Annotated in this window: 81 protein-coding genes and 1 tRNA gene (1 of these 82 only partly in view); 77 read left to right on the top strand and 5 right to left on the bottom strand. The window is 39.0% G+C overall.

The window, feature by feature from the left end; genetic code table 11:
- The 13 genes from F7731_RS23810 to F7731_RS23765 form a co-directional block, all read left to right on the top strand.
- A protein-coding gene (locus tag F7731_RS23810; protein ID WP_151537286.1) for a site-specific integrase crosses the window boundary here: on the top strand, positions 1-42 show its end. The gene continues 507 nt to the left of window position 1, outside the view; only the last 42 of its 549 coding nucleotides appear in the window; the start codon falls outside the window, past its left edge; it ends in the stop codon at positions 40-42.
- Entirely contained in the window at positions 39-476 is a 438-nt protein-coding gene (locus F7731_RS23805; protein ID WP_151537285.1) for an HNH endonuclease, read from the top strand. The genes F7731_RS23810 and F7731_RS23805 overlap by 4 nt, the downstream gene beginning before the upstream one ends.
- Complete coding sequence (locus F7731_RS23800) at positions 473-658, top strand: hypothetical protein (RefSeq protein ID WP_151537284.1); 186 nt, start codon at positions 473-475, stop codon at positions 656-658. Before F7731_RS23805 ends, F7731_RS23800 begins: the two co-directional genes overlap by 4 nt.
- 230 nt (positions 659-888) lie before the next feature.
- The gene (locus F7731_RS23795; protein WP_151537283.1) at positions 889-1,812 is read left to right on the top strand and encodes a restriction endonuclease; all 924 of its coding nucleotides are present in this window, start codon (positions 889-891) and stop codon (positions 1,810-1,812) included.
- Between the two features lie 302 nt (positions 1,813-2,114).
- Complete coding sequence (locus F7731_RS23790; RefSeq protein ID WP_151537282.1) at positions 2,115-2,396, top strand: hypothetical protein; 282 nt, start codon at positions 2,115-2,117, stop codon at positions 2,394-2,396.
- A gap of 670 nt (positions 2,397-3,066) precedes the next feature.
- Positions 3,067-3,189 (top strand): hypothetical protein, encoded by a 123-nt coding sequence (locus tag F7731_RS27135; protein ID WP_281352605.1) that lies wholly within the window; start codon positions 3,067-3,069, stop codon positions 3,187-3,189.
- Positions 3,190-3,266: 77 nt separating this feature from the next.
- Positions 3,267-3,533, top strand: a complete 267-nt coding sequence (locus F7731_RS23785) for a hypothetical protein (RefSeq protein ID WP_151537281.1) — start codon at positions 3,267-3,269, stop codon at positions 3,531-3,533.
- Positions 3,533-3,748, top strand: a complete 216-nt coding sequence (locus F7731_RS26655) for a hypothetical protein (RefSeq protein ID WP_170289788.1) — start codon at positions 3,533-3,535, stop codon at positions 3,746-3,748. Before F7731_RS23785 ends, F7731_RS26655 begins: the two co-directional genes overlap by 1 nt.
- A gap of 679 nt (positions 3,749-4,427) precedes the next feature.
- Entirely contained in the window at positions 4,428-4,655 is a 228-nt protein-coding gene (locus F7731_RS23780; protein WP_151537280.1) for a hypothetical protein, read from the top strand.
- 12 nt (positions 4,656-4,667) lie between these two features.
- Positions 4,668-4,820 carry a hypothetical protein gene (locus F7731_RS26650; protein WP_170289794.1) on the top strand — a complete coding sequence of 51 codons (153 nt, stop codon included), beginning with the start codon at positions 4,668-4,670 and terminating at the stop codon, positions 4,818-4,820.
- Positions 4,813-5,040: a hypothetical protein gene (locus tag F7731_RS23775; RefSeq protein WP_151537279.1), complete on the top strand. Its 228-nt coding sequence runs from the start codon at positions 4,813-4,815 to the stop codon at positions 5,038-5,040. The genes F7731_RS26650 and F7731_RS23775 overlap by 8 nt, the downstream gene beginning before the upstream one ends.
- Before the next feature lie 37 nt (positions 5,041-5,077).
- Positions 5,078-5,278 carry a hypothetical protein gene (locus F7731_RS23770; protein ID WP_151537278.1) on the top strand — a complete coding sequence of 67 codons (201 nt, stop codon included), beginning with the start codon at positions 5,078-5,080 and terminating at the stop codon, positions 5,276-5,278.
- A 20-nt stretch (positions 5,279-5,298) separates the two neighbouring features.
- Positions 5,299-5,595: a hypothetical protein gene (locus tag F7731_RS23765; protein ID WP_151537277.1), complete on the top strand. Its 297-nt coding sequence runs from the start codon at positions 5,299-5,301 to the stop codon at positions 5,593-5,595.
- 38 nt (positions 5,596-5,633) lie between these two features.
- Here F7731_RS23765 and F7731_RS23760 read toward each other — a convergent pair whose 3' ends face one another.
- Both F7731_RS23760 and F7731_RS23755 read right to left on the bottom strand, forming a co-directional pair.
- Complete coding sequence (locus tag F7731_RS23760) at positions 5,634-6,449, bottom strand: ATP-dependent DNA ligase (RefSeq protein WP_151537276.1); 816 nt, start codon at positions 6,447-6,449, stop codon at positions 5,634-5,636.
- Between the two features lie 72 nt (positions 6,450-6,521).
- Positions 6,522-6,830 carry a hypothetical protein gene (locus tag F7731_RS23755; protein WP_151537275.1) on the bottom strand — a complete coding sequence of 103 codons (309 nt, stop codon included), beginning with the start codon at positions 6,828-6,830 and terminating at the stop codon, positions 6,522-6,524.
- 316 nt (positions 6,831-7,146) lie between these two features.
- Between F7731_RS23755 and F7731_RS23750 the strand changes: the two genes are divergently transcribed.
- From F7731_RS23750 to F7731_RS23740, 3 genes are all read left to right on the top strand, one after another.
- Positions 7,147-7,797 (top strand): hypothetical protein, encoded by a 651-nt coding sequence (locus F7731_RS23750; RefSeq protein ID WP_151537274.1) that lies wholly within the window; start codon positions 7,147-7,149, stop codon positions 7,795-7,797.
- A gap of 85 nt (positions 7,798-7,882) precedes the next feature.
- The gene (locus tag F7731_RS23745; RefSeq protein ID WP_151537273.1) at positions 7,883-8,599 is read left to right on the top strand and encodes a hypothetical protein; all 717 of its coding nucleotides are present in this window, start codon (positions 7,883-7,885) and stop codon (positions 8,597-8,599) included.
- 48 nt (positions 8,600-8,647) lie between these two features.
- Positions 8,648-8,851, top strand: coding sequence for a hypothetical protein (locus F7731_RS23740; RefSeq protein WP_151537272.1), 204 nt, complete (start codon positions 8,648-8,650; stop codon positions 8,849-8,851).
- 109 nt (positions 8,852-8,960) lie between these two features.
- Here F7731_RS23740 and F7731_RS23735 read toward each other — a convergent pair whose 3' ends face one another.
- Positions 8,961-9,179 carry a Rho termination factor N-terminal domain-containing protein gene (locus tag F7731_RS23735; protein WP_151537271.1) on the bottom strand — a complete coding sequence of 73 codons (219 nt, stop codon included), beginning with the start codon at positions 9,177-9,179 and terminating at the stop codon, positions 8,961-8,963.
- 561 nt (positions 9,180-9,740) lie between these two features.
- Between F7731_RS23735 and F7731_RS23730 the strand changes: the two genes are divergently transcribed.
- The 4 genes from F7731_RS23730 (at position 9,741) to F7731_RS26645 (ending at position 12,048) form a co-directional block, all read left to right on the top strand.
- Complete coding sequence (locus F7731_RS23730) at positions 9,741-10,772, top strand: helix-turn-helix domain-containing protein (RefSeq protein ID WP_151537270.1); 1,032 nt, start codon at positions 9,741-9,743, stop codon at positions 10,770-10,772.
- A 176-nt stretch (positions 10,773-10,948) separates the two neighbouring features.
- Positions 10,949-11,308, top strand: coding sequence for a hypothetical protein (locus F7731_RS23725; RefSeq protein WP_151537269.1), 360 nt, complete (start codon positions 10,949-10,951; stop codon positions 11,306-11,308).
- A gap of 243 nt (positions 11,309-11,551) precedes the next feature.
- On the top strand, positions 11,552-11,881 hold the full coding sequence (locus F7731_RS23720; protein WP_151537268.1) for a hypothetical protein: 330 nt from the start codon (positions 11,552-11,554) through the stop codon (positions 11,879-11,881).
- 29 nt (positions 11,882-11,910) lie between these two features.
- On the top strand, positions 11,911-12,048 hold the full coding sequence (locus F7731_RS26645; protein WP_170289793.1) for a hypothetical protein: 138 nt from the start codon (positions 11,911-11,913) through the stop codon (positions 12,046-12,048).
- Between the two features lie 322 nt (positions 12,049-12,370).
- On the opposite strand, the gene F7731_RS23715 is transcribed toward F7731_RS26645, so the two are convergent.
- Positions 12,371-12,676: a hypothetical protein gene (locus tag F7731_RS23715; RefSeq protein WP_151537267.1), complete on the bottom strand. Its 306-nt coding sequence runs from the start codon at positions 12,674-12,676 to the stop codon at positions 12,371-12,373.
- Between the two features lie 192 nt (positions 12,677-12,868).
- Here F7731_RS23715 and F7731_RS23710 point away from each other — a divergent pair, with 192 nt between their 5' ends.
- The 12 genes from F7731_RS23710 (at position 12,869) to F7731_RS23660 (ending at position 19,558) form a co-directional block, all read left to right on the top strand.
- Complete coding sequence (locus F7731_RS23710) at positions 12,869-13,066, top strand: hypothetical protein (RefSeq protein ID WP_151537266.1); 198 nt, start codon at positions 12,869-12,871, stop codon at positions 13,064-13,066.
- Positions 13,067-13,077: 11 nt separating this feature from the next.
- A complete protein-coding gene (locus tag F7731_RS23705) occupies positions 13,078-13,863 on the top strand; it encodes a ParA family protein (protein ID WP_151537265.1) in 786 nt (261 codons plus the stop codon).
- Positions 13,850-14,197 carry a hypothetical protein gene (locus tag F7731_RS23700; protein WP_151537264.1) on the top strand — a complete coding sequence of 116 codons (348 nt, stop codon included), beginning with the start codon at positions 13,850-13,852 and terminating at the stop codon, positions 14,195-14,197. Before F7731_RS23705 ends, F7731_RS23700 begins: the two co-directional genes overlap by 14 nt.
- Positions 14,198-15,002: 805 nt before the next feature.
- Positions 15,003-15,818: a lipid II flippase Amj family protein gene (locus F7731_RS23695; protein ID WP_151537263.1), complete on the top strand. Its 816-nt coding sequence runs from the start codon at positions 15,003-15,005 to the stop codon at positions 15,816-15,818.
- A 698-nt stretch (positions 15,819-16,516) separates the two neighbouring features.
- Positions 16,517-16,678, top strand: a complete 162-nt coding sequence (locus tag F7731_RS26640) for a hypothetical protein (RefSeq protein ID WP_170289792.1) — start codon at positions 16,517-16,519, stop codon at positions 16,676-16,678.
- 48 nt (positions 16,679-16,726) lie between these two features.
- Positions 16,727-16,891, top strand: a complete 165-nt coding sequence (locus tag F7731_RS26635; RefSeq protein WP_170289791.1) for a hypothetical protein — start codon at positions 16,727-16,729, stop codon at positions 16,889-16,891.
- 54 nt (positions 16,892-16,945) lie between these two features.
- Positions 16,946-17,371, top strand: a complete 426-nt coding sequence (locus F7731_RS23685; RefSeq protein WP_151537262.1) for a hypothetical protein — start codon at positions 16,946-16,948, stop codon at positions 17,369-17,371.
- 75 nt (positions 17,372-17,446) lie between these two features.
- Positions 17,447-17,596, top strand: a complete 150-nt coding sequence (locus tag F7731_RS27380; protein WP_425482041.1) for a hypothetical protein — start codon at positions 17,447-17,449, stop codon at positions 17,594-17,596.
- Positions 17,597-17,676: 80 nt separating this feature from the next.
- Positions 17,677-18,519 carry an ArdC family protein gene (locus tag F7731_RS23675; protein WP_151537261.1) on the top strand — a complete coding sequence of 281 codons (843 nt, stop codon included), beginning with the start codon at positions 17,677-17,679 and terminating at the stop codon, positions 18,517-18,519.
- A 69-nt stretch (positions 18,520-18,588) separates the two neighbouring features.
- Positions 18,589-18,828, top strand: coding sequence for a hypothetical protein (locus F7731_RS23670; RefSeq protein WP_151537260.1), 240 nt, complete (start codon positions 18,589-18,591; stop codon positions 18,826-18,828).
- Between the two features lie 120 nt (positions 18,829-18,948).
- A complete protein-coding gene (locus tag F7731_RS23665) occupies positions 18,949-19,248 on the top strand; it encodes a TM2 domain-containing protein (RefSeq protein WP_151537259.1) in 300 nt (99 codons plus the stop codon).
- Positions 19,249-19,282: 34 nt separating this feature from the next.
- Complete coding sequence (locus F7731_RS23660; protein ID WP_151537258.1) at positions 19,283-19,558, top strand: hypothetical protein; 276 nt, start codon at positions 19,283-19,285, stop codon at positions 19,556-19,558.
- A gap of 162 nt (positions 19,559-19,720) precedes the next feature.
- Here the strand turns inward: F7731_RS23660 and F7731_RS23655 are convergent, their stop codons facing one another.
- Entirely contained in the window at positions 19,721-20,113 is a 393-nt protein-coding gene (locus tag F7731_RS23655; protein WP_151537257.1) for a helix-turn-helix domain-containing protein, read from the bottom strand.
- 288 nt (positions 20,114-20,401) lie between these two features.
- Here F7731_RS23655 and F7731_RS23650 point away from each other — a divergent pair, with 288 nt between their 5' ends.
- The 45 genes from F7731_RS23650 (at position 20,402) to F7731_RS23425 (ending at position 53,126) form a co-directional block, all read left to right on the top strand.
- Positions 20,402-20,629: a helix-turn-helix transcriptional regulator gene (locus tag F7731_RS23650; RefSeq protein WP_170289790.1), complete on the top strand. Its 228-nt coding sequence runs from the start codon at positions 20,402-20,404 to the stop codon at positions 20,627-20,629.
- Between the two features lie 21 nt (positions 20,630-20,650).
- Positions 20,651-20,911, top strand: coding sequence for a hypothetical protein (locus F7731_RS23645; RefSeq protein ID WP_151537255.1), 261 nt, complete (start codon positions 20,651-20,653; stop codon positions 20,909-20,911).
- Positions 20,912-21,009: 98 nt separating this feature from the next.
- Positions 21,010-22,071: a YqaJ viral recombinase family nuclease gene (locus F7731_RS23640; protein WP_151537254.1), complete on the top strand. Its 1,062-nt coding sequence runs from the start codon at positions 21,010-21,012 to the stop codon at positions 22,069-22,071.
- Positions 22,072-22,117: 46 nt separating this feature from the next.
- Entirely contained in the window at positions 22,118-23,017 is a 900-nt protein-coding gene (locus F7731_RS23635; protein ID WP_151537253.1) for a recombinase RecT, read from the top strand.
- 56 nt (positions 23,018-23,073) lie between these two features.
- Entirely contained in the window at positions 23,074-23,367 is a 294-nt protein-coding gene (locus F7731_RS23630; RefSeq protein WP_151537252.1) for a helix-turn-helix domain-containing protein, read from the top strand.
- Positions 23,327-23,866 carry a Holliday junction resolvase RecU gene (locus F7731_RS23625; protein ID WP_151537251.1) on the top strand — a complete coding sequence of 180 codons (540 nt, stop codon included), beginning with the start codon at positions 23,327-23,329 and terminating at the stop codon, positions 23,864-23,866. The genes F7731_RS23630 and F7731_RS23625 overlap by 41 nt, the downstream gene beginning before the upstream one ends.
- 30 nt (positions 23,867-23,896) lie before the next feature.
- Positions 23,897-24,340 (top strand): ArpU family phage packaging/lysis transcriptional regulator, encoded by a 444-nt coding sequence (locus F7731_RS23620; protein WP_151537250.1) that lies wholly within the window; start codon positions 23,897-23,899, stop codon positions 24,338-24,340.
- 243 nt (positions 24,341-24,583) lie between these two features.
- A tRNA-Gly gene (locus tag F7731_RS23615) sits at positions 24,584-24,654 on the top strand.
- 213 nt (positions 24,655-24,867) lie between these two features.
- Positions 24,868-25,188, top strand: coding sequence for a thermonuclease family protein (locus F7731_RS23610; protein ID WP_151537249.1), 321 nt, complete (start codon positions 24,868-24,870; stop codon positions 25,186-25,188).
- A gap of 188 nt (positions 25,189-25,376) precedes the next feature.
- Complete coding sequence (locus tag F7731_RS23605) at positions 25,377-25,865, top strand: JAB domain-containing protein (protein WP_151537248.1); 489 nt, start codon at positions 25,377-25,379, stop codon at positions 25,863-25,865.
- On the top strand, positions 25,866-26,447 hold the full coding sequence (locus F7731_RS23600) for a DUF488 family protein (protein WP_212031238.1): 582 nt from the start codon (positions 25,866-25,868) through the stop codon (positions 26,445-26,447). It begins immediately after the preceding gene.
- Positions 26,447-26,662 carry a hypothetical protein gene (locus F7731_RS23595; RefSeq protein WP_151537247.1) on the top strand — a complete coding sequence of 72 codons (216 nt, stop codon included), beginning with the start codon at positions 26,447-26,449 and terminating at the stop codon, positions 26,660-26,662. Before F7731_RS23600 ends, F7731_RS23595 begins: the two co-directional genes overlap by 1 nt.
- A gap of 2 nt (positions 26,663-26,664) precedes the next feature.
- Positions 26,665-26,931, top strand: coding sequence for a hypothetical protein (locus F7731_RS23590; protein WP_151537246.1), 267 nt, complete (start codon positions 26,665-26,667; stop codon positions 26,929-26,931).
- A 155-nt stretch (positions 26,932-27,086) separates the two neighbouring features.
- Positions 27,087-27,305, top strand: coding sequence for a hypothetical protein (locus F7731_RS23585; RefSeq protein ID WP_151537245.1), 219 nt, complete (start codon positions 27,087-27,089; stop codon positions 27,303-27,305).
- Between the two features lie 41 nt (positions 27,306-27,346).
- Entirely contained in the window at positions 27,347-28,723 is a 1,377-nt protein-coding gene (locus F7731_RS23580; protein ID WP_151537244.1) for a putative antirestriction adenine methyltransferase, read from the top strand.
- Positions 28,716-29,624, top strand: a complete 909-nt coding sequence (locus tag F7731_RS23575; RefSeq protein WP_151537243.1) for a ParB N-terminal domain-containing protein — start codon at positions 28,716-28,718, stop codon at positions 29,622-29,624. The genes F7731_RS23580 and F7731_RS23575 overlap by 8 nt, the downstream gene beginning before the upstream one ends.
- A gap of 2 nt (positions 29,625-29,626) precedes the next feature.
- Entirely contained in the window at positions 29,627-30,157 is a 531-nt protein-coding gene (locus F7731_RS23570) for a hypothetical protein (RefSeq protein WP_151537242.1), read from the top strand.
- Complete coding sequence (gene terL, locus F7731_RS23565; protein ID WP_151537241.1) at positions 30,078-31,442, top strand: phage terminase large subunit; 1,365 nt, start codon at positions 30,078-30,080, stop codon at positions 31,440-31,442. Before F7731_RS23570 ends, terL begins: the two co-directional genes overlap by 80 nt.
- Before the next feature lie 29 nt (positions 31,443-31,471).
- On the top strand, positions 31,472-32,941 hold the full coding sequence (locus F7731_RS23560) for a hypothetical protein (RefSeq protein WP_151537240.1): 1,470 nt from the start codon (positions 31,472-31,474) through the stop codon (positions 32,939-32,941).
- A gap of 20 nt (positions 32,942-32,961) precedes the next feature.
- Positions 32,962-33,771, top strand: coding sequence for a phage minor head protein (locus F7731_RS23555; protein WP_151537239.1), 810 nt, complete (start codon positions 32,962-32,964; stop codon positions 33,769-33,771).
- Position 33,772: 1 nt separating this feature from the next.
- The gene (locus tag F7731_RS23550) at positions 33,773-34,015 is read left to right on the top strand and encodes a hypothetical protein (protein ID WP_151537238.1); all 243 of its coding nucleotides are present in this window, start codon (positions 33,773-33,775) and stop codon (positions 34,013-34,015) included.
- A 91-nt stretch (positions 34,016-34,106) separates the two neighbouring features.
- Positions 34,107-35,357 (top strand): hypothetical protein, encoded by a 1,251-nt coding sequence (locus F7731_RS23545; RefSeq protein ID WP_151537237.1) that lies wholly within the window; start codon positions 34,107-34,109, stop codon positions 35,355-35,357.
- On the top strand, positions 35,357-35,746 hold the full coding sequence (locus F7731_RS23540; protein WP_151537236.1) for a hypothetical protein: 390 nt from the start codon (positions 35,357-35,359) through the stop codon (positions 35,744-35,746). Before F7731_RS23545 ends, F7731_RS23540 begins: the two co-directional genes overlap by 1 nt.
- Before the next feature lie 31 nt (positions 35,747-35,777).
- A complete protein-coding gene (locus tag F7731_RS23535) occupies positions 35,778-36,821 on the top strand; it encodes a phage major capsid protein (protein WP_151537235.1) in 1,044 nt (347 codons plus the stop codon).
- Between the two features lie 21 nt (positions 36,822-36,842).
- A complete protein-coding gene (locus F7731_RS23530) occupies positions 36,843-37,151 on the top strand; it encodes a hypothetical protein (RefSeq protein ID WP_151537234.1) in 309 nt (102 codons plus the stop codon).
- Between the two features lie 47 nt (positions 37,152-37,198).
- Positions 37,199-37,546, top strand: a complete 348-nt coding sequence (locus tag F7731_RS23525) for a hypothetical protein (RefSeq protein ID WP_246197421.1) — start codon at positions 37,199-37,201, stop codon at positions 37,544-37,546.
- A gap of 7 nt (positions 37,547-37,553) precedes the next feature.
- Complete coding sequence (locus F7731_RS23520) at positions 37,554-37,910, top strand: hypothetical protein (RefSeq protein WP_151537232.1); 357 nt, start codon at positions 37,554-37,556, stop codon at positions 37,908-37,910.
- Positions 37,911-37,915: 5 nt separating this feature from the next.
- Positions 37,916-38,323, top strand: coding sequence for an HK97 gp10 family phage protein (locus tag F7731_RS23515; RefSeq protein WP_170289789.1), 408 nt, complete (start codon positions 37,916-37,918; stop codon positions 38,321-38,323).
- Between the two features lie 9 nt (positions 38,324-38,332).
- A complete protein-coding gene (locus F7731_RS23510) occupies positions 38,333-38,686 on the top strand; it encodes a hypothetical protein (protein WP_246197420.1) in 354 nt (117 codons plus the stop codon).
- Positions 38,687-38,697: 11 nt separating this feature from the next.
- Complete coding sequence (locus F7731_RS23505; protein WP_151537230.1) at positions 38,698-39,000, top strand: hypothetical protein; 303 nt, start codon at positions 38,698-38,700, stop codon at positions 38,998-39,000.
- Positions 39,000-39,836 carry a hypothetical protein gene (locus F7731_RS23500; RefSeq protein WP_151537229.1) on the top strand — a complete coding sequence of 279 codons (837 nt, stop codon included), beginning with the start codon at positions 39,000-39,002 and terminating at the stop codon, positions 39,834-39,836. Before F7731_RS23505 ends, F7731_RS23500 begins: the two co-directional genes overlap by 1 nt.
- Positions 39,837-40,056: 220 nt before the next feature.
- Complete coding sequence (locus F7731_RS23490) at positions 40,057-40,341, top strand: hypothetical protein (protein ID WP_151537227.1); 285 nt, start codon at positions 40,057-40,059, stop codon at positions 40,339-40,341.
- Positions 40,334-40,960, top strand: coding sequence for a poly-gamma-glutamate hydrolase family protein (locus F7731_RS23485; protein ID WP_151537226.1), 627 nt, complete (start codon positions 40,334-40,336; stop codon positions 40,958-40,960). Before F7731_RS23490 ends, F7731_RS23485 begins: the two co-directional genes overlap by 8 nt.
- Positions 40,961-40,998: 38 nt before the next feature.
- Positions 40,999-41,496, top strand: coding sequence for a hypothetical protein (locus tag F7731_RS23480; RefSeq protein ID WP_151537225.1), 498 nt, complete (start codon positions 40,999-41,001; stop codon positions 41,494-41,496).
- The gene (locus F7731_RS23475) at positions 41,418-41,822 is read left to right on the top strand and encodes a hypothetical protein (RefSeq protein ID WP_151537224.1); all 405 of its coding nucleotides are present in this window, start codon (positions 41,418-41,420) and stop codon (positions 41,820-41,822) included. Before F7731_RS23480 ends, F7731_RS23475 begins: the two co-directional genes overlap by 79 nt.
- 48 nt (positions 41,823-41,870) lie before the next feature.
- Positions 41,871-45,278 (top strand): tape measure protein, encoded by a 3,408-nt coding sequence (locus F7731_RS23470; protein ID WP_151537223.1) that lies wholly within the window; start codon positions 41,871-41,873, stop codon positions 45,276-45,278.
- Entirely contained in the window at positions 45,279-46,742 is a 1,464-nt protein-coding gene (locus F7731_RS23465; RefSeq protein WP_151537222.1) for a distal tail protein Dit, read from the top strand.
- Complete coding sequence (locus tag F7731_RS23460) at positions 46,743-49,601, top strand: phage tail spike protein (protein WP_151537221.1); 2,859 nt, start codon at positions 46,743-46,745, stop codon at positions 49,599-49,601.
- A 10-nt stretch (positions 49,602-49,611) separates the two neighbouring features.
- Positions 49,612-50,112, top strand: a complete 501-nt coding sequence (locus F7731_RS23455) for a hypothetical protein (RefSeq protein WP_151537220.1) — start codon at positions 49,612-49,614, stop codon at positions 50,110-50,112.
- Entirely contained in the window at positions 50,060-50,284 is a 225-nt protein-coding gene (locus F7731_RS23450; RefSeq protein WP_151537219.1) for a hypothetical protein, read from the top strand. Before F7731_RS23455 ends, F7731_RS23450 begins: the two co-directional genes overlap by 53 nt.
- 51 nt (positions 50,285-50,335) lie before the next feature.
- A complete protein-coding gene (locus F7731_RS23445) occupies positions 50,336-51,223 on the top strand; it encodes an N-acetylmuramoyl-L-alanine amidase family protein (RefSeq protein ID WP_151537218.1) in 888 nt (295 codons plus the stop codon).
- On the top strand, positions 51,223-51,522 hold the full coding sequence (locus tag F7731_RS23440; RefSeq protein WP_151537217.1) for a phage holin: 300 nt from the start codon (positions 51,223-51,225) through the stop codon (positions 51,520-51,522). Before F7731_RS23445 ends, F7731_RS23440 begins: the two co-directional genes overlap by 1 nt.
- 145 nt (positions 51,523-51,667) lie before the next feature.
- Positions 51,668-52,246: a hypothetical protein gene (locus tag F7731_RS23435; RefSeq protein WP_151537216.1), complete on the top strand. Its 579-nt coding sequence runs from the start codon at positions 51,668-51,670 to the stop codon at positions 52,244-52,246.
- A 166-nt stretch (positions 52,247-52,412) separates the two neighbouring features.
- A complete protein-coding gene (locus tag F7731_RS23430) occupies positions 52,413-52,685 on the top strand; it encodes an AbrB/MazE/SpoVT family DNA-binding domain-containing protein (protein ID WP_151537215.1) in 273 nt (90 codons plus the stop codon).
- 36 nt (positions 52,686-52,721) lie between these two features.
- Complete coding sequence (locus F7731_RS23425; RefSeq protein WP_246197418.1) at positions 52,722-53,126, top strand: type II toxin-antitoxin system death-on-curing family toxin; 405 nt, start codon at positions 52,722-52,724, stop codon at positions 53,124-53,126.
- Positions 53,127-53,391 lie beyond the last annotated feature (265 nt).

Here is a 53,391-nt window from a genome sequence, read left to right as displayed (position 1 = left end):
ATGATTAATGAAGCATTTATTAAATTTGGGGGATTACGATGATGGTTTTTGATGTTTATAAAATTGACCAAATACGAAATGAATTTAAATCAATCAGAAACAAATATTTTAAAGACAAGCCTAAAATGTGTAGTAGATGCTTTTCTTCGAAGATAATTCATTTACACCATAAAAAGGCTATTGCAGACGGTGGTACAAATGATAATGAAAACTTAGTCCCTCTTTGCAAAGGATGTCATGATGAATGGCACTACGTTGAAGGTTCTATAGAATTTGAAGATTTTTTAGAAACCATATCTGGACATGAATTTATTATCATTCAAAAAAATATGGATCAATTTATTAAAAGTTTTAAAGATGCTCCCTTTGAAGAAGGAATGAATTTATTAAAAAAATCTGTATTAGATATGCGGGAAATGAATAGGGGTTTTGCACTTGCTGAATTTGAAGATAGGACAGGTGAATTAAGATTATGAACAAAGCAGAAAACGCAAAAATCATTTTAGCAGCATTAGAAGAGTATATTCAGATAGATTCCTCTTGCAAAGAACTTTATATAAAAGGGATTTTAAAAGGGTTGGCGGAGATCGAGAAGCAGGGACATCCGAAAGAAGAGAATTATTATACAAGTTCAGATGGATACGACATCATCAAATAAAAAACCTTTGGTATTTAAATATAGGACGCTCTTCTGTTCATGAGAGCGTCCTATATTATTACATTAATAATTATAATTTAAGTGATTAAGGTGCACAATTTGTCCAGCCTTTGTTACTGGCGGAAAGTCTCATTTGTATTTCATTTCCATATCTTAAGAGTTAAGGTTTGGTTGTATATATGGTAAAATTAGGATTGGAATATTTTAAACAAAAAAGCTGGTGATGATAAATGTCAAAATATAGATGCTTAAAACATAATGAGATAATGGCGGAAAAAATTGTGGATAGAAGAATCCAACCTTACTGTCTCGGATGCACAAAAGAAAAAAAACTGGAGGTAGATTTACAAACTTACAATGAAAATAAAGAAAAATATATGAAAGCGAACGAGAGGATAGTAAGGAAGGATTTCTTCGATAGCACAGTTATAGTACCAATTAAAGTATTTTTTTATTCTTTGTTTTGGTCACTTTTCCCTGCTGCCTTAATTAGTGATTATTTTTCTATTTCTTTTGTCCAGGCGTTTTTTGTGACTCCAGTTATCTTAGCAATAATTACTTTTTTTGTGCGCTTATATACATACAAAAGACCCCCGTCAGTATACCCTGAACCAACTAAAGAAAGCATCGAATTAGTCGTGAATTATGAAAAGGAACAGAATACGAAAGAGGCAGAAAGGTATAAAAATAACTTACGCAAGGAGTACAAGATACATTCAACGCGAATTGATGAAGTAGATAAAATGGATGGATTTAAGTTTGAACAATATGTAGCTGATTTATTGTGGAAAATTGGGTTTAAAAATGTAAAAGTAACAAAGAAAAGCGGTGACGGTGGTGTAGATATATTAGCTATTAGCCCTCGAGGGGAAAAGACCGCTATTCAATGCAAGAGGTTAAAAAGCAAAGTTGGGAATTCAGCCATTCAAGAAATCTTTTTAGGAAAGAAACTGAATAAATGTAAAATAGGAATGGTTATAACTAACTCCTATTTTACGAAGCCTGCCTTTGATGCTGCGGTTAAATCGGGTATTGAATTATGGGATAGGGATCGTTTAATTGAGCAGATGAACAAACTTGAACCGCAGTTTAGCTGGGAAGATTATCTTGCTAGTTTTTATAATTTACCTGAAGGACAACAAAGAATTTCATAAAAGGGGTACCGTTAGGAAAAAGCGAATTGAGATTAATCCAATTTGCATTTTTTATGTTTTAAAAAACTTTAACGGACTAACTGATGTCATAACTTAATAGATTGATTTGCAGGAACAGGCGGAATCAGAAAAGTCTTATAAAAATACAGATGGATACGACATCATCAAATAATGAATCAGTTGAAAATTAAATATATTCAGTTTGCTCTCCAACTGTGAACATTCTTGGTATAATAAGGAGTATAAGGTTAAGGCTCCCACCCTCCGTTTTATAAAATACAAAAGACGGAGGTTTTCTCGAAATGAAAAAAGATACAAATGAAAAGTTAAACCCTACTAAGAAACAAAAGAACAACCAAAAGCAAGACAAAAAAGCAACTAAGAATACACAACAAGACAACGGATTAACGAATGGGATGAAGTGGTTTCAGATACTTTCTACTGGCCTTTCAAGCTTTATGAGAGGAATGTGCTGGATGATGGTAGTCGTCTTTATGGGCACAGTAATGTGGTGGATATGGACTGGCACGATTCCTCCGAGTGATGTTGTCGATATGGGCAAGAAGTATTTAGGTATTTTCTAAAATAAGGTTTGTTACCTAATCTAAGTATGGGATGATTTCAAGGATTTTATACTTCGCTATGCTTGTCCGACCAAACGAGCTGGTGGCCTTATGATTTGCCGGAGGGGAATGTGCCTTTGGTATAAGCCTTGAGGGATTTACATATAAGGATTGAAATGCACGAAAAAGGGAGATGCCAATTGGCGTCTCCCTTTTCGTTTGCAGCAACTGACCAGGTCGCTACAAATCAGGTTCTTTATCAGAACCTTTCCCGAACAATTCTTTGAGTGTAATCATTGATTTCTCGACAGCTACGTTCTTGCTTTAGCAATAGCGCACTGTGATCTAGAAATAGACATCGTTATCCCTCCAGTACGCATTTAAGAACTAGAGATCGCTCACGAAATGTCACCAGATTACAAACTACTTCATTAAACTCTACTGGTTTTATTATAACACTGGCGTTTACAAAGTAAACATTTTCGACAAAGAATTCAAAAAATGGATATTAATCGCGTATTCTCTTTGTGTAATTTATTATAAATAGATGTTCACTTTTAGTGTACAAACGTAGGTATCTATGTTATTATGAAGTTAATAAAAAATACCAAATAACATTAAGTTAAGGTTAAGAAAAGGTTAATATATCGCCCTTACCTTAACATTAATATAACATTAAGGAGAGGTTAATATGAACACGTTTGAGAAGTACAGCAAAGCGGTTGAAGGCTACAGCAACGGGTATAAATTTGATGAATTTAAGAAAGGTGAAACGTGTATTTTTGGTACTCAGCCGGCAAAGCAAAACACCTAGAATTCATATCCGGAAAGGTTCAGGAAGTAGTAAAAGCAAAGAACGCTAAAGGAATTGATTGCATCCGTCAGGTGTTCGTGGAGACTGAAAAATTTCAGAAGACGTTTGGTTCGGTTGCTTTTATTAAGCACATGATTTTCAAGAAGGATGTTATAGAGGAATCTGTTCCAGAAGAAGAAAACGCCGTGGACGGTGAAATGGAAATAAAGTGGATTGAAAAGGCCATGACCGTAAAGAATCCTGAAGTGAAAAAGCATTTAGCTGAAGGCTGGGCGTTTGTCGAAAAGATTTGGAGTTCTGAAAAGAATATGTATTTGGCAAAAGTTCAAAGGAGGTTTTCATAATGGGAAAAGTATTAGATTTCAATAGCAAATGGCAAGCAATCAAGGAGCATGAGGAAGCGGTTCAGATGAAAGGATTTTTCGTAGAAATGTTTGGAGATCAACCGGACAGCGTGAAGTTGGAGATCGCTCAGGCGATTAAGGATAAGGATGTTGAAAGATATTTTGAAATTACGCATCCGATTATAATAAGGAAGACAATGAAGGAAATGAATTAGCCGGCCGTTGAAGTCATCATGACAGTTCTCCACGCCGGAGGGAAATTTGGCGGCGGCGGATATAAAGTTTCTGGCGGATTGCATGGGGTAGGCGCTTCAGTTGTAAAATGAATTAGTGGACTCGGTCACCTTAATATTAAGGTAACATTAATGTAATGTTAAGAAAGCCCATTTAGCCGAGAGCGTTCCCTCTCAATCGAGGGAGGTTGGGAGTATCAATCCCAAGGGTACTGCGAATACCCACCAAATGTTAAGGAGACGAAAGCCTTATGACAGTTCATGAATTGTCGGTAGAAGCAAAAGAAATCTGCAAGGAGAATTACCGGAAAAATTGCGGCACATGCCCATTACGTCCGGTCTGCACTTCCACACCAAGATTGGATAGGAAAAGCCACAATGAGTGGGTTAGGAGTTTGAATGAGCTGGCTTATCTGACGGTCGTAAAGGAGTCGATGGTGGTCGGAGGTTAAGATTAATAATATCTTAAGATTAACAATAGATTAATGTTAGTGAGGTGATTTTAACAGGGTGTAAAAGCCCTGTTTTTTTGTCCTTAAAGTTCACCAAAGGTGTACAAAGATATGTACTTTTTCCACTAAAAGAAGTATAATAAATATATAGAAGTTCACCATTTGACAACAAAAAAGGCTCTGCGAAAGCCTTAAAAGGAGGATGCCCAATGGCAGGAGCGTATCAAAGTCCAGACACTTATGTTACATATTTCCCTTCCTCTAATGAGGGGACAGTAGAGCTTTACAGAAAGCATGGAAGCCATACCGAGTTTGTTATCAGATTGAATGACAGAGTGGTAGCCGTTACAGACAAACATTTAGCGTTTCATTGGCTTTTAGCATTAGTCCAACCAGAACATCATGGAGACGTTCATCGGCTCTATATGGAGATGTAAGGAGGTTATAAAATGCTGCCCAATTTTTCAATGTTTGTAGAATACATTTGCAGGGATTGTAATATTAAGGAACTTCATTGCGAGATCATTCCGAAGCACCCTTGTCCGAAATGCGGATTCTTTTTTGAGGTCAATGAAGAAGTGAAGGAGGAAGGCCATGCATGAATTATTGGAGAGAGCATTGAGCATTATTGATGCGGCTGTGTTTGTACAAGAAATGCAGATCAGGCAAATTGACGAGGACCTGAAATTTTGGCAAAAGCAGAAGCCTTCGGAGGTCCGGCGAACAGCTTTGGAAAAGTGGCAGCGTAAGAAGGAAATCTCCGTAGCAAAAAGAGACCAATGCTTGAAGCTTGTCAGAATGATTAATGACATTTGCGCATGAAAAGGAAAGGAGCTTCACACGTTAGGGGAGTTGGAAAGTGAGAACGCTTCAGGAGATTTATTACGAGTATGAATTGATTGTGAGCAAAGAAAATAAAAGCCAGCGGAACATGCTGCTGATTGAATTAATGGATGAATTAAATGCGTATCATGGATTGAGTGAGATCCATACAGATGAATTTGTGAAGGAGAATAAAAGATTAGTTACACTGTACAGGAAAATCGCGAACAGCAGATAAAAAGGAAAAGGGGGATACAATTGAACCCGATAAACAAACTGAAGGAAATCGTGAAAAATCAAAAAACAGTCAGTGTATCAAGACTAAAAAAATTAGTGATTGATATTGAACAAGATCAATTCAAATACAGAGAAAAGATTAAGAGACAGTCCTTAACTAATAAGAAACTAAACGAACGCCTGCACCTTGTAGAAAATAAGGCGAAAAAATTTGATGGCTTACTGTTGGAAAACGAAATGTTAAAAAACAGGATCACTCGGCAAAGGACAGAATTAAGGCGAGCAAGTAGTAAAGAGGATCAAGAAATTAAACTTTAGCTTTGACTATTATTGCGAAGTAAATAAAAAAGTGGAGTTTATAACCACTCCACAAATGAAGGTATTCGTAATTTGCCTTTCTTAGTCAAATTTCTATATTTAACACGACACTTAATAGGTTCAACGGATTTGAATTTTTCATTTTCTGAATGAACCTTACACATTGAATATAATTTTTTGCGTTCATCTGGTGGCATAAACTCCATTAATCCAGCAGGTTTACCGTCTAAGAATGACAGTATTAGACCAAACTTATCCTTACGTAGATTAGTAATATAACAATTTTCATACTGATAGTTGATTACCTTTAACCATGAGTGGCTGCGTTTACCGATTTCATATGGCGAGTTGTTAATCTTCTTCAACACTATACCTTCTAGGTCATTCTGTTTAACTAAATCGAAATATGCGCATCCATTACCTTGAATCCACTTAACTGTAGCGATGTTAGGATGGTCAGAAGGAATAATTTCTTCTAATAATTCTTTGCGTTTAAGAAGAGGTAAAGAAGTAAGTTTTTCGCCGTTATATTGAATCACATCAAAGATACAGTATTGAATATCGTATGGAGCCTTAATTGATTTAAAACGTTCCATACATGCTTCAAAGTCGGGTTTCCCATTTTTGTCTGAGACTACAATTTCGCCATCTAGGACAGTGCCGTTAGGTAAGTCTAAATTAGTTAACTCTCGGTAAACTGAAGTTACCTCATTGTTATGTCGTGTGTAGATGCGAACTCTATCATTAAACTTTGTCCAAATTATCCGTATCCCATCAAGCTTTAACTCAGTTATATAAGATTCATCATCAAATGGATGATCAGATTTGTGCAGTAACATTGGTGATATGAACATATAAAAAAACCTCCATATAAATTGTAACATTTTAGGAGGTGTAAATTTACTGGTAATTATAGTGAGTTTGAATTACCCAAACGCCTTTATGTTTTTTTGCACATAATTGACGGTGATTTCTTCAATAGATCGAGGGGGAATATTAATCCCTCTGTCTTTGTTGTAAAACCCGATTATTCCACAAATGTAATTCTTCTCTATTTTCTTGTTAATTTCGTTAAGCCGTTCCTTAACTTCGTGCTTTGCCAGCCCCATATCCTCCTGTGAACTTCTAATCACGCAATAGTTTATTACCTGGCTTTCGATATTTTCAAAGTCCACTTTCCAAAGACCGCACAAAAATTTGTAAGACTCTTTGTTCCTCATTCTGCGCTTTTCCATACTTCACTTTCCTTTACGAAATAATTGTTGGTCGTTTCTTTTCTTCCGTTCCCATAGACCTTTTAACATTCAAAAAAAGAAGTTTCTTCAGAAACCTATCCGGAATTCCACCAAAGCCCCAGAGTAAGAATTTTTTTCCTCGTAGTCAAACAAAACGGTCCCTTAATGACAGAAGCCCCCATTTTAATTATTACTCTTTATGTAGTATATCGGAGTATAAAAAGTGATGCAACAAATATTGGCCCATGCGGAGCGTAGCCAGTGCGCATTGTTTGCTCTAAAATGAGCATAACAGATGAAAGCAGGAGGGAAATGAGTGCCAAAAATCAATAGAGGGAAAACAGTCAAATTAAGTATCAGACTGTCCACTAGAGCGAGACAAAATATCGACATGGCAGCAGAGAATTTAGGAATTTCTTCAGGCGGTGTCATCTTGTTTGAGCTAACAAAAATCCTGAATAGTCTTCCTTCTCTGAAGGAGCTGGATGATATGGAAAACCGGATAACGTTGGAACGTAAACATTTTGTGCTAACAGTCAAAGAAGAAATGATGGATCGAATCAACGAATTGGCAGAAGATTTCGTAATTAAAAAGAATGTTTTGATTGGGATGATTATTTCGGAACATTTCGAAAATATCGTTGATCTCCAGACAGCTGAAAAAACGGAACCAAAGAAAATAATGGTTCAAGTCAATAAATCGCTAAAAAAAAAGATGATGGAGTACAGTGAGGAACATTTTATTCCGTTCAGCGGTCTTGTGACGTACTCAATTCTGGAAGGACCATATGAGGGTTTCCCTTCTTATGAGGATAGCGAAACCGTTCAATTTTTTACGAATGTGCCTGAATATGTCGGGGAAATCGTGAAGGAAGAAGCGGATGCTGCTAATGTAAGAGAGCATTTTTATACATCGTTATGTTTGTATAAACAGTTCATGACACCAGAAGGTAGATTCTATCGGTAACTTAACTATATTCATAATTATTTATGTTTTGAACCCCCTAAACATTGTGAAATTATGGTAATGTATAGGTAAAAAGGGGGATAACATGAAGAAAAAAAGAAGTAAAATTAATTCCAAAATACTTTTACCTGTTGCCTTCATAATTGGTATAGTTGCAGGAGCCATTGTAGTTTTTTTAAATAAAGATAAAGATAATATTGAAGATATTAAACAAGAATATATGGGAGAAATTTATGAAGAACTGAAGGCTACTGGATTATTAAGGTACATAAAAGATAAAGAATTGTTAATAGTCGATGTAGTTCGCAAGGAAGATAAGTATGAATTTGTTCCTGTTACTTATAACTTTGCGTTAAAAGGGACTTTGACTGATGAATTTGAAGGTTTATCAAATGAAGAGAAATATGATGTTTTTAATGATATTAGCAGTATGAATATAAGACAACTTAAATGCGGAAAAGATAAATATAACACTGGATGTATTACGGAATTTTTATCTTTGGAAAGTGGCTCTGATATATATGAATCTAAGGACTTTTCTATTTTTAAGAATGGTAATTTATTTAAGATAGAAAAAGAAAAAAAGGTAGTATCCGTATCTTCAGACAATAATGTTTCGGATAAGGATATTTATGAGTATATGAAAAGTCAATATGATCGATTGACTAACTACGGAGCAAATTATGTTCCTGAAATTCACGACCCGCAAGTCGCAGAGATGGCTTCAAATAAATTTGGTATTAGCACATCGGAAGCCGATAGAATTTATATAGATATGGAAATGAAAAAGGCAGGATATTAATTATTGATAATGGGCGGCTCATGCTGGTGATAAAAGGAGCGGAAAAACATGAAAAGAATCAAAAAATTGGATTGGTTTAATATCGCCATTGCCTGGTTTCTTCTAACCCATGTGTTAACAGTCGATTGGAACCATCTTTCAAAGGCGGATGTGTATGTGAACGTCACAGGGGTTTTATGGTTCATTCTGCTGGTTGCTAATTATATTTTGAAAAGGAAAATCGCAGTTGCAGATAGAATTGCCCAAGGCTAAAAGAGAACGATAGGGGCAATAATCTCCTTTTTTTTAGGAGAAACCGTTCTCTATCAGTGTACAATATCGATAAATCAAAAGCCCTTCCAACCGGAGGGCTTTTGTAAAATCAAAAAATATTGGCTGCTTTTACAAAAAGTTGTGGGTTTTTGTCGCATTTATTGATACGATGAAGAATAAGATCTGGTTCTCTCATCTTAGAAAGGTTTTCAATTCCAAGTTCCTGTTCAAGCGCTTTCAACAAATTGATTGTTTGCGCATGAGTCTCAGGATTCTGTCTGGAATAGGAAATGGCTGCGTAGATTGTTGTAGATACTGGTTTTCCCAATGATTGAACCTCCTTAATGGTCTTCTATAGAATTCGACAACAATTCCAAATTTCTAGGGGATTATTTACAAATTTACCAAAAGCCATTATACATTAAGGAGAGAATATTTACAAAATTCTTTACAGTACATATGTGCGTATTTGTTGTCAAAGATAACAATGCTTTTGTTGTCAAAGACCACAAATAGAAAACATTTTATAAATATATTGCGCAAATTGTTCACGAATAGTACAATGATTAACAAACACTAATCTATTTTCGATTCTGAAATATTCGACACAAAGAAAAAACCTGCTGTAGCTCCAACTACAACAGGCTTGATTCACCAGAGAGCTAAGAAACCCGACTAAAAGTTAAAAAGCTCTTTAAATTTTTTAATTGATAATTTTATTATACCCAATGTTAGATTTATGTACAACATGAATTTAACTATTTTTCATGGGTTTACATGAAAAATGTGGTATATGAGATTATTAATATAGCCGAACGGCTCTCTGGTGAATCCTCTTTTCTTTGCTTGTCTTATTTGTTCAGGCAAATTTTAAGGAGGATTTTTTGTTATGTCTAAAAACACTGAAAAGACAGAGCCTACTCATGCAGAGCTGATCTGGGGTAGTCAAATTTTGGACGAAGGATTTACGATTATACCGAATATCATTACTAGAAATTATCGAAATCTCGGTATGACTCATGGAGAATATGCTTTTATAGCGTTGCTTTCAACATTCAAGCACGATACAAAAGACCCTTATCCGAGTCAGACAACACTAGCAAAATTATATTTCGGAGAAGAATACAAAGAAGAAAACAGCGAAAGAGCGATTCGTAAAATCGTAAACTCGTTAAAGAAAAAGACATTGCTTCGCACAGGAAAAAGAAGAAATGTAACTAGTGGGAAGTTCGGGAATTCGGTTTATAGTTTGCAACCGTTGATTAATGCTTGTTTGAAATTGCAGGGAGAAAAGCAAATAGAATTGCCTGTTGAATACGATATTGAGTGGGATGACGAACCACAGGAACAAAAAGTTCCTACGGTTCCGGAACAAAAAGTTCCTATGGTTCCGGAACAAAAAGTTCCTGTGGTACCGGAACAAAAAGTTCCTACTAAAAAGAAAAGAGAAAAAGAATCTATTAAAAAGAAAAAAGAAAAAGAATCTATCTATCAGGAAATAGTAGAATCTAATTTGCCTGTTTCTTTGCAAAAGGTATTAGTCGATAGGATAGATAGATTAATAATTTACAAAATTAAATTGATTGATGTTGAATTACACTTTAATGCCTTTAAAGATCAATACGAAGAGCGAGAATATATTTATGTTCTGCAAAACCTTATAGACGGAGACGAAAAGCCAAAGAAATTTGCGGCTGTTATGAACAATTGGCTTAAACGGAATAGAGAGAACCAAAATAATATTCCTGCTAAGAGTGGTAAACAGAAACCAATTAGAACCGAAATGGAACAAGAGCATATGGAGGACAAGCCAGAAAAAGAAAAATCTCCAGATGATGAAGCTGTATTAGCGGAAAAGAAGAAAACACTTGAAGAAACGCTGAAGAAATTAAAAGAACCGAACCCGAAAAGACTAGCTTAGAAGCTGGTTTATTACAGATGGGGTTAAACCTTGACCCCTTGGGGGAGTAAGAAACGGCTGATTCAACCGTTTCTTGTTTTCTCACTCTGAACATTCGATTGCTTATTTTGAGCATTCGATAAAGACGGGCTTTCTAGCACAAATAACTAACATCAAGAAAACACGGAGGGTCTAGAATGCCTGATACTTATATTAAATTAAATAACAACGACGTTTATTTTTTAACTTGTGATGATAATGGGGTTCTCATGGAATTTCACACTTTATCTCATGATCCTCCAAGTAAAGAATTTCTCCGTAACTTATCTAGTGATTTATTAAAATATGCTGATCAAATAAAGGACGATCGTTTACCGTCTATTCGTGAGGTCGCGCTTTCCGGTCATCCGTGGAATCTATCGAAATATAAAAATGTGAGTTTTAAAGTAGTGAAATTTAGTAAGGAAGGTATGCGCCATTTTATTAATCCATATACGAGAGACGGCTTGTTTAAGATACCGGACAACAACGCCTTTGCAAGTCGTAGGAGAATTTAAGAAAGTCGATGAATTAGAAAATTTGTGCAATCAGTGTAAAGTCTTGTTTAATGCCTATGTTTTTCAAGAGGTTCTTAAATTGACAAAGTTTGGTTAACGCCTCTCTACATACCCGATGAACGAGGAGGAATCCAGTTTCCTCTTGCCGAATGCTAGAATTATGGTAACGGACGATTAAAGAGAATGGGAAATATCATAAAGCCAGCTGTCGAGGTTGGTCTAATAAACTTGGGGGAATTAACAATGGAAAAGAATCTTAATGCTATTGAAAGTGTTTATAATGCAATTATGGATTTCGATAAAACTATTAGAGAGCTTGAAGACGTTGGCATAAACATCACAGCGTTTGACGATACGATAGAGCATTTAAATAATGCTTTGGAAGCATTGCTGCCGGAAAGTTATGGGCTGTTTGGTGATCATATCGATTCGTTTACCTTTGAAGAAATATTAATGATGGACGAAAGAGCTGAAGAAATTTCAAGTGTGTTTTATTCCTATGAAGGAGCAACAATCAAATTTAAAAACGGTAAGACTTTATTAATTCCAAGAAGAGACGAAGAGCAGGCTTAACAGCCTGTTTCTCCCATGGAGGGGAATGAATGATGAAAAGAGCTTCCAGAGAAGAAATCCAGAAGAATCCGGATAAGTTTTTTCAGGAATTTTTCAAGCGGCAGGAAGAACATCTGAAAAAAGCGAAACAGCCTGCATTGACTTTAATTAAAGGCGGCAAAGAATAATGCCCAGCTGTGACTACTGCTGCAAATACTTTCCTGATGATGAATTAATTCGAGTCCACTTTATCGGGGACCGTTTAGATCGCCTTTATTGTAAGAAGCATTTTCCCGAAGTTGTGGCGAGTGCGAAAAAGCTTCCGTGGTATAAAGGCTATGAAGTTATCCCTTTTATAAAGTAAAGCCCCAGAAAGCCCATTTTAGGATTCTGGGGTATAAACCCTTTCACTTTATCTCTAAAGTCGAAATTGGGGGCCATTTTGAAAGCCTGAGAGGATTCTTTCATCGAGCAAAATGTTTCCAGTGGAAAGTGTGCAGTAATTTCTTTCTATATCTTACTTTTAATTTTTTCTTTTTCCTCTATATTTTCAGCGTTTTTATTGATAATAAACCCCCACAATAACCAAGGAGGAATAACCAAAAGAATTGGAATAGCTAACCATATTCTAGTTTCAAAATCTTCGAATCCCCATACAAATTCAGAGTAACTGAAAAAAACAAATGGGAAACCAGCTAAGAAAACCAAATGACCTAAAATCATCCAATACTTCTTAAATTTATATAATGCCCATAAACCTTTTAAACTTAAAACTAGACTCACTATAATTAAGATTAAACTACCAGCAGAACGCATCCTACATCATCCTCATCAATTATGGAAACTCAAAATTTGTTGGCATTATAACTTTCTATTTTCTGCCTATAAATCCCTTTCTCTACTCGATTAAATGGCGCGTTTGATATTTTTTAGATGTTAAGGGTATAATGACGTTAAGATAACATTAACCTTAAGGTTAAATTAACATTCCATGAGGGAGGACAGACCGTGAGAACCCAAACGCCAGCTGATCGGTGTGAGGAATTGGTCAAGTGTTTCGATAGGGATACGGTCAATCACACCTATGCTCTAAATTTCATCTTGGGAACGCTGCGTGTTTATTTACAGCAGGGAAAGACCCTTACACCGGAGAAGTTAGAGGATGTATTGGAGAGTGCGTTACGGTTTTCGAAAATCCGAAAATAGGAGTGATAAACATGGGGGAAAAAAGAGCGAAAGTTATCACGGTAGGAGTCCAGAAAGGCGGCGTGGGCAAGAGTACGACTTCGGGAGTCCTTTCTTACTTATTGTCTCAGGATGGATACAAGGTTTTGGTTGTCGATATGGATAGCCAAAGCAATGTCACTGATCTGCTCACGCAAAAGGATGTTGAGGATTTTCAAGGAATGACAGTTCTTGAAGCCTTTGAGGACGGAAGCGTTGAAGATTACATATACCAGGTCAATGAAAATCTGCATGTCGTGCCTTCTGACGATTACCTTGCAACCTTGGCAAAGAATCTGTACCGGAAGTGGAAGCACTTTGACGATGTGAACACGGCATTGAAAGAGATTCTGGAGCCTGTCATTTACGATTATGATTTTATCATTATTGATACACCACCTTCGCTGTCGGAGCCAATGGTGAATGCCATCTGTGCTTCTGATTATGTTTTGGTCTTGGCTGAAAGTTCTAAATGGTCAATGACGGCTGTTCCTCGTTTTCTGGAGACGGTTGAATATGCCCAGCAGAATATCAATCCAAATTTGAAGGTGCTCGGAATTTTAAGGACCATGAACGATGTACGGAGAGCGGATTCTAAAGCCTTTGTTGAGCTGATAAAAGAATTTTGGCCTGACCTTTGCTTTGATGTGGTTATCAGACGGAAAGCGGCAACAGGAAGAATCTCCATGGAAGGCTTATTTGATAACAATGAGCTAGCATCTGCATTGGAACAGTACAAAATCTTTTATAAGGAGCTGAAGCAGCGTGTCGAAGGCTGAAGAATACAAACAGAAGATGTTAAATCAACAACAGAAGCGGGACCGGAATGCAAGGTCGGAACTTATGGGCGGCGAAGTACAAGAAAATACGCCCCAAGTTCAAACGGAAGATGATAAATTTACTCTGGAATTAGATGCTTTTGTTTTAAGAATGGCGCATCCAGAGCAGACTTTTGGAACGAGGGCAAACCGAACGGAATTGATTGGCTGCCATTTCGAGCCGAAGGTAGCAAAGTTAATCAAAGCGGATCAGAAACGCATGGGCCGTGGATGGCAGTCTCATTTGCTGAATGAGCTGGCGAAGGAATACTATAAGAAAACAGGAAAGTTATAATTGTTGCCCTTAGGTGAACGAATATGCTAAACTAATAAGCAAGTAGTGAACGGTGCGGAAACACCATTCATTGCTTGCTTTTTCAGTTCGTTGTGGGGTTTAACCAAAATATTGTCTTCAGTAATATTCTCAAAATTAATAGGAAAGGGGGGTAAAGACAACTCCATTAATTAAAGCTGGACTATGTATTGAGGGTTAGTTGCCCTAATTCCAAAAACTTAATACCCGTTTGTTTTCTGTTAAAGTTAATATTCGACAAAACTTTGTACAAATCTTTGCATCAAACTTGGTAGTATGAGTAAGCCTATATTTATTAAATCGAGTCAAACTTTCATTTTCTCTAAATAAATCAATAAATTTTGTATTATCGTAAAGGCGGCTAAAGACTCTTTTTCCTACAGCTATAGGTGAGTCTTTCCCTTTCTATCAGATCCGTTCAAAGAGTAGCTTCCCGGCTGCTCTTTTTTTGTTTCCGCATCATACAGACCAGCACTTGATATGGGAGGTGCAGTATGAAGCCGTATGAGGGAATTAACTTTGCTTTCTCCTAGCCTTACCCACCTCAATGCAAAATAGGTGACAAAGCAGAATTTTTTCTTATTCCACAATCGGGCCAGATTGTGGAGAAACAGTTACGGTATTATGCTAAAGTTAGGAAGATATTGTGAAGAAATGTACTTAAAATAACGGGGAAGTTTAATTGAAGACGAAGCGAGGAAATACCTTGGTAAATTTCTCTATAAAATCCCAAAAATTGAAATATGGGTTATACTAGCTATAATAATTTTACAAAGGGGCTTTTTTGATGGAACTAATTACAGGTAAAGTAATTATTATAGCTATATTTTTATTGATAATAACAATGGTTGAGACTCTAGCCTATTCAACTAGAATTTCTGGAGCAAGAGTAAAATTAATCGCAACTGCTTTATCTTTATTTAGCACACTAGTAATAGTTTCAAGATTTTCCGTAATGATCCAACAACCACTAACAGCAAAACTTATTGCAGAGGTACCACAAGATTTAAATCCATTAAACTTTATTGAGGGACAGTATAGAATTTTAATTTTGGTTACGACTGTTGGAGTACTTTTTGGAATCCTTCTTTTTCCAACATTTATTAATATTTTTTCACGAGCAATCATTCAATTATCAAATCATCGTGGATCAATTATTGCTTTATTTGTTAATCATTTTAATCTGAAAAGCATAAAAAAATTTTTTAATCTTTTTAGACTACCAAGATTGTCCTTCCTAAAAGGGATTACCTTAAAAACAATTCCTAAACGCCTTTTTGTAATTAATGTGATAATTTCTGCAGTATTTACTGTCGGGGTTCTGTCTTCTATATATGCATCAATATTAGTTCCGGAATATTCACAGGCTGCAATACTGTCATCTGGAATTATAAATGGGATCGCAACGATTTTATTAACATTGTTTATTGACCCTAAAGCTTCAGTATTGGCTGATAGGGTGATGAAAAATCCAAGTGATTATATTTACTTAAAGAGTTACTCATTGACAATGATTAGTTCAAAATTGGTGGGTACAATTGTAGCTCAGCTTTTGTTTATCCCTGCAGCATATTATGTCGCATGGTTTGCCAAGTGGATTTAAAGAAATTTCTTATTATAGTAACGAGTGCTTCAGTGAAAGAAGTATTAATTGATTTTAAGATTAATTTTTATTTTTTAGTTATTCCATTAAAGGGCGCAGTTGTTGAATAAGCATTGGCCTGAAATTGAGCCCGATTGTTCAGGGAGAAAAACTTTGATATCAACTTGGGAGCTGATTTCCTTGGGAGAATTTAAAAAGGTTGTAATGCGATTGGTCGAGGTTATATCAATTTTGTCTGTTGGTTTATTTTCCACCATATATATTTTAAAACCTACTTATGAGAACTTCGGAATCCCATTTCACGGAAACGTATGGGTTAATTGGTTTGGAGCTTCTTATATTTTGTTCGTCTTATACACGATGATTATCAGTTTGTTTATTTCTAAGAATAGTATTCTCTTTAAGAAACGGATTACATCGGGATTCTTTTGGCTTTATTGGTTCACTTTATGTGGTTTTTATACCTTTTGTGAAAGGGGAAAATCCATTCTAAGGTGAAAATAAGGAAGGTCTGTTATTAAGCAATCGGGCGCTTTTCTGAAATAAGGAAAGCGTCTTTCTTTATGGAAAGGGTGAGATTGTTGAAGATTCACTTTTAGAGAACTTTTTCCGGTAAACTATTGCTTTAGGCAGGTAAAATGTTAGGATATATGTATAAGTTAATTAAGTATTCAGAAAACGAAAAGAGGAAATGAAAAATGAGATTTGTAATCACTGAAATGGAAAACGGAAAGTTAATGGTAACTGACACAATCACAAAAAGAAATGCTTATGGGTATGTGAATGAAAACGGATATGCAAGAGCAAATACAGCAATTGAATTGTCTATCATCGCAAAAGCGCTTCGCCAAAAACGTTAATCTTATCTTAACCTTAACATTAATATTAAAATAAAGGAGAAATGTAAAATGGAAGGTTGTAAATTAGTTATCCAATATAATTGGGGATTAGGCAAAAGAAGAAAAGAAATCATGCACAGCGAATTGCAAAACTTCTTAAACCAGAATGCGATTGCTGAATGTAACTATGAAGTTATTGAAATCCACAAACCTTGCGGAGAAGTGATTAGGTAAGGGGCTTTGCCCTTTACATTAATATTAACTTAATATTAATAAGGAGTTGGGAATATGAAAAAATGGGTTCGGTTCTGGGATTTGCAGTGCAACACGTTTTCAGCCCATACGACAATTGAAGGTCTGGCCGATTGGATTATCGAGGACTTGCCTGAAGAAGATGAAGAGATAGTCGAACGGTTCGTGAAAGGTGAAATGTCCGAGCAGGAAATGCGTGAAATCATTGAGTCATACGAGTACAAGATTGTTGAATATCAGCTGGTAGATCGTCAGCCTTTCCAGAAATACAAAGGCGAATTAGGTAAAATAAAATTAGTTGATATGAAAGTTAAGAGAATGAGAAGGTATTTCAAGGAGATCGAGGTCTTGAATAGAAACCATTTCAAATGCAAAGGAATGAACGGTTCTATAATGAAAGTTGTTGTAACAGATAGCATGTTCATGAGTGTTGACGGTAAGCCAGTTTGTTACATAGATTAAGGGTTTTAGCTCCTAACCTTAATATTAACATTAATGTTAATATTAAGGTTAAGTTAATGAAAAGGAGAGGTTAAGATGATCGTTAAGAAAGATGGGATTTACAGTGTTCAGAGAGATGGTTCAAGTTATTACAGGGTTTTCAGAAAAAGGACAAGAATCGGTTCATTTCTAAATTTGCATGATGCCATTGATTACATGGTTATAAAGGCGAAACAGTCCAATTAAGGGCTGTCCTCCGGGTCTGACTAATCCGGAGCTGATGATGCTAGGTCTTATCAGAAATTCATTTCAGGAGGATGAAGAAAATGAGTGAGAAAATATACGAAATGGTTACTAATAAAATTATTGAAAAGCTTGAAGCTGGTACTGTTCCGTGGCGCAAGCCGTGGGTCGGGAAAAGCGGGTCAGCTAGGAGCTGGAAAACGCAAAAAAGTTATCGCGGTATCAACACGCTACTTCTTGAACCCGGGGAATACATTACATTTAAACAAGTGCAGGAAGCAAAAGGGAAAGTTAAAAAAGGTGCCAAGTCAGAAATTGTAGTGTTCTGGAAATGGCTCGAAAAAGAAAATGAAGAGGGAGAAACAGAAAAAATCCCGTTGCTCCGTTTTTATAAAGTTTTTAATATAAATCAATGTGAAGGAATTGAAAGTAAATGGAACGAGGATATTCAAGAATTTGAGCATGATCCGATTGAAGAAGCGGAGAACATCATCAAAGGTTATATGAACAAACCGAGTCTTTCATGGCAGAGCGGAATCGGAGCATTTTATCAGCCCGGAAATGACCATGTGAATGTTCCTCCAATGAAGGACTTCCCGAAAGTTGAAGAGTATTATTGCACCATGATGCATGAGTTAATTCATAGCACTGGACACAAGAGCCGTCTAAATCGCGAGGGTGTAACCGGAACTTTGAAATTCGGTTCCCAGACATACAGCAAGGAGGAACTGATTGCCGAGATCGGAGCGACTATGCTAAACGGCATAGCTGGGTTCTCGGAAGTGACCTTTGATAATTCAGTTGCTTATATCCAGAGCTGGTTGAATAAGTTGAAGAATGATAAGACATTGATTGTGAAAGCGGCTGCTAACGCACAACGAGCAGTAGACCACATTTTAGGAGTTTCTTGGGACAAAGATGAATAAGCAGGAGCCTTCGGGCCTCTTGCATAACATTAATTTAACATTAACTAAACATTAAGGAGACGAAAAAACATGTCAAGCACTTATATAAAGCCATTATTAGAGGAATACAGCCAATTGAAAAATTTATCAAATTTCCCTGTTACAAAGGTTTATCCGGACAGTGACGCAGATACAGTAGGATTTAGATTAAGTAAGGAAGAAGCTCTAAAAATAGCAACTCAACTATTAGTTGCTTGTGAGGTCTCAGAAGAAATATTCCTACTCGGATCAAGACAAAAAGATAGAGCATGGGTAGCAAGATACAAATAGTCTTAACGTTAACATTAATATTAAGGTAAAGATGAGGTTATGAACACGAATGGCAGAATTACACTAAAAAATATATAGGGGCTGTACTGTGAATACGGTCCCTCAAAGGAGAAAATTATAATGAACAACTTATTAGCAAAGAAAGATTTATCAGCAGAACAATTAGCAATGGTACATGCAGAAGTGAGCAAGAAAGAAAAATCGAAAGGTATAGCTTATGCACTTTGGTTTTTTACCGGAGGAATTGGCGGACATAGATACTATGCTGGAAATGTAGGCATGGGGGTTGCAATGACATTGACTCTAGGTGGTTGTGGATTCTGGTCATTAATTGATGTTTTCGCAATCGGAAAAGCCATTGAGAAAAAGAACGAGGAAATTGAAATGCAAGCGATCCAGACAGTAAAAGGTTTGTTTTAATTAAGATTAACTTAACATTAAGGAGAAGAGGAAAATGTTTTTTACAGTAATGGCAGCTTTTGAGTATACACAGTATGGTGGTAAGAATTTGGTTCAATCGTTTCAGAAGTTAGAAAATGCTGAGAAGTTTGCGGAAGAAATGAAAAATGACTTTCTTAGTTATATTCAAAAGAAAGGTGCGCTTGATAGAGAAGAGAGTTATGAGAAGGAGTTTGGACTGTATTTCTATGGCATTTCTGAAGATGGTAAAGATTTCTGTGCGGTCAAAATTGAGAAAACTGATTTCTGGGATAGTGAATATGAAGATTAAGTTAACATTAAGGTAATATTAAGTTAAGGTTTCGTCTATTGAAACCTTTCTCTTCATTGTTCTGAAAATGAATAAGTCACAAAAAAAGCGTGGAATAAATCCCACGCTTTTTTGTATGTGAAATCCAAGAAGTTCGTAAAAGTAGAAGTAAAGTTGAAGGTGCTATTCTTGCTCTTGCTCATTTGTTTGAGCTTGATTAGGACTTTTTTCTTTTACGTCTTTTAGCATTCTTTCGAGAATATTATTAAATAGTTGTAGATCTTCTTCAGATAAAGGAATTCCATTGTAGTGAAAATCATTAGATTCTTTTAATAGTATAGCTAAATTTCTGGAGGTTTCTTTAGTTAGCGGGTCATCTGAAGTTCCTAGTAAGTAGTCTGTAGATACTTCAAATAGATCAGCAATTTGTTTCAGCCTAGCGGTTTTAGGTTTCTTATCTCCAGATTCGTATGATGCTATTGTAGATTTTCCAACACCGATTAAATCACCTAATGCTTGCATGGATAAATCTTTCTCTAATCGCAAAGCCTTAAAGCGTTCTCCAAATATTGACATTCTTATTCCCCCATGTTTTTTTGAATTACTCTCTATAATTCACTATAAGTGTAATGTTATAAGACTAATATACCTCATAAAGTCCACTAAAAACCAAACTAAATATATTTTCTTTGTAAATACTTCGTTTACTATTAGAGAATTAGATAGGTATATTTGAATTTATTTTACTTCTTTTAGTGAACAAATATTCGTCTAACTATGTACTATGTTCGCTTATGGTGTTATAATAAGTATATATTAGTTCACTAAAAGTGGCAATAGACAATGTTGAAAGGGGTGAAAAAAATGGAAAGAGAATGGATGATAGAAGCCCGAAAAGAATTAGGGTTTTCTAAAAGCGAATTAGCTAAAGAAGTAAAAGTTGTTCGTTCATATATTACGGAGATCGAGAAGGGAAATAAATCTCCTTCAGGTAAATTGGCTTTAAAGCTTTCAAGAGTTCTGAAAGTCAGAATGGAGAAATTCTTTGAGGAAGAATTGGAAGCTGAAGAAAGAGAATTAGTGAATCAATAAAAATTAGGAGAGTGTTAAAACATGTGGGGTACTAACTTAGATCGGTTTTCTCGGCCTTTGAGTTCAGAGGTGGGAATGTTCCAAGACGGTCCAATCATTTATGAAATTGAAAAAGATGTTGTTTGTCAGGGTTGTGGTCATGTTCTTTACGAGGAAGAGGACATTGTTCCTTCAGAAATCTGGGAAGATGACTATATACACAATGATCTTGAATGTATTGAATTGTATTACAAAAAAGAACAAGAAAAAGACCCTTTTGCTGCGAACAAAAGAGTCGGTTAAGGAGAACGAAACACAAACGGCAGTCGGTATTTCGTACATAGCCTAAATTTAGTATAGCGAAAAATCGTCTGCCAATCAATAAGATTGGAGATAAGAGAATGAGTAAAGTACATGCGAAGAAATTATATAACACAAAGAATATGAGCCGTAAAGAATGGTTAATGGCACGAAAGTCCGGCATCGGAGGAAGTGAAGCTGCTTCCCTAGCAGGCTTGAATAAATACAGTTCAGCATTAGCGGTTTGGATGGATAAAATGGAGTCGTTAAATGAGGTAGAAGAAGCTCCGCCATCAGAAGCCGCAGAATGGGGAAACCGTTTAGAAAATTTAATCAGAGAGAAATTCAAAGAGAATCATCCAGAATGGAGAGTGCAGAGAAGTTTCATCATGTGGCAACATCCTAAATATAAGTGGATGTTAGCAAACGTAGACGGTTTGATATTTGATCCTCAAAGGGGATGGGGCATTTTAGAAGTCAAAACTGCTTCAGAATGGCGGTCAGATGAATGGGGCGATGAAGAAATAACTGAATCGTACTTAGTGCAAGCACAGCATTACATGGAAGTATTGGGTTTGAAATTTTGTATGATGGCCGTTCTTATCGGCGGGAATAAGTATAAGGAATTTTACATTGAGAGAGACGAGGAATTAATCCAAGCATTAATACAGATCGAAAAAGACTTCTGGCAAAATCATGTGGAAGCAAATGTACCGCCGGAACCGGACGGAAGCGAATCGGCTGCCGAAGTCATTCGAAGTATGCACCCAGCAACCAGCGCACTTCCGGAAGATGAAATTTTAGAGCTTGAAGAATCAGCGTTGCCTTTGATTCAGGAATATGACGAGATCAAACAGAAAGAGAAAGAAATGAAGAAGCGGAAAGAGGAAATTGCCCAGAAGCTTCAGGGGATGCTTGGAGATTATAAAGTAGCGGCAGTTGAGGATAGAAAGGTTACGTGGAAGCCATCCAATGCCTTTAACGAGAATGAATTAGAGAAAGAGAACCCAGAAATATTTAAGCAGTTCTCCAAGATCGTATTAGACAAGGATGGTTTTAAAAAGGCATATCCGAAAATGTACAAAGAGTACATGTTGCCGACAAATAAGAAAACCTTCAGTGTGAAGGAAGACATGGGTTTGTACGCAGTTAATCAACATTAAGTTAAGAATACATCAACATTAAGTTAAGGTTAAGGAGCGTTTAAAAATGGCAGTCAAAACAAGTGGAGTAGCGGAGAAGTTGCAAAGGAAAGCAGTACAGGTTGGGGAGGGTCCGGTTAATTCCGGTCCTTCGACTCCAAAGAAGCAGGAAGAACAAAAGGGCGGCATGATGAAAGTGCTTGAAAGCATGGAGCCTGAAATCAAGAAGGCCTTACCGGAAACCATGCGCTCGGATAGAATGATTCGATTGGCGCTCACAGCATTTAAGGCGAACAGCCAATTGAAGAAAGCAGATCCTTACACTTTTGTCGCGGCGGTTATGCAAGCGGCGCAGTTAGGTCTTGAGCCAAATACAGCCATGGGGGAAGCGTACATAATCCCTCGGAAGAATCACACTACAGGGGTAACGGAAGCAACGTTCCAGATTGGGTACAGAGGAATTTTGTCATTAGCGCATCGGACAGGACAGTATCAAGCTATTTATGCGGAGCCTGTTTATGAGAATGATCGGTTTGAGTATGAGCTGGGTCTCCATAAAAAATTGCTTCATGTTCCAGCGGATTTGCCAAAAGGTGAGCCAAAGTATTATTACGCTGTTTATCATCTGGTGAATGGCGGTTATGATTTCAAAGTTTGGTCGAGAGCGAAAGTTCAGCTTCATGCCCAGCGATTCTCAGCGGCATTAAAAAGCGGCATGAGTACACCATGGAAAACAAATTTTGATTCTATGGCTATGAAGACGGTTTTACTGGATGTTCTGAAATTCGCGCCAAAGAGCATTGAGTTTTCTCAGCAATTGTCGCTGGATAATACCGTTAAGCAGAATGTGGATGCGGAGCCGGAGCGAGTGATTATTGATATGGAGGAAGAGCCACAACAGCAGGGAGATTCATTTCAAGACTTCGGACCGGAACCACCGGAAATGAATTATCAAAACCAATACTAAGATGAACGGGGAGAGTGATAGACACTCTTCCCTTTTTTTATTTGGAGGTTAAGAACATGGGGAGAAAAAGAAGAAAGAATTATAAAAAAGGTTGGACAGGGCTTCCTTATATTGCTTTGGAGGAATTAAATTTTTTCTGGGATCAGAATGAGATAAGTGAATTTGACAAGCTTTGGGCTGAAGGAGCTTCCCTTTATGAGTTGATGGAGCGGTTTAATCGGAATCATGCAGAGGTTGCTGTACTCATTATGGACAGGTCTTTGAAAGGAAAAATAAAGGAAAGAAAATACGGTCTATTTGGAGGTAGTTATGAAAGTCGTAAATTACGCAAACCGTGGGAAAACATTTGAAAACGACATTATCCGAAGCAATATGACGTACAAGCATAAGCGGTGGGCTTTGGTTGAAAAGACGGAGCCGATATTCAAGCCATTGCCCAATGGATTACTGCCAAACCGTTATAGAGGAAACAAGAGTATAAAGGTTGGATATTACGAGGGTAAGGGGTTCGTAGATTTCTTTGGGGTCTGTCAAGGAAGAGCACTGGCTTTTGAAGCGAAGTCTACTAATATTCGGACCAATTTTCCTTTGAAGAATATTAAAAATGAACAGGTAGCGGATTTGGAGTTTTGGCATAACCTTGGCGGCATTGCTTTTGTGCTGGTTCAATTTCAGAAGCAGAAAGAAGTCTACTTGCTGCCATTTCAAGATTTGAAAAAGTGGTGGGATGATTCCCTGGGCGAAGGCAGGAAGTCCATTCCGTATGAATGGTTTGTCACGAAATGCGATAGGGTGAGAGCAACAAGGGGTGTCATTTTAGATTATTTGGATTGTCTAGGCATTCAGTAAGCGGAGAATAATCAAACAGGGGGATTGGATATGAGCAATGAGAATTTTAAGAAGATTGAAAGGCATCTTAAAAACTATCGGAATTATAAAATAGGGATTCAGAATATGAACAAGCAGCTAGATCATATGTTTCCGAAAATCACATCAAGTTATGAAATGGCTGAAGGGTCAACAGGAACGTTCTCCTGTCATTCTAATACAGAGGAATATGCTATTAAGAGGTTGGAAAAGAAAGTGGAAATGGAGGAATTTATCCATACATATGAAGTTGTGATTGATTCGATTGATTCCGCCATTAAGCAATTAGATCCGTTGGAAAAAGAGTTTGTTGAGAAGCGGTATATTGAGAATGGAAATATGAAGATGGTAGCGATCAGCCTTGGCTATTCACTAAGGGCTACTTATAAAATCAAGGAAGACGTAAAAAATAAGTTCCTCATAACACTGAACAATTTAACGCTCATTGATGTATAAGGCCTGAAAAAGGTCTTTTCTTCTTGTTGGAGTTTGATTATAATATGGATAAGCAATCACTAAAAGTGAATGAAAATGCAAAAACTGTTCACGTTTAGTGTAAAAACTGGAGAAAAAAAGGGAACGTTTTTCCTTGATTACAGTGATAATATGATAGCAAGTAGGTCATGTTTCCCCCATGTTTGACTTACTCTCCATATATCTCTCCCTGCGGCTAAGGCAACCAGCCGTGGGGGACGTTTTGCGGAAGTGGTGTAATGTAACACACTCGGTCACCAGCCGAGAGATTGAAGGTTCAAGTCCTTCCTTTCGCTTTGCCCTATTTCTTTCCTTCTATCCGTGCGAGTAAGGGCAAGCGTTTCCTTCTTTTTAATGGCACCGACTACGAGCCAAGTCGGTGTCTTTTATTTTGCAAAAAAAAGAAGCCAGCCGAATCAGGAGATGACGGCATTCAGCAAGGAGACTAATCCTGCTTTAGGCTTCACACTCTATTATACCAAAAACCGGTGAAAAGCGGGTGACAGCTGATGAAAGAATTTGTGTTCAATAACTGTATATGTACCTATGTGGTTGACGGAGACACGATGGACGTGGAAATTGATGTCGGTTTTGATTTTTCTTCTTTTCAGCGGCTGCGGCTGTATGGAGTGGATACACCGGAGCGGAAACAGCCGGGCTTTGAAGAAGCAAAGCAATTTGTTATAGACAAGATTCTCCAAAAGCCTGTGCAGATTATTACGTACAAGAAGGATTCGTTCGGCAGATGGTTGAGCATCGTGTTCGTGGATGGGGAAAATCTGAATGATTTGCTTCTGGAGGAAGGTCTGGCCGTGATTTATATTCGATAGATAGGAACCCTTAGAAACCTTGATAAATCAACGTTTTTAAGGGCTTTTTTATCGAAAAACACTTGCTTTTAGGGGGTTAAATGCTAGAATGAAAGTATAAATTAATTCACTTTAAGTGAACTAATTAAATAAAATTGTTTGCTGATTGACTACCAGCAAAACTAACATTTACAGGAGAGTGTTAAAAGATGAATTTTTCAACAGAGCTTCAATCAAAATACCCGACTAAAAGATATATTACAGAGCAGGCAGTCGTGATGGAGAAAGTGAAAGGTGCCATGTACCACATTCCACAGAGAGTGACTACTCCAGAAACTGCATTCCATACAATCATGGGAATTAAAAATTTGGAAAGAGAGACCCAAGAGGTTTTTGGAGTTATTGCTTTAGATACTAAACATAAAGTTGTCGGCTTCGACATTTTGCATAGAGGAACAATCAATGCTTCGATTGTCCATCCAAGAGACATTTACAAAGCGCTACTGCTAAGAAATGCGGCTTGCTTCATTTGCTTCCACAATCATCCTTCAGGAGTTCCTGAGCCATCCTATGAGGACAAAATGGTGACTGAGAGATTAGTAGAAGCAGGAAAGCTTATAGGCATTGAGTTATTGGACCATATCATAACAGGTGATGACGGTAAGTTTTTTAGCTTCAAAGAAGGGGGGTTGATGTAAATGAAGAAAATATATACTTCCTATTATGCGAATGTTAAAAAATTGTCTCCCGAGATGGTGCCGATCGGCATCTCTCAGGGGAACAATAAATGGTTTAAAGGACAATACATGAAAGAGCTTGCTCCAACATGGCCAATGTTAAAAATGAACCAAGAAGATTATGATAAAGAGTTTTTCAAGATCCTCTCAAAATTAGATGCTAGGGAAATTTACGACAATCTTCCAGACAATGCAGTTCTATTATGCTATGAAAAATTTAATGATAAATGCCATAGAAGGGCAGTAGCGGAATGGTTAGAAAAAGAGCTCGGAATTGAAGTATGCGAATACGGATTAAAGCGAGAAGAATCCTTTCCATACGCTGAATGCTGTGAAGCGAATAAAGGGAAGCTCAGAAAACCGGAAAATAAAGAGCAACCGAAGCAAGAGTATCAAGGAAAAATGAGTTTTGAAGAATGGATGAAAAGCGGCATCGGAGGAACAAGACCAGATTTATTCGATGTAGAGCAATTGCCTGCTGTGAAAGCAAGACGAGCTTCCATGAAAAGAGAACAAGAGAAAAAGCTTGGAGGTCTCGTCTGATGAACAATGTTAATCAAAAGAACGAAACGGTTTACCGTCTTTATGAAAGTGATGTTATTAAGTTGATGGTAAGTGTGGGGATTCCGGTAAATTCGGAAACCCTTCCTCGCACAAAAGATTATATTGCTGATTATTTGAATCAAATGATGGATGAAGAAGTCGCGAATTATATGAACTTTATAAAAGCTGAAATTACAGGTAAACAGGAGGACTAAACATGATAAAGAAAACCGTTATGGCAGTCGGTGCGTATGACAATGGAAATGTAAAAGATGCCCTGAAGATCGCAAAGAATTTTACGATTGGATTAACAAGAGACGAGCATAAGCAAATTGTTAGAGGTTATGAGTGCATGGTTCACGCTGATTTTTATAAGCAGATCGGCAAGAATCCAGAAAAGGAAATTGCTGCTGCTGTGACTGTGTTTCTCAATAGAATATATCTTCCGCATGTACAGCGCAGAGAGGATGCTATATATGCTTAACACGGTAGCGGAATGGTGTTCTGATTGCTGTGCAGAGGTTGAGCTTCCAGAAGTTTTTCAACTGCATGTTTGCCCAAATTGCAGTGTGAGCATTATGCCTTGCGCCCAATGTGAATTACAAGATTGTTCTAATTGTCCGTTGGAGGGGGATTGAAATGAAGATTAGATTGGTCACTTATCCGCAGGAAGACTTTCCGAAAGAGAAACAGGAAGTATACCATCAGGATTTTATCACCTTTGACGTTGAAACGACTTGGCTTGAAAAGACACTGGAAGCATGGAATTGGGGAACGCTGGAGGAATTTATAAGCGAGTATACTTGGGATGATTCAGAAAGAATTTTTCGTGAATATCAAAATCGGAAGGACACCTAAAAGGTGTTCTTTTTTTATATAGAAAAAGGAGGGTAAGTTGAATGTTTGTGGGGAGTATTCCTGCTGATATGCAAAAAATTCTAAAAGAGCTGGTGAGCAAGTGGGATTGTGAAGATATTTATATCGGCACTTCTGGCAATTTCACAATTGAGCGATCCATTGGCGATTTGGGATTTGGTTTGCATAGCAATGATGTAACACTCTATTCCTCAGTCATCGGCTCTTATCTTGCCGGAGACATGATTCCATTTGAGTTTAATGAGGAATTCAACGAATCGTATGGGTGGCTGAAAAATTATATTAATGACCCAGCTGACAGGGTTGCTACTATCCTTTTAGGAACAAGGCTAATGGAAACAGTAGGGAAAGAACACAAGCCCTACTATGCAAGAATGGCACAAGCCTATAAAGATCAATGGCCTGTGATTCACGCCAAGACAAAAGAGAAGGTTGAAAAACTTCAGGTCAGATTGAAAAGTTATTCTGCATCCGATGTTTTTACATGGGTTGATGATATACCAGAGGACCAAGGAGTTATTTGTTATCCTCCTTTTTTCGGAGAGACAGCGGATTATGAAAAATATTTCGCTCATCTGGAAGAATTGTTTTTGTGGAAACCTCCAGAGTATGAATTTATTTACGGTGACAGGCTGATTGAATTTTTTCGAAAAATCACATCCAAGAAAAATTGGGTATTCGGCACGAAGGAAAAGCTGGAAGAGTTCGAGCCTTATCTTAAAGGAATGACAAAAACGACCAACCGGGGAGTCCCCATTTATGTTTACACAAATGGAAATACAAGGCGGCTGGTCATGCCGAAGCAAAAGACGGAGCCGATTATGAATCCTCATATTAAGCCGGATCAGGATTTAGGAGAAAAGCTTACGATAGCGCCTCTTACTGCAAGTCAGTTTTTTCATATCCGTTCTCAGTACATGAACCATAATATTAAGCCGGGTTCCCCAAGCCTTGCATTTGCCGTTTTGGTGGATGGTATTATCATTGGTTCCTTTGCCTTAATGAAAGCTCAGACATTAACGAGTTTTGATACATATATCCAGACTCCAAATGTATACCTACTGTCCGATTTTCCTGTTGCCAACAGTAAATACAAGAAGTTGGCGAAATTAGTCCTCTACGCTGCTTTAAGCAAGGAAGTAAAGCTGATCTGTGAGAGGTTGGAGCGGAAGCGGATATATTCCCTTTTGACAACAGCTTTCACGAATAGGCCTGTTTCCATGAAATACAGAGGGTTATTTGAATTGCTGACCAGAAAGGAAAACAATAAACCGAATTCATCAGGAGAAAAATTTCAGTTGAATTACGGGGCATTGATGGGGAACTGGAGCTTACAGGAAGGATACGAAATCTGGAAAAAGAAACATGGAAAGGACGTAGGTGAAGGAAAAAATGAATAGTACAAAAGAAGCCAAAATAAATACAAAAATCGTTTCGGCTAATCCAAGGGACTTGAAATTACTGGAGCTTAATGCACGGTATATGAGACATGAGACTTTCCAACAGTTGGTCTCCAATATTCAGCGTGACGGAAAATTGACACAGCTTCCATTCTGTATTTGGGAAGATGGTCATTGGAAGGTGTTGAGCGGAAACCACAGGGTTAAAGCAGCCATTGAAGCTGGACTTGATACGATAGAATTCATCGGCACGGAAGATAAGCTTTCCCAAGACAGACAGCGTGCAATCCAGTTAAGCCATAACGCCATAAGCGGAGAAGATGACCCAACTATCCTAAAAACACTCTATGAGGAAATTGAGGATATTGATTTTAAGATGTATGCAGGACTTGATGATAAAACATTGGAGCTTCTGGAGAAGGTACAACCAGAATCATTAAGTGAAGTGAATCTGGAGTTTCAGACTATGAATATCGTTTTTCTTCCTTCCGAATTGGAGAAAGCGAAGGAAATGATTGATGAAATTCAGAAAGAGGTAAAAGCGGATGAAGTATGGCTGGCAAGTATGCAAGCCTATGATAATTTCTTAGATTCAATGGAAGCGGTAAGCACTTCCTATGATGTGAAAAACGTTGCACTTACACTTTTAATCCTCCTGGGCATTGTTCAAAGGAATTTAGATCAGCTAAGTGATGGATGGTATGACGAAGAAGAACAGGAAGCAAAACATAAGAATTGGATTCCGTTATCGACTATTTTCAATCACCATAAAATCCCGTCAAAAAGTGGAGCAGTTGTAAAGAAAGCCTTAGACAGAATGTTGTCTAAAGGAGAACTGGAAAAACAACAAAAATGGGAAGCTTTAGAGTATTGGGCAACCCAATATTTGCAAGGTGACTGAGGTTGTCTAAAAAGCAAAATTTAGCTCCTTATGAAAGACGAGAAGGTGAGTCAGCAAAGGCATTTGAAGCCTTTGTAAAATACAGGAACATGGGGATTGAAAGAAGTTTAACGAAAGTTAGTCAAGAGTTGGGCAAATCGACTACCTTGTTAAGCCGTTGGAGCAGTCAGTGGGATTGGGTGGAACGAGTCAAGGCATATGACATGGAAATGGACCGTCAAGCCTTGATGCAAGAGGAAAAGAAACGAAAAGAAATGGTTAAAAGACATGCTGCTTTGGCAACAAGTTTTCAGTCCAAAGTGCTTGAAAGAGTTCGGAATCTAAATCCTGCTGAATTAAGCACCAATGATCTAATAAGATGGTTTGAAATTTCTGTGAAAATTGAGCGTCTTTCCAGAGGGGAGCCAACGGACATTTCTTCTCATGAACATGGGGGAGAGGTGAGCCAGAAACATGAGCACAGCTTTGAAGAAGACATTGAAAAATACGCAGAAATGTACGACCAAATTAGAGGAAAAGAAAAGAAGTCGTGAATTTGCCCATTTTGTAAAGACAGTTCTTGCTAATCCTTTTATACCGAATAAGCCGACTATCAAGCAAATGGAGTTCTTGCTTCTGAATGATAAGGAAGCTCTTTATGGTGGAGCGGCAGGGGGCGGTAAATCGGATGCCTTGTTAATGGCTGCTTTGCAATACGTCCACATTCCTGATTATGCGGCAATTATTTTCAGACGGACTTATAAGGATTTAAGTTTACCCGGTGCTTTGATGGATAGGGCAAAAGAATGGCTGAAAGGAACGAAAGCCAAATGGAAAGATAACGAAAAAACATGGATTTTTCCAAGTGGAGCGACTTTGACGTTTGCTTATTTGGCTTCTGAAAACGATAAGTACAATTATCAAGGTTCTGAATACCAATTTATCGGTTTTGATGAATTGACTCAATTTGAAATGAGTCAATACACGTATTTGTTTTCACGTTTGAGAAGATTGAAAGGTTCCACTGTTCCCATACGTTCCCGAGTTGCTTCCAATCCGGGCGGCAGAGGGCATGAATGGGTGAAACAGCGGTTTTTAATAGAAGGTCAAGACAAAGGACGGATTTTCATTCCTGCCACTTTGGAGGACAATCCGTTCTTGGATACAGAAGAATACGAGCTTTCCTTGATGGAGCTTGATCCTGTTACCAGAAAGCAATTACGCCAAGGGGATTGGGATGTTCGAACTGACGGTAATAAATTTAAGAGGAATTGGTTTGAAATCGTTGACGATTTCCCGAAGGATGCAAAGCTTGTAAGGTATTGGGATTTGGCTGCCACAGAACCAAAGAAGGGAAAAGACCCCGATTGGACAGCAGGAGCCTTGCTTGCTGAAAAGGACGGCATTTATTATATCGTCAATATTACGAGGACAAGGACAACTCCAAAAGGGGTTGAAGAATTGATTAGGCAAACAGCCGAAATTGACGGAAAAGAAGTTTATATTTTCATGGAGCAAGAGCCGGGTTCTTCCGGTGTTAATACGATAGATCACTACCAAAGACGAGTCCTTAAAGGGTTCGTCTTTTATGCTGATAAGGTGTCTGGAAGCAAGGAAGTCCGAGCTAATCCGTTATCTTCAGCAGGTGAAGCAGGCAATGTGAAGCTTGTTCGGGGCGCATGGATTAATGACTTTTTGGATGAATTGGTAGGATTCCCGAATGAAGCGGCTCATGATGACCAAGTGGATGCGGTTTCTGGCGCATTCTCCAAACTGAACGAGCCTAAAGAAATGAAAAGAGCTATTCTTCCAAGACTGGGCGGTTTGAAAGTCAAATAGAATGCTGAATCTTTAAAGGGGGTGATGGATTGGGATTATTCGATTGGTTCAAAAAGAAGAAAGATCCGGAATATGATGTGGATCGTGTCATTCGTTCGGCTGCCAGAGCAAAAGCTGTTACAGGCAGGGTGAATCGAAGAAAAGAAACCTACGACAAATGGGAACAGCAATTCTTCTGGTACGAGGGGATTATCCATCGAAATGAGTACAAGACCAAAAATGTGATGGAAAACCTGAAGATGATACGGGATATAAATCCTGATGCTTCCATGGCAATCTGGAATTTGCTCCGTCTCGCTAACTCCGGTCATGAATTAGAAGTGGAGAATCCAAATGGAAAGTTTGATAAAAAAGCCACGGAATATTGCAACGAGCTGGCAAGAACAGTGGGATCTCTTTATGGTGGCGGTGTGGACCAATTAATAAATGTCCTTTTGCTTACGGGATTTACACAGGGGGCTATTGCTCTTGAAGTGGAATTGACAGAAGGATTGGATGGAGTTGCGGACTTTCATCCGGTAGATCCCGTTACGCTGGACTTCAAAAGGAATTCAAATACCGGAAAGATTGAATTGGTGCAGAAACAAACAAACGGAGAATACAAGGTTTTGAATCAAGAGACCGTGTTTTACTTTCCTTTTGACCCTGATGTAGGAGACCCCCATGGAAGAAGCCCGATTCTGCCAATTTTGCAGATTATCTTCTTTCAGATTGAAGTGCTGAAGGATTTGAAAAAGGTCATCCATCATCAAGGGCATCAACGCTTCGATATTAAGGTTTTAGAAAGTGCGATTATCGAGAACATGCCTGACGACATTAAGTTTGCTGGTCCTGATGCAGTAAGGGATTTTGTCATGAATTATGTGCAGGACATCCAAAACCAGATGGAGCAACTAGAGCCTGATGCTGACTTTTTCCATACCGATTCTGTAGAAATTGATATGGCTGGCGGAGCGATTGGACATTCACTTGATGCCACAAGGGTTATTGACATTATTAATCAGCAAGTCATAACATCCCTGAAGCAATTGCCGATATTGTTAGGGCGTAATGAAGGAACCACAGAGACACACGGAACCATCCAATGGCAAATATATGTCAAAGGGATTGAGAGCTTACAGAGGGGCATAAAGCGGTTGTTAGAGAAGGCTTATAATGTTTCCCTCCAGGTCGCAGGATTCCAAGGAAAAGCCCGACTGACTTTTGATACATTGCGTGTGACAGACCGTTTAAAGGATGCGCAGGCTGAAAAGCACGAAACGGAAACAAAGATTATGCAGATTAATCAAGGCTGGATTAGCAATGACGAAGCGGCAATGAAAATGGTTGGGCATGAAGCTGTGTCCGAGCCGATAAAGCCAGATCCGATGCAATTCACGATTCCGAAACAGTACATGAAAAGGCTAGAGGATAACGAGGAAGATGCAGAAGGCGAAGGGCAAGAGGATAGACAGCAGCGTTTCTTTGCTAAAAAAAAAGAGCTGATAATGAATTCATAGTCGATACAGACCACGATTATGTGAGTGATCTGGAAGAGATGACTGAAGAAGCGATTCAATCATTTGAAAGATTCATGGAAAATCAGCTGAATTTGTATATTGAGAGATTGAAAGATGCGCCTGACATTCCTACAACCGTTCTTACTGAAGCTCATTCTTTGCGGAGTGTGCAGAGAGATAAGAAGCCCGACCCTCCTTTTCTATTTAAAAATTGGGTGAATGTCTACATTCTCTATGATTCATGGGACCAAATGGAAATGTGGATTGATATAGCAAGGGGCTGGATGGAGAATGCTGCCGTTCTTGCTGGTATGGAATCTTTGTTGGAGATTGCGCCTGAAATCGAGTTCAACCAAAGGGATGGTAGGCTTCTTAGGTGGCTGTCTGAGCGTTCCAGAAGGAATGCCCAACTAATACAAGGGGTGACGGATGAAGACGTTCATATGACCTTGTGGGATGTTGTATATGAGGGGCATTTCTCTATTAAAATAGCTACCGATGCTTTAATAGATACCTATGGCTTCAGCAAATCAAGAGCGGAGACCATTGCCCGAACTGAAATCATTTCTGCAGGCCGAGCTGGTCAATACCATGGAGACTTGCAATCTGGCATAGTGATCGGTAAAAGATGGAGAGCCGCATTGCAGGAACGGACTAGAGACCACCACCGGATAGCGGATGGACAGGTTGTTGCCTTTGACGAGCCATTTATCGTGAATGGTGAATATTTGATGTTTCCGGGGGATAGTTCGTTAGGTGCTGGCGGAGGGAACACGATCAATTGCAGGTGTTGGTACGAAAGGATATTGGAAGGAGAGGAATTAAAATAACATGGATGTTAATGCTTTTATGAATGGTTATATACCAAACCGGATGGAGCCGAAAGGAGCTAATAGGAAACTAGATGTGGAGATTTATAAGAAGCCTTCTCCATTCATGAAAGACCTGTTTCCCGATAATCCGGCTGTAGCGGCAACATTCAACATTTTGAAGGAGGATTACGGTTTTACCTCCGACATGATTTGGCGAATGGCTGAGAAATTGAACGAGTTGAGGAAGCAGAATGAAATTTAAATGGGAAGATATTTTCTTTCTTGGAGCGTTCGTTTTGCTGGTGCTATATATTTTGAATCAATTCGGAGTAATTTGAAAGGGGGTGAAATGATTGAGCGAGCTGGTACAGATTCCGGTAAGGATTAACCAAATCAACGTAAGCGAAGAAGACCCGGACACTTCGTTAATTCTGGATAAAATTAATCGTCTGACACTGGAGCCTTTTCGGTCGATGGAAGAATTTTATGTTTTTTCAGGGATTTGCTCTAATGACAGGCTTGATTCCTATTACACGAAGATGGACCCGGAAACGACTTTAAGAAACTACACCAACGATTTAAAACAAGGTGTAAGCCTTCTGCCTTCCCATGATATTATGCAATCCCCTTTTGGCCGTTCTTATGACGGTGTGCTTGAAAACAATGAGGTTGATTCTTATTGGTATATAGTAAGGGATTTAACGATTAATGGAGAAAAAACCAACGACACCATAAGAGCCATTCAGACAGGAATCAAAAGAGATTTGTCCGTAGGCTTTGGTGGAGACAGGCTTTGGTATAAATGTTCTTCCTGTGGTCGTGATATGTGGGATTGGGAATGTCCGCACTTTCCTGGTCTTGAAGATGAAAACGATATGAGAACCTTCGCTTGGATAATGGATGCCCATTTGAGAGAGGTTTCAACCGTTTATAAGGGAGCCACACCGGGGGCTTATATTAATAAGGCAAGGCAATTTGTCGAGCAAGGAGACTTGCCGTATAGCGAAATATTGAAGCTGGAGAACGCTTATAACATCCGTTTGGATAATGGGAAGCGTTCTTTTTATATGCCTAAAAATGAAACGAAGGAGGATGAAGAAATGACACAAGCAGCAAGAAATAATTTATTGGACGATATTCGTTCAGCTATCCGTGAAAACAAAATCGAAAAAGCGGTTGTTTATGACATTTTAAGTGAAGAAGGAGATCCGTTCCGCCAGCCGGAGGACATTGCTCTTCGTAATGAATTAGGAAAGGATTATTCATCCATTCAAGCTATCCGTCAATTAAAGAAGGAAGCACAGCAAGGGCGCAGATATTTAGCTGATGTGATCGACCAAGCGGTTGCGGCTCGCGTTAAGGCACATGGCGATACCTTCAATGCGGAATCTTATCGCACCATGCTTTCCCTTTCTGGTGACATTGACCATATCAAAGAGGAAATTGATTCTTATGAGCGTATTGCCAAACAACGCTTTACTCCGGGGAGACAGACGGAGCCTGAGAATCTAGGAAAAGAAGAAGAAGAAGAGCCGACTTCGGAAGGTTCCGAAACACGATTTGAAGAGGACGATAATATTTTCACGCAAGGGAGTGCTGAATAATGCCAAGAGTTAATACGACTATGCCCGATTCCTACGGTCTTTCTTTGACCGTTTATGTTCCAACTGCTTCGGAAGCGAATCCGATTGAGACAGGAGACATTCTTTCTTGGTCTACTACTTCAGGATATAGTGCGGTTCCAGCAGGGGCAGGAGATGCGATTCAATTAAGAGCCAAACATCCGGTAACTGACCCGTTGGAGCCTTTAGGTGTTCATGCTTTTGGTTTCAGCCGTGTGGAAAGATTGCCATTCGAAGGAACAGCCCCGGCATTGGGTGATTCGGTTACAGCTGACGGCAAGGGCGGAGTTACCACTGCTGGGGATGCAAATGGTTCTCGGGTTCTGTATGTTGACGTGGCAGCAGGGCTTGTTGATGTGGCATTGCCATAGAAAAAGATTACTAGAAAAGGAGTGAACATCATTGAAAATTAAAAATAGATTCGGTAAAGAAGTAGAAATTGCAACAGATAGTTCCATTCAAGGAACTTTAGCGAAACGATTTGATTCTAAGGCGGCTAAAAATGCTTCGTCTTATCATTACAAGCGTTATCTTCAGGACATGGGTGTATCCAGAAAACAAGTCATGGAAGCTTTGGGCATTCAGGATTTCGGCAAGATGCAAGTCCGGGCCTTATTAGAAAATGACGGCACGAAGCCACTCTTCAACACAATCGTGGAAGACGGGCTTCGCATGGGATTTGATAGAGGTTCAAATTGGCAGCGGCTTATAGCTCGTTCCATTCCATCAGACCAATTTACACAGCAATGGTATTACCTTGATGAAGAAAGCGTAGATGCTGACTTGCTTGATGTTGGGCAAGCGGCTCCTATTCCTACCGGAACGCTGAAGTTAGGCGATCAGTCTATCAAGATGCATAAGCGTGGACGAGGAATTGAATGGACAGATGAATCAAAGAGGGCAAATATTGACCTTGTGGCTTTGTTCCTTCAGCGCATGGGTCGTGCTCTTGGCAGACAATATGAAAATGTTGCGGTGAATCGTCTGTTAAATGGTTATTTCTCAGATGGCTTTGATGCAGCACCGACATTGGGCATTGCTAATGCCGGAAATTTAACCCTTGCAGACCTGTTTTATGGCTCAGCTTACATGAATCAGGAATTGGGCTTTAACCCGAACCTTGCCATTATGAACATGGAAACAGCGTACAAAATCACGACATTGCGTGATGGGGATGCTTATGTTTACCGTGATGAACTGCAAAATGGACAATTTGCGGATGTGATCAATTCTCAGCCGTTTATTAGCCAACAGGTTCCAGACAATCGAATTATCCTTGTGGACACTGATTTTGCTTTGGTTCGTTATGAAGGACAAGCCTTTGGCGTTGAGTCTGAGCGTTCAGCCAAGACACAGGTGGAAGGCTCTTATGGTACGGAAATCTCTGAATTTGTGCCGTTTGAAAAGAATGCTCGACTGATCCTGACATTAGATAATGCACGATAATTTCCATTAGGAGGGTTAACCATGCCAGAAAAAAAGGAAACAGCTAAAAAGTCTACTGCCAAAAATATCAGTGAAGCCAATGCTTCTTCCACTGAGCCAACGGAAAATAAGGATATTGATTTAACGACAGAAGAAAAGACAGCCCTTGACGTTCAGAAAGCTTCTAATTCAGGAAATCCATATAGCGGAAAGTTTAAACTGAAAGACCCGGACACCCAATATGCAGAGCCGGGCTTTACGCTTACTGGAGATCAGAAAGCTGAACTTCCTGAAGAACCAAGCGCAGAATTGCTTGCTCGTATTCGTTCTGGTTTTATTGTTAAAGCCTAATGTTTATAACCTCTTCAGAAATCCGAGACCTCACTTCTTTTGAGGAAGTGAGGGAATTATCGGATACGGATATAAAGCGTTATATTGAACGAGCAGATGCTTGGATAAGAAGAGCTACAAGTAGGGATTTTTCTGAAACGGAGAACACGTTTATTCAAGCTGACATGCGAACAGCCACGCTTTTGCTGGTTGAATACATTTGGTATTGGGATAACCCGGAACCAAAAGAAGAAGCTATGAGCCATGATGAAATTATCCGTTTGGGTTCCTTCACAGTGCATAAAGAATCTGCACGAAGTGGGGAGCTTACTGGCATGGATGAATTAGACTTTATCTTAAAGACATACCGATACAAGCCGACAGTCGGACTGTTTCAGGTTTTGCGGAAAGGATAGGTAGGCCATGAGAATTCGCACTTTACTCATTCACAGATGTTCATTGCTCACACAGGGACAGGTGACAGGTCAAGACCCTTATGGCCGGGATATTATCGAAAAAGTGGAAATCGTGAATGTGCCTTGCCGTTTTGATCAGATTCGGCAAAGAGCTGCCGCAAATGAAACCGGAACTGATTTTCTTTTCGAAAATATTTTTTACTTTGATGCGAATCCTGAAATATCGCTTGTTGAAGAAATAACCAATGTCACTGACAAGGAAGGGAATCCGGTTTTGCCGGGTTCTTTTTCTGTTGTCAACATTGTTCCGGTTTACGGCATAAAAAAACTGCACCATTATGAAGTCGCAGTAAAAAGGATGTGAGGATATTGGCAAGAGCCGGTATTAACATTCATGTGGAGCTGGATAGAAGAGCTTTAAATTGGTTTCAGAGGGAAGCACCCCAGAAACTTGAAACAGCAAAGAAAAGGGTAGTTGAAGCTTCTGGAATGGTTTGGGCTGACCGAGCAAAAAGCATTACCCGAGAAGAGAACCATATCGACACGGGTTTATATATAAATTCGATTGGCTATTCCACAGGAGGAAGTCCTTCAGGAAAACCGATTAATGAAATCCAGAATGAAGGAAACCAGACCGTCCTGAAAATCGGAGCTGATGTGGCATATGCCATTTACCTTGAAAAAAGTTATGCCATATTTGCCAGAGCTTTAGATACTTCCCAAGAGCGTATGCAAAATGTCGCGGCAACACAGGTGATAAATACTTTGGGTTTGTAGGAGGTTCTTATGATTGATTACGTTGATCCAATCCCTCCGGTTATCCAAATGTTGAAACCTCTTTTTACACAGCGCATTTACGGAAATCTATTTCCGCCGAACATTGCAATGCCTGCCATTCTTATACGAAATGCAGGAGGAAATGGATATACACGGCTTCAAATCCTTGTAAGGGCAAATAGCGATATTGATGCCATGCAGCTTTTGATTGATGTGATGAATACCTTGGAGCGCAATGCATCCTCTATTCAGTTAAGGGGTGCTTGGATTGAAAAAGAATCCAATCCTTTGCCGGATAGGGATGAAGTTACCGGAAAATATGAAGCTTGGGCTTATATGAGAATGGAACATTTAGAAGCATAGGAGGGTTTGCAATGGCTCAAAAAAAGACTAATACGAAAAAGACTTCAGAAAAAAGCCAGAGTACCATTTCAAAAATTCAAGTGGTAGGTCCAACAGATGAAACCAATGGAGCTCAAATCCTGAAGTTTTCGAGAGAAGGCAATAAAAATCCCCTTACCATAACACCGGGAGAATATTTGGATGTAGGTGAGGAAGGCGATATTTCGCAAGATGAAGCGCAATTGCTACTGAATTACTCACGATGGGAAGTTAGGGAAGTTGAGGATGGTAAGGTAGTTAATGTAGTTAAGGCAGCTAAGGAGGTTAAAGACTAATGGGAGATATATATAAGGTAAATTCAGACAGGATTGTTGGAGGACCCGGACGATTAGTTTTTAAGCCGTATGATGGCACGTATCCTGATACGATTAGTGACGTTATGGACACGGCTTCACCTTATTCCTTGGAAGATGGCTGGCAGGACTTAGGGGCAACCAATGACGGTATCGCCACTTCTCGTTCCTTTGATACAGAAGAGTTTGAAGTAGATCAGGTTGTTGGTGCTGTTGATACTGATATCACTTCTTGGGAGCATACACTCGAAACCAATCTTGCTGAAAATACGGTTGAGAATCGAAAGCTTGCATTGATTGGTGGAACAATTATAGAAAGTTCACCTGTTCTGGGAACGTCTACAAGTTTAACGGGTGATATAGCGCTTAATGCAACGATTTTAAAAGTCGCTTCTGGATCTGGTTTTGCCGAAGGTGGATTTATAGGCATTACCGAAGAGTCTAAAAGTGAGACGAAGAAAATCGCCCGAATTAACGGCAATACGATTTATTTAACAAGCCCTTTGGAAAATGCGTTTACGACAACTGCAACTGTTTCTCCTATTACGGAGCTGGGCTATAAGCGTATTGGGTATGGTACAGTGCAAGACGTTCCTTTCCATACGTTTGCGCTGATTAGTCAGAAGAAAGACGGCTCCCTTTATATGTGCGTGATCCGTAAAGCGAAAGTATCTGGTGAAGATAAAGAGCAGACCTACTCAAAAGAAAAGCGATTGCTGCCATTGCAATTGTCGGCATTTCCTGTTGATAATGTGGCACAAGAAGAGAATGTTTATTATGAAATTGAACAAATCGTAAGCACTACCTCCTTTCCCTGATGAAGCAGGAGGGGGATATGTAGACCAAGAGGAATCTCCTGCGGAGCCACCTGTCACAGAGGAACCTCCTGTTGAAGAGGAGCCACCTGTCATAGAGGAACCTCCTGCTGAAGAGGAACCACCTGTCACAGAAGAGCCTGTCGAAGAGGAACCTCCCATCATAGAGGAGCCGCCTGTCACAGAGGAACCGACTGACAATGGAGAATACGTTGAGATAACGATGATCCAAGATTCTACTGGGGTATATTTCTCTCCTGCTATTAATGTTACCGGGCATAATCGTGTATCTATTATTCTGCAAGCTACACAGGATGGAATTGTTGATGTAGATGTTTCAGAAGATGGAATTACCTGGTCAACTCATGAAGGAATGGATTTAATAGCTGATGAAAAAACTTCTTATCAAGTGCTTATGGATAACAATCAACATGTTAGGTATAGCGTGAATACAGCTGGAACCATTACAGCATCTTCTATCTACATGGGAGGGTTCGTAAATGGCTGATTTATACCGTAATTTTAATGAACTAAGCAAAGCATATAAAATGAGAATTCAATTTGATCTTAGAATGAAAAAAGGTTCTTCTGGAGTCATTTATTTTACGCCCCATGGTGGCGGAATCGAAGCAGGATGCAGTGAATTGTCCGAGTTTTCGGCTGACGCAGATGATTCTTATTACATTTTTGATGCGAAGTTAAGCGCAGGAAATGCTGATATGCATGTAACTAGCACCAATTATGATGAACCTAATGGTCGTAGATTAGTAGCTCAAAATGATATAGCGGTTGCTTATCACGGCTACAGTGATACCAAAGTAAAAAACACCAAGATTGGTGGACGAGATATAGAGTTACAAAATCTGATTGGCGAAGAATTTACGGCAGTGGGTATTCCTTGGGAGATAGAACCAGCAGGCTCAGGAATTGCTGGTGCAGAAGCAAACAATATTGTGAATATAACGACCAGAGGTGCAGGGGTTCAGTTGGAAATTTCAACTTTACAGCGCACTTCTTTTTTTACGACTAACACGGCTGCTGGGCGAAGAAATACAAGATTACCCGAATTTGATAATTATATAGATGCGGTGAAACGTGCCGTAGCAAGGTACAAAGCAACATTATAAATTGAGTAAGTCTATTAATTACATGGGGAGTGACCACTGTGGAAAAAGTATTGAACAAGCTTGATATTGATAAAAACATAGGTGAAATTCCTTTGACCAATGGCGGTACTTTGGAAGTACCGAGAATCAGCATGTATAAGATTATTAAGATTGTGAAGTTCCTTGGGATTGATGCCATAAAGGTTTATAACGATGCGCAGGAAATCCTTTTCGATGAAAATCTCGATGATTTTACAAGGATTGCTCTTGTTTTAGAGAGCATTAAGGAAGAACAATTGATTCGTATTTTCTCTATATTGCTAGATTTAGAAGATAAACAAGCATTAAATTTAGACCCGAATGAAATGCTTGATGTCATCCTTCTATACGTGGAGAAAACAAATATCACCAAAACTTTTTCTCAGGTCCGTCAGATATACAAGAAGATATTCAAGCGGGATCTGCCGGACATTTCGGAATGGATAAATCAGAGAGTGCAACAGGCCAACGAGGAAAGTCAGGCGATCGAGGACAGTCAGAATGGGAAACAGTCTTAAATAATTTCGTTCTTAAAATTGAGACGGTGAGCAGCCATTTTAGATACTCGGAAGAATACGTTATGGAGCATACTCCAGATTGGTTGGAGCGAAAATACATCCAAGCCATGAGGGAGAAATGGGAAGATAACAAAACAAAAGTTTCTAGCGTTTTCCAATCGATTTGCTTTGTTCTGGATACCGTATTTAATAAAGGCGCACATTTAGACAGTTTCTTAGAAAGTTCTTTTGAAGATGTAATAAAAGCAAACAACTCAGAAAATCAGAATAGGTCAAACTTCATCACGGCTCAGTGGTGGAAGAAGGTAGAAGAAAAGTCCTCTTAATTAGGGGGCTTTTCTTTTTTTATATACCTCTAAATTGGAGGTGGAATTGTGGCAGATGTAGGCTCGGCTAATATAAGAATTACAGCTAATGATCAAAGTGCAAGGACTGTCATACGGAATTTTGCGACCAACTTCAACAGGCAAGGCCAAGCGTTGGCGCAATCGGTCTCCAGTGGTATGCAGGGGGCTGTTACTGCTGCTCAACAGGCGGCTTCAGCAACAACGAATGTAGCTCGGACAGCCAGCGAAATTGGCCCTTCGTTCGAAAGAGCTTCAAATTCTATCGGAAATGCCGTGCGAAGAAGTATTATTGCCCCATTTAAAAGTGCGATTGGTATTGTAAAACAATATGGTGGGGCACTTGGTGTTATGAGTGCCGGAGGATTAATAAGTGCCGGGGTTAATCGTTTATCGGTTATTGAAGATGCGAGAATCGCTCTAAAAGTTATGCTTGGTGATGCTCAAAAGGTAGAAATATTTATGGCTGATGTTTTAGCGTTCGCCAAAACGACACCCTTTGCATTCCCTCAATTAGCGACTGCGGCAAAAAACATGGTTGCGTTTGGTATGGACACTAAGAAAGTCATTCCAACCCTAAAGGCGGTAGGGGATGCGGCAGCGGCTTCCGGTCGTGGTGCAGATGGGCTGGATATGCTGACTACAGCATTTGGTCAAATGCAAGTTAGTTCCAAATTGTCACTCGGTCCCATTCGAAGCCTAGAGCAAGTTGGGGTTCCTGCCGTTACCATTCTCGCTAACAAATTTGGCCTTTCTGCTGATGAAATGGAAAAGAAAATCACAGGAGGTGCCATTAATTCCAAAGAAGCCATTGATATGCTTGTTGATGGAATAGCAAACGGCACAAAAGGAATAGCAGGAGAAACCAAAAAAATGGGTGGAGTCATGGAAGAAATGAAAAACAGTTGGCGAGGTTCCGTTGACAGTTTGAAATCTTCCATTTCTTCAACCATGGCAAATATTATGGAGCCGGCAATCCCTCATATTCGGGCTTTTATGAGGTGGTTTGGTGATCAATTTAAGAAATTACCAGATTTGATTTTTGGTGCAGTAAAGAAGATAAATGGCCAGTCTAATGGACTAAAAGAGTTTGGTAAAGCACTCATTCCGATATTTAACAATTTGCTTCAGGTTATAGGGGCAATCGCACCAATGGTAGGAACCGTATTAGCTGGTGCCATCGGTGTTCTTATGAAAACTCTCCCTCCGGTACTGAAATTCTTAACGGATATTATAGCTGCTATAACGAAATGGGAAGGGTTTGTTCCTATTGTTGCCGGGTTAGTTACTGCCTTAATCACATACAAGACAGTTGTAACTGGAATTGCTACAGCTCAAAAGGTCATGAACGCTGTACAAAAGGCATCCATTTTGCTTTATAACGCCCATCGTGCAGCTATGATTGCATTTGCTTTATATGGTGGCGGTGTAAAGGGAATTATTCAAGGAATGGCGGCTGCCATGCGTATTCTGAATATCACAATGCTAGCAAACCCGATAGGCATTGTAATCGCATTAATTGCTGGATTGGTTGCTGGGATCGTCATTGCCTACAAGAAAAGCGAAAAATTCCGCAAAATAGTCGATGGACTATGGAAAGCATTAAAAGAAGGCTGGGAAAAAATCGCCGGAATATTCGGTCCGCCACTTCAAAATGCAGTTAGTAAAGTAAAGGAACAATGGCAAAAAGACACTGAAGATATGAAATCTCTATGGGTGAAAGTGAAAACCCAATGGGAAAAAGATACTGAGGATGTAAAGGAAAAACTTGGTCCACCACTTCAAAACGCAGTCAAAAAAGTCAAGGATCAGTGGGAAAAAGATACTGAAGATGTGAAATCCCAATGGGCGAAAGTAAAAACTCAATGGAATTCAGACCTTGAAGATTTGAAGTCATTATGGAGCCGAGTCTCTAATAAATGGAAAGAAGATACGGATGATGTAAAGAAAAAATTCACTGAAGATTTACCGAATGCATGGAATCGGATGCGGGAAGCTATTCGAAATTCGCCAGATACTGTTCCGCAAAAACTGGACGAGTTGAAAAAATCCTTCAATTCTTGGTTTGAGCAAACGAAAAAGGATATCCCTGTCAAGTTAGCTGGATGGGGTTCGGCATTCAAGTCTTGGCTAGAAGCTCAAAATGAAGAGAATAAACGTCAGTATGCTGAATGGGGACGAAGCCTTCATGATTGGTTTGGGTCGATGCCAGATAAAATCAAAACGAAAATATCTGAATGGTGGAACCCAATCGGTGAATGGTTCAGTTCTTTACCTGAAAAAACATCAGCGAAATTATCTGAATGGTGGCAGTCCATCGGTACATGGATTGGCACTAAATATAATGATTGGAAGCAGTCCCTTGAAAATTGGTGGATTGGTATTGGTGAATGGTTTTCTACATTGCCTTCCCGAACAAAAGCCAAATTAGATGAATGGTGGACTTCCATCAAAACTTGGTTTATTGATACAAAAAATAATTGGAGTCAATCCCTTGAAGATTGGTGGAACGGCATCAGTCTATGGTTTTCTACATTGCCTTCTCGTTCAAAAGCTAAGTTGGATGAATGGTGGCTTTCCATCAGGGAGTGGTTTACCAATACAAAAGAAAAATGGAATCAATCCCTAGAAGAATGGTGGCAGACCATTAAAGCTTGGTTTAGTGGTTTGCATTTTAAGCCTGAAGTGCAGGATGCTGGGAAAAACATCGTCAAAAAAGTAAAAGAAGGCACGAACATGGAAAAGCAAAACTTCATGGACAACATAGGTAAAATCGTTGTTGATGCTATCTCTTTCATGTTAGCCGCGGCAGTCATTATCGCTTTTGCTGCTGGTCGAGAGTTAATCAAACGTTTGATTGATGGATTAACAAGCATGAAAAGTGCTCTCGGTGCAAAATGGGAAGAGATTAAAAGTGATATGCTCAGAATCGTTCAAAATATTGATCTATATCAAGCTGGTAAAGATGCCATTCAAGGCTTTATCAATGGTATAGGGGATATGATCGGTTCTGTCCGCACGAAAGTTGGAAATGTGGTGGATGCACTCAAAGAAAAATTGGCTGCAAAGCTACAGCTAGGAAGTCCATCTAAGCTGTTAAAGCAATATGGAGAATGGACATTTGAAGGTTTTGTTATTGGTGCAGACAATATGCTTGGAGAGATTCGGAATATAGCAGGAAAGGCAGCGGAAGCCATTGTTCCGAAGCCAAATATTACTCCCCAATCGTCAATCACGGGAGCATTAAGAAATTTAGGCAATCCCTTCATGAATTTTTCTTCCGCAAACACCGGAGCGGTTCAAGCGGCTGGCGGACCTTATGTATTCCAGGTCAATCTTAATGGAAAGAAAATTGCTGAAGAAACCTATGAGGATATTCAAGACTTGCAAAACAAAGCAGAAGCAAGGGCAAGAAGAGCTAGAGGGGAGGTGCGTTAATTGTCTTTTACCTTTAAAGAAACTTCGAGCCAAGCTTATTTTGTCGTGGAAAAGGTTTATCGGTCACTTCTTCCTCCAGTTGACAATGACTTAGTAGAAGTGCCGGGGAGACCCGGAGCTTATCATAGAAAAACAAAGCTGGGCGTTTTAGAATTTAATTTTCAAATTAGAATCAGACAAAAAAACGTTCGTGCTTTAAATGATGCCAAGAGAACCATTGCTGAATGGCTTTACTCGGAAAACCCTGAAAAATTGGTGCTCGAAAAGGAGCCTGATAAATATTATTTGGCTAAATTAGATGGGAATACGGATTTAGAGGAAATCGTCAAAATTGGGAAGGGTACTTTGAAATTCATTTGTCCTGACCCTATTGCTTTTGACCAATACGAGGTATTGGCACCTATTCCATTAGGAACAGAAGCGGCGAACATCAATGTGGATGGCACCTATAAAACGTTCCCGGTTGTAAGAGCTACTTTTAAAAAGGATACAACCGTCTTTCTATATGCGACTGAAAATGAAAATGAGCAAGTTTTTTTAGGAAAGCCTGTTGATGTGGATACCGAGACAGCCGTTCCTTTATTCACTCGTGTTTTATATGAAAGGTTTGAATCTCTTCCGAATTGGCAAGTCTCTACAACCGGAGTGGAATATGGTACAGCAACCGGAAGTATGAGAATAGAGAATGTCGGCACAGGCTATGTCACCTATGAAGATATTGGTACTGGAGTCAATTGGCATGGGCCATCTAGGAAACGGTCTTTGCCTGAGCCTTTGGATAATTGGAAAATTGACTTTTTCCCAAGATTCAAGACGAATGTTGCTAAAGAATTGGGCAGGATTGAGCTGTATTTGCTTGATGTCAATTCGGAGATTATCGGAAAAATGTACATTGGAGATCGGTACAATGCTTCCATGCTGGTGGATACGAAAATAAGAATCGGTTCGGATGTCAATGGAGTCAATATCTTACAAGGGTCTGGAGATAAGCCGGGAGTATGGAATGACTTTACCGGGCAAATGCAATTCATTAAAACAGGGAGCAGATTTCAGGCTTATATAGGAATCATTAATTATAAGACAGGACAGCACCATACGAGAAAATACGAAAAGTTTGTAGACTCCAAAAATCAGTTCACCAAGAAGTTAGCGCAAGTTCAAATCTATATCGCTGGTTATGGAACGGCTCCGATTCCGGTAAGGGAGCGAATGTTTATTGACCATTTGGACGTTTATAAGCAAAATATCATTCAGAAAAATCAAGTTGAGTATATTGCTCGGGCTGATGATGTGATAGAAATTGACCATTACACCAAAGAAATCACGAAGAATGGTATGCCGTTCAAGAAATACCTTAACCCGGTAAGCAATCTTTTTTCACTGAAACCGGGAAGCAATGCGATTGGTTTTCAGCCTTCTGATGTGGCAGATGTGGAAGTTTCATATAGGAGCAGGTGGTTGTAATTGATTTATCTACTGAATGAAGCTGAAGAAATTGAAGCGATTTTAGAAAATGACGATTCGGCTGCTGCCCATTATTGGGATGATGAAATCCATGAAAAGCTAAATGATGCTTTTATGACTTTGACATTTACCATGTCTTCTTATCATGAAAGTGCTGGTTCTGCCATTGTGGGCAATAAGGTTATCACTACTGATAAGGAAAATAACCTCCAGATATTTGAGATCAAGACAGCCGACACAGAAGATGATGAAAAGAAAATTTATGCGGAACACCTTGCTCTTGAATTGAATGGAAGGATTATTAGACCAACCACCTTTAACGGTGTAACAGCTGAGCAATATCTGAAAGCCGTTCTTGGAGAAACAAGGTGGAAGCTTGGGATTGTTGAATGGTTCGGTTCAAAAACCATTACTTTTGAGGAACATCAGACAGCGGTACAAGCCATTATTACCGGAGCTTCAGAGTTTGATGGGGAATTTAATTTCCGTGTAAATCTGACTCATGGAAAAGTCACTGGATGTTATGTGGATCTTGTAGAGCGCAGGGGAGAAGATACCGGAATTATTGTATCTTATGACCATAATGCTACTTCTATTAGAAGGACCGAAAGTGCAGAACAGGTATATACGGCATTGATTGGGCTTGCCCGAGGTGAAGGAGATGGGTATTTAACCTTTGAATCCGTTTCTGCCAAGGATAAACCTTTAGGGCAGGATTGGATTGGTGATGAAGAAGCCCTTCAGCGTTTTGGAGTCCTTCAGGAAAACGGGGAAAGACAGCATTATTTTGGTGTTTATACTTGGAATGGTACCGGAAAAATCACTCCTGACAGGCTTTTGATGTGGACCCGGAGAAGACTTGAACAACTCAGCAAGCCGAAAATGACTTATGAAGTCGGGGTATTAGACCTTGAAAAAATAACCGGATACGACCATGAAAAGCTCAGAATGGGTGATGGGCTTAGTGTTCAGAATTTCGACTTTCAACCACAGCTATTAGTTTCAGCCAGAATCGTTGAGTATATCTGGAGCAAATCCGATTCCAGCCGAGACAAGTTGATTATTGGCGATTATCGAGATATTTGGAAGGAAAGCCCCTTTGCTGCCATTGGAAGTTTGCGGCAAACCATTCTTAGAAATGCGACTAAATGGGAATCAGGAGGCACAAGAACCATTCGTAGTGCTGTTCCTCCGACCGATTTAGAAGCAATTTGGGTGGATACCACTAATCCCTTCTTTGACATTTTTAGAACGTATAACCCTTCAACAGGGTTCTGGGAGAAAGCAGCACCAACAGCCCCCGGAGATATTGGAGCCGAAGATCCAGAAGGCGCATGGGAAAAAGCAAAGGAAGCACAGAAAGATGCTGAATTGACAGCGTTAAAGCAAAGACAAAACGTGCTTCATGGAACAAAAGAGACCGTAGACGGTCAATATCAAGAGGTTTTTAATAATCAGTATTTGACAGCTGGGAAAGAAAAAAGCTATTTGGCCGTGACTTATAGCAACGTCAATGCTGTTTATAATCAAATAAATGCCCTTATGTCAGACTTGATAGCTCGAAATAGCTTTACCGTATCGGAACAGGATTATTTGCAGACCTTGGAAGATAATTTCAAGGCAGCACTTAATCCTTTTTATGTTGCGATACAAGCGGCAGAGCATTTCATTATTGACAGCCGTTCTACTGAAGCGGAAAAAGCGGCAACGGATTATATTGTTGAATATGCCGAACAGAAAATAACCAAAGGCAAATTGCCCCCAGGTAATCCTAAATTATATGAGCTTTGGCTTGATACCAATGTGCAGCCAGCCGTATGGAAGCAATGGAACGGTATAGAATGGGAGAAATTTACCCGAACAGATCTGGGTGAAATGGCGGGGCAAATTGGAACAATACAGCTAGAGGACTTTGCTGTAACCACCGAAAAGATAGAAGAATCAACCATCACTGGAGACAAAATTGCAGGAAAGACCATAACAGCTTTAAACATAGCATCAAATACGTTAACTAGTAATCTGATTTCTACTGCTGGTTTAGATGCAGGAGTGATTAAAACGGGGTCCTTAACAGGTGTAACCGTGGAAGTGACAAACGCTGGTATGACAGCGGCTGGAACGGGTTCGACAGATATTCGTATTTGGGCAGGGGCTACCTATTCCTCCAGAGCTTTAGCACCTTTCCGGGTTCAGCAGAATGGAAGAGTTGTCGTTTCTAATATTGATATTACAGGAGGAACACTTAACATTGATTCTTCCATTACGGTCGGTAATTCCATTACAATCGGAAATCAGGGTTCTATAGATCAAAAGTCCCTCTTTTTTAATAGAAATGTTTCCATTCGTGGCGGAGGTGGATTCATTGGTAATATGCTTCAATTTAACGCTAGTGAATTTCAATGGACAGCTTCCGTTCATTTGCTTAATTACGGATGGGATTTAAGGAATTTCGGCGTGTACAGCAAGGTGAAACTTACCGTTCATGATGGTGTTGAAACGGAGCTTCATGATACGTTGCGTGTCAATGCGAGAATGTCTATTAACGATGTTGGAGCACGAGGAAACAGCACCTATTTCACAAGAGGATTTTGGGAAACGAACACGCCAGAAACTGGATTTTGCGGAGTCGGAGGAATGACAAGCGGATTTTCGACATCCGTTGCTGGTGTTGGAGTGAATTTCAGAACGCCCAAAAGCTATGTTCCGGCTAGTATTTCTCTTGCAAGTACAAGTACAAATATTCTATCTGGTTCAGATGTCGCTGCTATTGATATTGGCACTAATGGATTCTGGCTTTATGTAAATGGAGGAAATACGGTTAATAATTATCGTTATTGGAGAGGAAGATACACAGCATAGGAGGGATTTAATGCCGCAAATTCAAGAAGTTTCTCCCACTTCCCTTACAATCCTTTGCGATTGTGGGGAAACTTTTGTACAGGATATTGAGAATTTCAATCCGAAATTTGTAGATGAATTTGGTCAGTATGAAAATCTAACAACCGATCCTTGCCCCAATTGTGGAATGCAGCATATTTTCAATATGAATTTGCCAGAAACGGGGTTAGAGGAACAGGAGCTCGAAGAAGAGCCTTGGATGCCCCCAAACGAAAAGGCTTTAAGGGCAAAGATAAGGGGATTAATGTGGCTGAAAAGACCTGATTTAAAAGGGAAAAACCTGCAAAAACTCCTTCAAGAAAAGAAAGCTTTCATTGAAGAAAAAAAGAAAATGAGTCTGCCGGAAATCAGGGAAGAATTTTTGGAACGTCAAAGAAGAATAGCGGAGGGATTACCTCCAGAAGAAAGGGGGAAAAATAATGAACAACCAGCAAGGAATTCGATTAACTCAGGAACAGTCAATAAAAATTAACAAGGCATTTAAAACCGAGTTCGTAGAAATTTACACTTCTGCTATCCAATGGAGAACGCTTTATCAGGATATGGTATCTCAGAATGAGCAACTAATCGCAGAGATAGAAGAACTTAAAAAGAAAAAGGAAGAACAATCCGATAAGTTTCAAAAAGAAAATAAGGCTGGCTAAGGAAACCACAACAATTGTTAGTGGTTTTTTTATTTGAAAGGATGATGAAAAATGCCATATAAAGTCTGTCTTTCATACGGTCATGGATCTAATACTTTCAAGGAAGCTCGTTCAAAAGGTGTCATTGTAAATGGGGTTGCGTATGAGGAACATACGCATAATGCCATTGTAGGGGAAAAAACAAAAAAAGTAATTGAAGCACACGGGATACAAACTCTTGTTGTGCAACCTCCATTTGGTCGTGATGTACCTTTGCAAACTCGCACTAATAAGGCGAATAGCTGGGGTGCAAACCTTTACTACTCCATTCATTCAAATGCAGCAGGGTCAAGTACGAGAGGATACACGGCTTTTTATTGGAGTACGTCTGCGGTAGGGAAAAAAGCGGCTGAGATATATGCGAAATATGCAAAACAAGCAGGCTTCCCTTTATATCACAATGGAGTTTATCCATCTGTGAGAGGTACTTGGAACGATTTTCACGAGTTAAGAGAAACACGAATGGTCGCATTGCTCACTGAAAATGGATTCATGACAAACAAAGACGATTTCCCTTTAATCTTTTTAAACAAGGATCATTCACATGATAGAGAAGCGGAAGTCCATGCAAAAACCATTTTGGAATATTTTAATATTCGCTATGACCCAAACAAGGCTAATAAATTTATTCCGGCATTGGCACCGAAACCTGTTGTTGTAACTCCTAAGCCTGTTGTAACTCCTAAACCTGTTGTAACAACTCCGGAGGTGAAGAAAGGTATGAATTTAGCAGATTGGCAGTTTGAAGAATTGGAAGCGGCATTTAAGTTTGCGAGAGAAAAAGGAATTTTCACTAGTGATCGCTGGGAGAAACAGTCCAAAGACAAAAGCCTGACCAATGACCAAGCCGTATATGCTGCAATTACTCTTTGGTATCGCACTCATAAGGAGGGCAAATAATGATTAATTGGAAGATCCGTTTTAAAAATTGGTTATGGGTATCGGGCTTTGTTTCTCAGATTATGATAATCGTTCAGTTACTCCTGGTCGCAGCTAATGCTCTTGGCTGGACTGATTTTTCATTGACGGAAGAAATTAAAGCGTGGGTAATAGCTTTTGCTAATGCGATATTCATTGCTTTATCCAGTCTAGGACTTGTTCAAGACCCCACCGTTGAAGGTGTTAGAGATTCACCGAGGGCTTTGAAAAGAGAAGAACCTTTAAATGTAGAAAAAGACAGATGGAATCCTTATTTGTAGAAATCTAGCTTCTGCCCTCCTAAAAAGGAGGGTTTTTTTAAATATTTTCATATTTTAAAAGGTTTAATTAAATTTTTTTAGGGTATCCTGTTGACCAATAGCGAACAAAATGTGAAATGGAAAATATAGAAAGGAGAAGGAAAATATGTGTACTAACTTAGAGTTAAAGCTCAACGAAGGCAATAAGAATATGGAGTTTAAGCTATCCGGATACAGTGAAGAAAGTTCTATGATGATAGTCCAAAGCCTAATGAGGGTTTTCGCTTCAAGTGAACAAACTCCTAAAAATCCCGAAAAATTGGATTTTCATATACCAGCGAATTTCTTCCAACAGCGGAGACAACAGAAGGACGAGGAAAAGAAAGCTATTGAATCAAGTATTAGTAATAATAAAGTAGCAGCCACCCAAGAAATAGTGACAGAAGATATTCCTCAAAATCCCATTCCCCAAGAAGAGAAAGAAGAGGAAACAGCAGAAATTAATCCAGAAGCATTTTTTGACCTCGATTTGTACCAAACTTATTATATATGTACCTGTGGAGACAGAGGAAAGCACCGTATCAAGCGTTCTCAGATTTACGTGAATTGCTGGAAGTGCGGCAAACGCATGAGAGTGCGTGATGCTCACATGGAGGGATTCCCCCAAAAAGACGGCTATGGAAATACATATATTGCTGGTGAGTTCCGTAGAGCGGATGAAGTAAAATACGGAGCGTATATATAATAGAAGAAAGAGGGCTTTTGCCCTTTTTTTGTACATAATTGCTTAAAGGATGTTTACAGTGCAAACAATCGTGTTATAATGTAACAACATAACAATGTTAGAAAATTGTTATCCTCTAACGTATAAGCTGCATATATATGGATAAGATAGGAAGGAGATATGCAGAATGGAGTTAGTTATGGAGAGAAAATACCAAAGAAAAGTTCACCAACAAGGAAATAGTTTGTCTGTAGGAATACCTTCACAAGTTGCTGAAAGACTCAAATTGAAAAAAGGCGAAACGCTTGAAGTTGAATTTAATGAAGAAACACAAGAGCTTCTTTATAGAAAAGTTAAGGCTGTTGAACTTCCAAAAGGATTTGACATTGAATTTCTTGAAGTATTAAACGGTGTGCTTGAAGATTATGATGAAGCTTTGATAAACCTTAAAGATAGATAATTGTCTCATGGTGGAGTTTAGGGGGATATAAAAAAAGTGTCAGTGCGATATTTAACAGGCAGAGAAATACAAATAATCCATTATACCATCATGAAAAGACACAATGACATGGATCAGGCAGGAATCAAATTTCAAGATAGATTTGAAGCCATGCTGGAACGCCCTAAAATTGAAATGTACGGAGAGGAAATGTTTCCTAGTACTGAATTAAAGGCATGCTGCTATTACCACTCTATAGCAAAGCGGCATATTTTCCATAATGGGAATAAGCGAACAGCATTAGCTACTTTCATTACGTTCTTGCGATTGAACGGCCTGAACTTGTTAATGACCAATGAAGATGCGGAAAGTTTCACTGTGTATCTAGCAGAACATGAAAAGTTTAAATCAAATGATGCCATTGAGTATCTTTATGAAGAAATCAAAGAATTTATTGTTTAAAAGGCTCCTTTTTTAAAAAGGGAGCTTTTTTTCTATAATGTAACGACATAACAACGTGATCATTTAAAACAAAGTTTGATAATTTATAATAAGGCTTGATTAGAAATCCTTTATCAAAGCAGGATTTTTTATTATTCCACAATCGGGCCATTTAATGGAGGAAGAATAACAAGGAAAATTGAATACTTAAGGTAATGACTGTATGGTGTTTGTTAAAGATTGTACTCAAACTAACGGAGCAGTTTAGTTTAAGAAGGGATATTAA

Source organism: Cytobacillus depressus, assembly GCF_008923245.1.
Lineage (GTDB): Bacteria > Bacillota > Bacilli > Bacillales > Cytobacillaceae > Cytobacillus > Cytobacillus depressus.
This window is presented reverse-complemented; position numbering and strand designations above follow the sequence as displayed.

What these genes read in the sequence shown, in the direction of transcription:
- F7731_RS23655 (WP_151537257.1), bottom strand. Translation starts at nt 20,113, where the DNA reads ATGTCAATATTTGGAGAACGCTTTAAGGCTTTGCGATTAGAGAAAGAT.
- F7731_RS26645 (WP_170289793.1), top strand. Translation starts at nt 11,911, where the DNA reads ATGATGAAAAGAGCTTCCAGAGAAGAAATCCAGAAGAATCCGGATAAG.
- F7731_RS23805 (WP_151537285.1), top strand. Translation starts at nt 39, where the DNA reads ATGATGGTTTTTGATGTTTATAAAATTGACCAAATACGAAATGAATTT.
- F7731_RS23605 (WP_151537248.1), top strand. Translation starts at nt 25,377, where the DNA reads ATGAATTTTTCAACAGAGCTTCAATCAAAATACCCGACTAAAAGATAT.
- F7731_RS23625 (WP_151537251.1), top strand. Translation starts at nt 23,327, where the DNA reads ATGAAAGTCGTAAATTACGCAAACCGTGGGAAAACATTTGAAAACGAC.
- F7731_RS23790 (WP_151537282.1), top strand. Translation starts at nt 2,115, where the DNA reads ATGAAAAAAGATACAAATGAAAAGTTAAACCCTACTAAGAAACAAAAG.
- F7731_RS23800 (WP_151537284.1), top strand. Translation starts at nt 473, where the DNA reads ATGAACAAAGCAGAAAACGCAAAAATCATTTTAGCAGCATTAGAAGAG.
- F7731_RS23510 (WP_246197420.1), top strand. Translation starts at nt 38,333, where the DNA reads ATGATTGATTACGTTGATCCAATCCCTCCGGTTATCCAAATGTTGAAA.
- F7731_RS23715 (WP_151537267.1), bottom strand. Translation starts at nt 12,676, where the DNA reads ATGCGTTCTGCTGGTAGTTTAATCTTAATTATAGTGAGTCTAGTTTTA.
- F7731_RS23635 (WP_151537253.1), top strand. Translation starts at nt 22,118, where the DNA reads ATGGCAGTCAAAACAAGTGGAGTAGCGGAGAAGTTGCAAAGGAAAGCA.
- F7731_RS27135 (WP_281352605.1), top strand. Translation starts at nt 3,067, where the DNA reads ATGAACACGTTTGAGAAGTACAGCAAAGCGGTTGAAGGCTACAGCAAC.
- F7731_RS27380 (WP_425482041.1), top strand. Translation starts at nt 17,447, where the DNA reads ATGATCGTTAAGAAAGATGGGATTTACAGTGTTCAGAGAGATGGTTCA.
- F7731_RS26650 (WP_170289794.1), top strand. Translation starts at nt 4,668, where the DNA reads ATGCTGCCCAATTTTTCAATGTTTGTAGAATACATTTGCAGGGATTGT.
- F7731_RS23500 (WP_151537229.1), top strand. Translation starts at nt 39,000, where the DNA reads ATGGGAGATATATATAAGGTAAATTCAGACAGGATTGTTGGAGGACCC.
- F7731_RS23610 (WP_151537249.1), top strand. Translation starts at nt 24,868, where the DNA reads ATGAAAGAATTTGTGTTCAATAACTGTATATGTACCTATGTGGTTGAC.
- F7731_RS23600 (WP_212031238.1), top strand. Translation starts at nt 25,866, where the DNA reads ATGAAGAAAATATATACTTCCTATTATGCGAATGTTAAAAAATTGTCT.
- F7731_RS23530 (WP_151537234.1), top strand. Translation starts at nt 36,843, where the DNA reads ATGCCAGAAAAAAAGGAAACAGCTAAAAAGTCTACTGCCAAAAATATC.
- F7731_RS23675 (WP_151537261.1), top strand. Translation starts at nt 17,677, where the DNA reads ATGAGTGAGAAAATATACGAAATGGTTACTAATAAAATTATTGAAAAG.
- F7731_RS26640 (WP_170289792.1), top strand. Translation starts at nt 16,517, where the DNA reads ATGAGATTTGTAATCACTGAAATGGAAAACGGAAAGTTAATGGTAACT.
- F7731_RS26635 (WP_170289791.1), top strand. Translation starts at nt 16,727, where the DNA reads ATGGAAGGTTGTAAATTAGTTATCCAATATAATTGGGGATTAGGCAAA.
- F7731_RS23450 (WP_151537219.1), top strand. Translation starts at nt 50,060, where the DNA reads ATGAACAACCAGCAAGGAATTCGATTAACTCAGGAACAGTCAATAAAA.
- F7731_RS23590 (WP_151537246.1), top strand. Translation starts at nt 26,665, where the DNA reads ATGATAAAGAAAACCGTTATGGCAGTCGGTGCGTATGACAATGGAAAT.
- F7731_RS23595 (WP_151537247.1), top strand. Translation starts at nt 26,447, where the DNA reads ATGAACAATGTTAATCAAAAGAACGAAACGGTTTACCGTCTTTATGAA.
- F7731_RS23665 (WP_151537259.1), top strand. Translation starts at nt 18,949, where the DNA reads ATGAACAACTTATTAGCAAAGAAAGATTTATCAGCAGAACAATTAGCA.
- F7731_RS23575 (WP_151537243.1), top strand. Translation starts at nt 28,716, where the DNA reads ATGAATAGTACAAAAGAAGCCAAAATAAATACAAAAATCGTTTCGGCT.
- F7731_RS23685 (WP_151537262.1), top strand. Translation starts at nt 16,946, where the DNA reads ATGAAAAAATGGGTTCGGTTCTGGGATTTGCAGTGCAACACGTTTTCA.
- F7731_RS23695 (WP_151537263.1), top strand. Translation starts at nt 15,003, where the DNA reads ATGGAACTAATTACAGGTAAAGTAATTATTATAGCTATATTTTTATTG.
- F7731_RS23475 (WP_151537224.1), top strand. Translation starts at nt 41,418, where the DNA reads ATGGATAAATCAGAGAGTGCAACAGGCCAACGAGGAAAGTCAGGCGAT.
- F7731_RS23630 (WP_151537252.1), top strand. Translation starts at nt 23,074, where the DNA reads ATGGGGAGAAAAAGAAGAAAGAATTATAAAAAAGGTTGGACAGGGCTT.
- terL (WP_151537241.1), top strand. Translation starts at nt 30,078, where the DNA reads ATGAGCACAGCTTTGAAGAAGACATTGAAAAATACGCAGAAATGTACG.
- F7731_RS26655 (WP_170289788.1), top strand. Translation starts at nt 3,533, where the DNA reads ATGGGAAAAGTATTAGATTTCAATAGCAAATGGCAAGCAATCAAGGAG.
- F7731_RS23650 (WP_170289790.1), top strand. Translation starts at nt 20,402, where the DNA reads ATGGAAAGAGAATGGATGATAGAAGCCCGAAAAGAATTAGGGTTTTCT.
- F7731_RS23775 (WP_151537279.1), top strand. Translation starts at nt 4,813, where the DNA reads ATGCATGAATTATTGGAGAGAGCATTGAGCATTATTGATGCGGCTGTG.
- F7731_RS23430 (WP_151537215.1), top strand. Translation starts at nt 52,413, where the DNA reads ATGGAGTTAGTTATGGAGAGAAAATACCAAAGAAAAGTTCACCAACAA.
- F7731_RS23580 (WP_151537244.1), top strand. Translation starts at nt 27,347, where the DNA reads ATGTTTGTGGGGAGTATTCCTGCTGATATGCAAAAAATTCTAAAAGAG.
- F7731_RS23660 (WP_151537258.1), top strand. Translation starts at nt 19,283, where the DNA reads ATGTTTTTTACAGTAATGGCAGCTTTTGAGTATACACAGTATGGTGGT.
- F7731_RS23640 (WP_151537254.1), top strand. Translation starts at nt 21,010, where the DNA reads ATGAGTAAAGTACATGCGAAGAAATTATATAACACAAAGAATATGAGC.
- F7731_RS23720 (WP_151537268.1), top strand. Translation starts at nt 11,552, where the DNA reads ATGGAAAAGAATCTTAATGCTATTGAAAGTGTTTATAATGCAATTATG.
- F7731_RS23780 (WP_151537280.1), top strand. Translation starts at nt 4,428, where the DNA reads ATGGCAGGAGCGTATCAAAGTCCAGACACTTATGTTACATATTTCCCT.
- F7731_RS23585 (WP_151537245.1), top strand. Translation starts at nt 27,087, where the DNA reads ATGAAGATTAGATTGGTCACTTATCCGCAGGAAGACTTTCCGAAAGAG.
- F7731_RS23795 (WP_151537283.1), top strand. Translation starts at nt 889, where the DNA reads ATGTCAAAATATAGATGCTTAAAACATAATGAGATAATGGCGGAAAAA.
- F7731_RS23455 (WP_151537220.1), top strand. Translation starts at nt 49,612, where the DNA reads ATGCCGCAAATTCAAGAAGTTTCTCCCACTTCCCTTACAATCCTTTGC.
- F7731_RS23705 (WP_151537265.1), top strand. Translation starts at nt 13,078, where the DNA reads ATGGGGGAAAAAAGAGCGAAAGTTATCACGGTAGGAGTCCAGAAAGGC.
- F7731_RS23755 (WP_151537275.1), bottom strand. Translation starts at nt 6,830, where the DNA reads ATGGAAAAGCGCAGAATGAGGAACAAAGAGTCTTACAAATTTTTGTGC.
- F7731_RS23740 (WP_151537272.1), top strand. Translation starts at nt 8,648, where the DNA reads ATGAAAAGAATCAAAAAATTGGATTGGTTTAATATCGCCATTGCCTGG.
- F7731_RS23435 (WP_151537216.1), top strand. Translation starts at nt 51,668, where the DNA reads ATGTGTACTAACTTAGAGTTAAAGCTCAACGAAGGCAATAAGAATATG.
- F7731_RS23505 (WP_151537230.1), top strand. Translation starts at nt 38,698, where the DNA reads ATGGCTCAAAAAAAGACTAATACGAAAAAGACTTCAGAAAAAAGCCAG.
- F7731_RS23520 (WP_151537232.1), top strand. Translation starts at nt 37,554, where the DNA reads ATGAGAATTCGCACTTTACTCATTCACAGATGTTCATTGCTCACACAG.
- F7731_RS23550 (WP_151537238.1), top strand. Translation starts at nt 33,773, where the DNA reads ATGGATGTTAATGCTTTTATGAATGGTTATATACCAAACCGGATGGAG.
- F7731_RS23760 (WP_151537276.1), bottom strand. Translation starts at nt 6,449, where the DNA reads ATGTTCATATCACCAATGTTACTGCACAAATCTGATCATCCATTTGAT.
- F7731_RS23670 (WP_151537260.1), top strand. Translation starts at nt 18,589, where the DNA reads ATGTCAAGCACTTATATAAAGCCATTATTAGAGGAATACAGCCAATTG.
- F7731_RS23540 (WP_151537236.1), top strand. Translation starts at nt 35,357, where the DNA reads ATGCCAAGAGTTAATACGACTATGCCCGATTCCTACGGTCTTTCTTTG.
- F7731_RS23485 (WP_151537226.1), top strand. Translation starts at nt 40,334, where the DNA reads ATGGCTGATTTATACCGTAATTTTAATGAACTAAGCAAAGCATATAAA.
- F7731_RS23730 (WP_151537270.1), top strand. Translation starts at nt 9,741, where the DNA reads ATGTCTAAAAACACTGAAAAGACAGAGCCTACTCATGCAGAGCTGATC.
- F7731_RS23445 (WP_151537218.1), top strand. Translation starts at nt 50,336, where the DNA reads ATGCCATATAAAGTCTGTCTTTCATACGGTCATGGATCTAATACTTTC.
- F7731_RS23745 (WP_151537273.1), top strand. Translation starts at nt 7,883, where the DNA reads ATGAAGAAAAAAAGAAGTAAAATTAATTCCAAAATACTTTTACCTGTT.
- F7731_RS23490 (WP_151537227.1), top strand. Translation starts at nt 40,057, where the DNA reads ATGATCCAAGATTCTACTGGGGTATATTTCTCTCCTGCTATTAATGTT.
- F7731_RS23440 (WP_151537217.1), top strand. Translation starts at nt 51,223, where the DNA reads ATGATTAATTGGAAGATCCGTTTTAAAAATTGGTTATGGGTATCGGGC.
- F7731_RS23620 (WP_151537250.1), top strand. Translation starts at nt 23,897, where the DNA reads ATGAGCAATGAGAATTTTAAGAAGATTGAAAGGCATCTTAAAAACTAT.
- F7731_RS23725 (WP_151537269.1), top strand. Translation starts at nt 10,949, where the DNA reads ATGCCTGATACTTATATTAAATTAAATAACAACGACGTTTATTTTTTA.
- F7731_RS23645 (WP_151537255.1), top strand. Translation starts at nt 20,651, where the DNA reads ATGTGGGGTACTAACTTAGATCGGTTTTCTCGGCCTTTGAGTTCAGAG.